55 protein-coding genes and 1 tRNA gene (2 of these 56 cut by a window edge) are annotated in these 54,563 nt (G+C 72.3%); 16 read left to right on the top strand and 40 right to left on the bottom strand.

The window, feature by feature from the left end; all coding sequences use genetic code 11:
• The 3 genes from ACJ5H2_RS06545 to ACJ5H2_RS06535 all read right to left on the bottom strand — a co-directional run.
• On the bottom strand, positions 1-650 hold the 5' portion of the coding sequence (locus tag ACJ5H2_RS06545) for a Bax inhibitor-1/YccA family protein (RefSeq protein WP_408898761.1). It extends 187 nt beyond the left edge of the window; only the first 650 of its 837 coding nucleotides appear in the window; it begins with the start codon at positions 648-650; its stop codon lies off the left edge, out of view.
• A gap of 130 nt (positions 651-780) precedes the next feature.
• Positions 781-2,271 carry a cellulase family glycosylhydrolase gene (locus tag ACJ5H2_RS06540; RefSeq protein WP_408898760.1) on the bottom strand — a complete coding sequence of 497 codons (1,491 nt, stop codon included), beginning with the start codon at positions 2,269-2,271 and terminating at the stop codon, positions 781-783.
• A gap of 50 nt (positions 2,272-2,321) precedes the next feature.
• The gene (locus ACJ5H2_RS06535) at positions 2,322-3,002 is read right to left on the bottom strand and encodes an SAM-dependent methyltransferase (protein WP_408898759.1); all 681 of its coding nucleotides are present in this window, start codon (positions 3,000-3,002) and stop codon (positions 2,322-2,324) included.
• Positions 3,003-3,123: 121 nt separating this feature from the next.
• On the opposite strand from ACJ5H2_RS06535, the gene ACJ5H2_RS06530 reads away from it, so the two are divergent.
• A complete protein-coding gene (locus tag ACJ5H2_RS06530; protein ID WP_408898758.1) occupies positions 3,124-3,756 on the top strand; it encodes a ClpP family protease in 633 nt (210 codons plus the stop codon).
• Positions 3,753-4,373 carry a ClpP family protease gene (locus ACJ5H2_RS06525; RefSeq protein WP_408898757.1) on the top strand — a complete coding sequence of 207 codons (621 nt, stop codon included), beginning with the start codon at positions 3,753-3,755 and terminating at the stop codon, positions 4,371-4,373. The genes ACJ5H2_RS06530 and ACJ5H2_RS06525 overlap by 4 nt, the downstream gene beginning before the upstream one ends.
• On the opposite strand, the gene ACJ5H2_RS06520 is transcribed toward ACJ5H2_RS06525, so the two are convergent.
• The 10 genes from ACJ5H2_RS06520 to ACJ5H2_RS06475 all read right to left on the bottom strand — a co-directional run bounded on the left by ACJ5H2_RS06520 (position 4,355) and on the right by ACJ5H2_RS06475 (position 10,898).
• Entirely contained in the window at positions 4,355-4,693 is a 339-nt protein-coding gene (locus ACJ5H2_RS06520) for a helix-turn-helix domain-containing protein (RefSeq protein ID WP_408898756.1), read from the bottom strand. The two genes, ACJ5H2_RS06525 and ACJ5H2_RS06520, sit on opposite strands and share 19 nt — an antisense overlap.
• Before the next feature lie 70 nt (positions 4,694-4,763).
• Positions 4,764-4,837 (bottom strand) — tRNA-Leu (locus tag ACJ5H2_RS06515).
• Between the two features lie 18 nt (positions 4,838-4,855).
• A complete protein-coding gene (locus tag ACJ5H2_RS06510) occupies positions 4,856-5,419 on the bottom strand; it encodes a peptide deformylase (protein ID WP_408898755.1) in 564 nt (187 codons plus the stop codon).
• Positions 5,416-5,940 (bottom strand): glycine cleavage system protein R, encoded by a 525-nt coding sequence (locus ACJ5H2_RS06505; RefSeq protein WP_408898754.1) that lies wholly within the window; start codon positions 5,938-5,940, stop codon positions 5,416-5,418. The genes ACJ5H2_RS06510 and ACJ5H2_RS06505 overlap by 4 nt, the downstream gene beginning before the upstream one ends.
• A 7-nt stretch (positions 5,941-5,947) precedes the next feature.
• Positions 5,948-6,685 carry a uracil-DNA glycosylase gene (locus ACJ5H2_RS06500; RefSeq protein ID WP_408898753.1) on the bottom strand — a complete coding sequence of 246 codons (738 nt, stop codon included), beginning with the start codon at positions 6,683-6,685 and terminating at the stop codon, positions 5,948-5,950.
• Entirely contained in the window at positions 6,682-7,611 is a 930-nt protein-coding gene (locus ACJ5H2_RS06495) for an exopolyphosphatase (protein WP_408898752.1), read from the bottom strand. The genes ACJ5H2_RS06500 and ACJ5H2_RS06495 overlap by 4 nt, the downstream gene beginning before the upstream one ends.
• A 16-nt stretch (positions 7,612-7,627) precedes the next feature.
• Entirely contained in the window at positions 7,628-8,158 is a 531-nt protein-coding gene (locus ACJ5H2_RS06490; protein WP_408898751.1) for a DUF501 domain-containing protein, read from the bottom strand.
• On the bottom strand, positions 8,155-8,763 hold the full coding sequence (locus ACJ5H2_RS06485; protein WP_408898750.1) for an FtsB family cell division protein: 609 nt from the start codon (positions 8,761-8,763) through the stop codon (positions 8,155-8,157). Before ACJ5H2_RS06485 ends, ACJ5H2_RS06490 begins: the two co-directional genes overlap by 4 nt.
• Before the next feature lie 23 nt (positions 8,764-8,786).
• Positions 8,787-10,064, bottom strand: coding sequence for a phosphopyruvate hydratase (gene eno, locus ACJ5H2_RS06480; RefSeq protein ID WP_408898749.1), 1,278 nt, complete (start codon positions 10,062-10,064; stop codon positions 8,787-8,789).
• Positions 10,065-10,196: 132 nt separating this feature from the next.
• Positions 10,197-10,898, bottom strand: coding sequence for a ferritin-like fold-containing protein (locus tag ACJ5H2_RS06475; protein ID WP_408898748.1), 702 nt, complete (start codon positions 10,896-10,898; stop codon positions 10,197-10,199).
• Positions 10,899-11,217: 319 nt separating this feature from the next.
• On the opposite strand from ACJ5H2_RS06475, the gene ACJ5H2_RS06470 reads away from it, so the two are divergent.
• The gene (locus tag ACJ5H2_RS06470; RefSeq protein WP_408898747.1) at positions 11,218-12,729 is read left to right on the top strand and encodes a DEAD/DEAH box helicase; all 1,512 of its coding nucleotides are present in this window, start codon (positions 11,218-11,220) and stop codon (positions 12,727-12,729) included.
• Between the two features lie 100 nt (positions 12,730-12,829).
• On the opposite strand, the gene ACJ5H2_RS06465 is transcribed toward ACJ5H2_RS06470, so the two are convergent.
• The 3 genes from ACJ5H2_RS06465 to ACJ5H2_RS06455 all read right to left on the bottom strand — a co-directional run bounded on the left by ACJ5H2_RS06465 (position 12,830) and on the right by ACJ5H2_RS06455 (position 15,405).
• Entirely contained in the window at positions 12,830-13,684 is an 855-nt protein-coding gene (locus tag ACJ5H2_RS06465) for a hypothetical protein (protein WP_408898746.1), read from the bottom strand.
• A gap of 136 nt (positions 13,685-13,820) precedes the next feature.
• Positions 13,821-14,606 (bottom strand): L,D-transpeptidase, encoded by a 786-nt coding sequence (locus ACJ5H2_RS06460; RefSeq protein ID WP_408898745.1) that lies wholly within the window; start codon positions 14,604-14,606, stop codon positions 13,821-13,823.
• 7 nt (positions 14,607-14,613) lie between these two features.
• Complete coding sequence (locus ACJ5H2_RS06455; RefSeq protein WP_408898744.1) at positions 14,614-15,405, bottom strand: ParA family protein; 792 nt, start codon at positions 15,403-15,405, stop codon at positions 14,614-14,616.
• 39 nt (positions 15,406-15,444) lie between these two features.
• On the opposite strand from ACJ5H2_RS06455, the gene ACJ5H2_RS06450 reads away from it, so the two are divergent.
• Positions 15,445-16,206, top strand: coding sequence for an SDR family NAD(P)-dependent oxidoreductase (locus ACJ5H2_RS06450; protein WP_408898743.1), 762 nt, complete (start codon positions 15,445-15,447; stop codon positions 16,204-16,206).
• A gap of 163 nt (positions 16,207-16,369) precedes the next feature.
• Here ACJ5H2_RS06450 and ACJ5H2_RS06445 read toward each other — a convergent pair whose 3' ends face one another.
• From ACJ5H2_RS06445 to ACJ5H2_RS06430, 4 genes are all read right to left on the bottom strand, one after another.
• Positions 16,370-16,978, bottom strand: a complete 609-nt coding sequence (locus ACJ5H2_RS06445; RefSeq protein WP_408898742.1) for a MarC family protein — start codon at positions 16,976-16,978, stop codon at positions 16,370-16,372.
• Positions 16,978-17,847 (bottom strand): PHP domain-containing protein, encoded by an 870-nt coding sequence (locus tag ACJ5H2_RS06440; protein WP_408898741.1) that lies wholly within the window; start codon positions 17,845-17,847, stop codon positions 16,978-16,980. Before ACJ5H2_RS06440 ends, ACJ5H2_RS06445 begins: the two co-directional genes overlap by 1 nt.
• A 24-nt stretch (positions 17,848-17,871) precedes the next feature.
• Positions 17,872-18,573, bottom strand: a complete 702-nt coding sequence (locus ACJ5H2_RS06435; protein ID WP_408898740.1) for a DUF6758 family protein — start codon at positions 18,571-18,573, stop codon at positions 17,872-17,874.
• 62 nt (positions 18,574-18,635) lie between these two features.
• Entirely contained in the window at positions 18,636-19,205 is a 570-nt protein-coding gene (locus tag ACJ5H2_RS06430; RefSeq protein WP_408898739.1) for a histidine phosphatase family protein, read from the bottom strand.
• 38 nt (positions 19,206-19,243) lie between these two features.
• Here ACJ5H2_RS06430 and ACJ5H2_RS06425 point away from each other — a divergent pair, with 38 nt between their 5' ends.
• Positions 19,244-20,443 (top strand): MFS transporter, encoded by a 1,200-nt coding sequence (locus ACJ5H2_RS06425; protein ID WP_408898738.1) that lies wholly within the window; start codon positions 19,244-19,246, stop codon positions 20,441-20,443.
• Here the strand turns inward: ACJ5H2_RS06425 and ACJ5H2_RS06420 are convergent.
• From ACJ5H2_RS06420 to ACJ5H2_RS06390, 7 genes are read right to left on the bottom strand one after another with little or no spacing between them, the layout of a single operon-like run.
• Entirely contained in the window at positions 20,406-20,975 is a 570-nt protein-coding gene (locus tag ACJ5H2_RS06420) for a hypothetical protein (RefSeq protein ID WP_408898737.1), read from the bottom strand. The two genes, ACJ5H2_RS06425 and ACJ5H2_RS06420, sit on opposite strands and share 38 nt — an antisense overlap.
• A gap of 4 nt (positions 20,976-20,979) precedes the next feature.
• A complete protein-coding gene (locus tag ACJ5H2_RS06415; RefSeq protein WP_408898736.1) occupies positions 20,980-22,620 on the bottom strand; it encodes a choice-of-anchor P family protein in 1,641 nt (546 codons plus the stop codon).
• On the bottom strand, positions 22,617-23,324 hold the full coding sequence (locus tag ACJ5H2_RS06410) for an ABC transporter ATP-binding protein (RefSeq protein WP_408898735.1): 708 nt from the start codon (positions 23,322-23,324) through the stop codon (positions 22,617-22,619). Before ACJ5H2_RS06410 ends, ACJ5H2_RS06415 begins: the two co-directional genes overlap by 4 nt.
• Entirely contained in the window at positions 23,321-24,115 is a 795-nt protein-coding gene (locus ACJ5H2_RS06405) for an ABC transporter ATP-binding protein (protein WP_408898734.1), read from the bottom strand. Before ACJ5H2_RS06405 ends, ACJ5H2_RS06410 begins: the two co-directional genes overlap by 4 nt.
• A gap of 1 nt (position 24,116) precedes the next feature.
• Entirely contained in the window at positions 24,117-26,102 is a 1,986-nt protein-coding gene (locus tag ACJ5H2_RS06400; protein WP_408898733.1) for an ABC transporter permease, read from the bottom strand.
• A 6-nt stretch (positions 26,103-26,108) separates the two neighbouring features.
• Positions 26,109-27,584 (bottom strand): ABC transporter substrate-binding protein, encoded by a 1,476-nt coding sequence (locus tag ACJ5H2_RS06395; protein ID WP_408898732.1) that lies wholly within the window; start codon positions 27,582-27,584, stop codon positions 26,109-26,111.
• Between the two features lie 5 nt (positions 27,585-27,589).
• Positions 27,590-29,041: an ABC transporter substrate-binding protein gene (locus ACJ5H2_RS06390; RefSeq protein WP_408898731.1), complete on the bottom strand. Its 1,452-nt coding sequence runs from the start codon at positions 29,039-29,041 to the stop codon at positions 27,590-27,592.
• A 184-nt stretch (positions 29,042-29,225) separates the two neighbouring features.
• Here ACJ5H2_RS06390 and ACJ5H2_RS06385 point away from each other — a divergent pair, with 184 nt between their 5' ends.
• The gene (locus tag ACJ5H2_RS06385; protein WP_408898730.1) at positions 29,226-29,753 is read left to right on the top strand and encodes a DUF6174 domain-containing protein; all 528 of its coding nucleotides are present in this window, start codon (positions 29,226-29,228) and stop codon (positions 29,751-29,753) included.
• Positions 29,754-29,756: 3 nt separating this feature from the next.
• Here the strand turns inward: ACJ5H2_RS06385 and ACJ5H2_RS06380 are convergent, their stop codons facing one another.
• Both ACJ5H2_RS06380 and ACJ5H2_RS06375 read right to left on the bottom strand, forming a co-directional pair.
• Entirely contained in the window at positions 29,757-30,809 is a 1,053-nt protein-coding gene (locus ACJ5H2_RS06380; protein WP_408898729.1) for a MaoC family dehydratase, read from the bottom strand.
• A complete protein-coding gene (locus ACJ5H2_RS06375; RefSeq protein ID WP_408898728.1) occupies positions 30,806-32,002 on the bottom strand; it encodes an acyl-CoA dehydrogenase family protein in 1,197 nt (398 codons plus the stop codon). The genes ACJ5H2_RS06380 and ACJ5H2_RS06375 overlap by 4 nt, the downstream gene beginning before the upstream one ends.
• 159 nt (positions 32,003-32,161) lie before the next feature.
• Here ACJ5H2_RS06375 and ACJ5H2_RS06370 point away from each other — a divergent pair, with 159 nt between their 5' ends.
• Positions 32,162-32,494, top strand: coding sequence for a hypothetical protein (locus ACJ5H2_RS06370; RefSeq protein WP_408898727.1), 333 nt, complete (start codon positions 32,162-32,164; stop codon positions 32,492-32,494).
• Between the two features lie 25 nt (positions 32,495-32,519).
• Here ACJ5H2_RS06370 and ACJ5H2_RS06365 read toward each other — a convergent pair whose 3' ends face one another.
• From ACJ5H2_RS06365 to ACJ5H2_RS06330, 8 genes are all read right to left on the bottom strand, one after another.
• On the bottom strand, positions 32,520-33,875 hold the full coding sequence (locus tag ACJ5H2_RS06365) for a hypothetical protein (protein WP_408898726.1): 1,356 nt from the start codon (positions 33,873-33,875) through the stop codon (positions 32,520-32,522).
• 223 nt (positions 33,876-34,098) lie between these two features.
• A complete protein-coding gene (locus tag ACJ5H2_RS06360) occupies positions 34,099-35,181 on the bottom strand; it encodes a hypothetical protein (RefSeq protein WP_408898725.1) in 1,083 nt (360 codons plus the stop codon).
• A gap of 7 nt (positions 35,182-35,188) precedes the next feature.
• A complete protein-coding gene (locus tag ACJ5H2_RS06355; protein ID WP_408898724.1) occupies positions 35,189-35,407 on the bottom strand; it encodes a DUF6752 domain-containing protein in 219 nt (72 codons plus the stop codon).
• A 17-nt stretch (positions 35,408-35,424) separates the two neighbouring features.
• Positions 35,425-36,957 (bottom strand): methyltransferase domain-containing protein, encoded by a 1,533-nt coding sequence (locus tag ACJ5H2_RS06350; protein WP_408899596.1) that lies wholly within the window; start codon positions 36,955-36,957, stop codon positions 35,425-35,427.
• Positions 36,958-36,975: 18 nt separating this feature from the next.
• Positions 36,976-37,950, bottom strand: coding sequence for a glycosyltransferase family 2 protein (locus ACJ5H2_RS06345; RefSeq protein ID WP_408898723.1), 975 nt, complete (start codon positions 37,948-37,950; stop codon positions 36,976-36,978).
• On the bottom strand, positions 37,947-38,993 hold the full coding sequence (locus ACJ5H2_RS06340) for a hypothetical protein (protein ID WP_408898722.1): 1,047 nt from the start codon (positions 38,991-38,993) through the stop codon (positions 37,947-37,949). Before ACJ5H2_RS06340 ends, ACJ5H2_RS06345 begins: the two co-directional genes overlap by 4 nt.
• Positions 38,994-39,077: 84 nt before the next feature.
• Positions 39,078-40,463 carry a phospholipase D-like domain-containing protein gene (locus ACJ5H2_RS06335; protein ID WP_408898721.1) on the bottom strand — a complete coding sequence of 462 codons (1,386 nt, stop codon included), beginning with the start codon at positions 40,461-40,463 and terminating at the stop codon, positions 39,078-39,080.
• Positions 40,464-40,656: 193 nt separating this feature from the next.
• Positions 40,657-41,793 (bottom strand): endonuclease/exonuclease/phosphatase family protein, encoded by a 1,137-nt coding sequence (locus ACJ5H2_RS06330; protein WP_408898720.1) that lies wholly within the window; start codon positions 41,791-41,793, stop codon positions 40,657-40,659.
• Between the two features lie 68 nt (positions 41,794-41,861).
• Here ACJ5H2_RS06330 and ACJ5H2_RS06325 point away from each other — a divergent pair, with 68 nt between their 5' ends.
• The 6 genes from ACJ5H2_RS06325 (at position 41,862) to ACJ5H2_RS06300 (ending at position 47,970) form a co-directional block, all read left to right on the top strand.
• A complete protein-coding gene (locus ACJ5H2_RS06325) occupies positions 41,862-42,905 on the top strand; it encodes a formylglycine-generating enzyme family protein (RefSeq protein WP_408898719.1) in 1,044 nt (347 codons plus the stop codon).
• Entirely contained in the window at positions 42,902-44,461 is a 1,560-nt protein-coding gene (locus ACJ5H2_RS06320; RefSeq protein ID WP_408898718.1) for a sulfatase, read from the top strand. Before ACJ5H2_RS06325 ends, ACJ5H2_RS06320 begins: the two co-directional genes overlap by 4 nt.
• A gap of 93 nt (positions 44,462-44,554) precedes the next feature.
• A complete protein-coding gene (locus ACJ5H2_RS06315) occupies positions 44,555-45,814 on the top strand; it encodes a magnesium transporter MgtE N-terminal domain-containing protein (protein WP_408898717.1) in 1,260 nt (419 codons plus the stop codon).
• Positions 45,811-46,359, top strand: a complete 549-nt coding sequence (locus tag ACJ5H2_RS06310; RefSeq protein WP_408898716.1) for a DUF1003 domain-containing protein — start codon at positions 45,811-45,813, stop codon at positions 46,357-46,359. The genes ACJ5H2_RS06315 and ACJ5H2_RS06310 overlap by 4 nt, the downstream gene beginning before the upstream one ends.
• Before the next feature lie 50 nt (positions 46,360-46,409).
• Complete coding sequence (locus ACJ5H2_RS06305; RefSeq protein ID WP_408899595.1) at positions 46,410-47,555, top strand: Mrp/NBP35 family ATP-binding protein; 1,146 nt, start codon at positions 46,410-46,412, stop codon at positions 47,553-47,555.
• A 61-nt stretch (positions 47,556-47,616) separates the two neighbouring features.
• Positions 47,617-47,970, top strand: a complete 354-nt coding sequence (locus ACJ5H2_RS06300; protein WP_408898715.1) for a sec-independent translocase — start codon at positions 47,617-47,619, stop codon at positions 47,968-47,970.
• Positions 47,971-48,097: 127 nt separating this feature from the next.
• Here ACJ5H2_RS06300 and ACJ5H2_RS06295 read toward each other — a convergent pair whose 3' ends face one another.
• The gene (locus ACJ5H2_RS06295) at positions 48,098-48,634 is read right to left on the bottom strand and encodes a hypothetical protein (protein WP_408898714.1); all 537 of its coding nucleotides are present in this window, start codon (positions 48,632-48,634) and stop codon (positions 48,098-48,100) included.
• A 161-nt stretch (positions 48,635-48,795) separates the two neighbouring features.
• Between ACJ5H2_RS06295 and ACJ5H2_RS06290 the strand changes: the two genes are divergently transcribed.
• The 3 genes from ACJ5H2_RS06290 to ACJ5H2_RS06280 are packed head-to-tail and all read left to right on the top strand — an operon-like array spanning position 48,796 to position 51,241.
• Complete coding sequence (locus ACJ5H2_RS06290) at positions 48,796-49,455, top strand: LysM peptidoglycan-binding domain-containing protein (protein WP_408898713.1); 660 nt, start codon at positions 48,796-48,798, stop codon at positions 49,453-49,455.
• Between the two features lie 22 nt (positions 49,456-49,477).
• A complete protein-coding gene (locus ACJ5H2_RS06285) occupies positions 49,478-49,996 on the top strand; it encodes an Rv3235 family protein (RefSeq protein ID WP_408898712.1) in 519 nt (172 codons plus the stop codon).
• Between the two features lie 45 nt (positions 49,997-50,041).
• The gene (locus ACJ5H2_RS06280; RefSeq protein WP_408898711.1) at positions 50,042-51,241 is read left to right on the top strand and encodes a hypothetical protein; all 1,200 of its coding nucleotides are present in this window, start codon (positions 50,042-50,044) and stop codon (positions 51,239-51,241) included.
• 165 nt (positions 51,242-51,406) lie between these two features.
• On the opposite strand, the gene secA is transcribed toward ACJ5H2_RS06280, so the two are convergent.
• On the bottom strand, positions 51,407-54,304 hold the full coding sequence (secA, locus tag ACJ5H2_RS06275) for a preprotein translocase subunit SecA (RefSeq protein WP_408898710.1): 2,898 nt from the start codon (positions 54,302-54,304) through the stop codon (positions 51,407-51,409).
• Positions 54,305-54,334: 30 nt separating this feature from the next.
• Positions 54,335-54,563: the 3' portion of a DUF4233 domain-containing protein gene (locus ACJ5H2_RS06270; RefSeq protein ID WP_408898709.1), read on the bottom strand. 170 nt of this gene lie beyond the right edge of the window; only the last 229 of its 399 coding nucleotides appear in the window; its start codon lies off the right edge, out of view — the gene reads right to left on this strand; the stop codon is at positions 54,335-54,337.

The raw sequence follows: 54,563 nt of genomic DNA, 5'->3' as shown, positions 1-54,563 counted from the left end.
AGCAGGCCCAGCGGGCCGAAGCCGAACAGGCCGAGGTCGGCGCTGAACAGGCCCAGGATGATCTCGAGGAAGCCGAGCGCGACCATGCCGAACATCGCCGCGACCACGAAGGTGCGGAACTTGTTCCCGACCTTGATGTCGAAGACCTTGTACGCCGCCAGGGTTCCGGCGAAGGCGGCCATCGTGCCGAGCACCGCCTGCAGGACGATGGTGTCGCCGATGAAGGCGTCGAAGGTCTTGCTGATCGCACCGAGCGCGACGCCCTCGGCAGCGGCGAACGCGAGCACGAGAGCGGGGCTGATCTCCCGCTTGAAGGAGTTCACCAGGGAGAGGACGAACGCCAGGATGCCGCCGATGGCGGAGGCGGCGTAGAGCGGAGCCAGATCCTCGGCGACGTCGGCACCCTCGATGGCCGGGGTGAGGAACCAGGTCGCGGCCGCGGCGACGAACACCACGGCGAGGGTGATGGCGGTGGACTGGACGACCGAGTCGATCGTCATCCGGCCCTGGCGCGTGGTGGGCGCCTCGGGCGCGGGATAGCCGGGCTGGGTGTAGCCGCCGTACTGCGGCTCACCGAAGCCCTGGTAGGCAGCGGCTCCGGACCGGTTGAACTCCTCGGAGCGCCGGAACACCGGGTTGTTGCTCTGCATGGTCTCCTCCGCAGGCTTGCGAGTCTGCCGAACGGCCACGGCGGCCGCCCTTCACCTACAGTCTAGGTGTCTCGATGCTGGTGCAACGTCCAGGCGTCGCCGAAGGTTCCCGGCCCGGACGGGTACGCGCTCACCGCGCGGCGACCCGAACCGTCACCTCCTGGCCCGGGACGTCGGGCCGCACCTCGATCCGGCCCGCGGTGCCCGGCGTCCAGTCCCCGCCGGTGACGGCGACGTCGTAGCCGTGGGGGTAGTGGAGGGGGCTGACGAAGATCTCGGTCGGGGCGTCGCTGGCACGGGACCGGTAGCGAAAGGAGAAGGCTCCGGTCGTCGCGTCGAAGTCCATCTCCAGCGGGGTCCCCGCCGTCGCCTGGGCGTAGGTGCGCACCAGGACCCGCAGCTTGTCCGCCTTCACCGAGGCGAAGTCCGTGTCGTCCTCGAACATCCCCTGGGCGTCGTCGGCCGTGGTCGGGTCCTGCCACTGCTTGTAGGCCCAGTGCGTCCAGCCCATGAGGCTCTCGTCGGCGACCGCGGCGTCGATCTCGACCGCGCGCAGGTTGTCGGTCGCGCCCCACTCGCTCATCATCGGTGCCGCCTGCATCCGTTCGGCCTGGGCGAGCGCCGTCGCCGTCCGCTCCCTGCTGAACCGCCAGCAGTTCTCGACGTCGCCGACGGGCAGACCCTGCGACTCCAAGAAGACGTCCTGGCAGTAGTTGTGCCAGGAGTAGCCGAGCTGGGACTCGCCGGCCATCGGCTGGAGGTAGGTGGGGACCGGGCGGCCCGCGGCGAGCTGCTGGGGCTCCCACCACACGACGTTGTCGGGGTCGACCTGGCGGATCGCCCGGGTCACCTTCTCGTAGGCCGGCTGCAGCTCCCGCTCGTAGGCGCCCGCGCACCCGCCGGTGAAGCAGGAGAGCCACTCCAGGCCCATCCACGGCTCGTTGATGAGGTCGTAGCCCATGAGGTGCGGCTGGTCCTTCCACCAGCCGGCGGCGATCCGCCAGGCGGCGGCCCAGTGGTCGATGCCGCCGTGCCGGTTGGCCCAGAACTGGTCGAACACCGCCGACGTCTCCGGCGTCCAGTAGCCCATCGGGAAGGGCAGGTTGACCGGCGGGAGCAGGCCCAGCACCGCCGGCCGGTGCACCGCCCAGTCGGGAACGCCCTCGCCGCCGTACGTCTCGTGCCACTGGTCCTGGTGCATGTCGAGCTGCATCCAGATGCCGCGCTCGGACAGCAGGTCCATCACCCGCTGCCAGCGGGTGCGGTAGGTCGGGTCGCCGACGCCCGGCGCGTCCGGCGTGATGCCGGCCCACAGCGTGCCGAGGCGGACCCCGTTGAACCCGTGCTGGGCCAGCCACTGCGCGTCCTCCTCGGTGAAGCCCTCGGCGGAGTCCGGCGGGACGTAGGGGTCGAGCTTCCACACGAGGTTGAACCCGTGCACGATCACGACCCGTCCGTGCTCGTCCACGAGCCACCGGCCCTCGCGGCGCAGCTGCGGCGGGTCGTCCTCCGCCGCCTGGGCGGGCGCGGGCGCACCGACGGTGACGGCAGCCAGGGTCAGGACGAGGGTGACCAGGAGGACGCCACGGCGCAGCAGACGAGAACACGTTCTAGGGAGCACGTGCGGCAACGTACCGGAGCGACGTGACCTACGTCACCCGCTCGGGTGGGTCAGCGGCGTCGCAGGCGGACCACCGTGTCGCGCACGAGCAGGGGCCCGTCCGGCATGGCCTGCTCCCGCACCGGGGTGTCGGCGACCTCGACCTCCCACCCCCCGTCCGCACGCTCGGCGTCCAGCGTCTCGAGGACCCGCCCGGGCTCGAACATCAGTCCTGGACCGTGGTCGTGGCGGGCACCGGTCGCGACGTCGTCGGGGTGGTGGGCGGTGACGAGCAGCCGCCCGCCGGGCGCGACCGCGTCGGCGATGCCCCGGTAGATGGCGGAGAAGTCCGCCTGCGGGACGTGGAGGAAGCTGACCGTCACCAGGTCGAAGCTCCGGCGACCGACCGGGCGCGGATCGGCGAGAGCGTCGTAGAAGCCCAGCCGGATCCGGTCGGCCACGCCCTCCTGCTCGGCGTGCGTGGCGACCTTGGCGAGCGCGACCTGGGACACGTCCACCGCGGTCACCCGCCAGCCCTGTGTGGCCAGCCACACGGCGTCGGCGCCCTCGCCGCAGGCGACGTCGAGAGCCGTGCCCGGCGTCAGGTCGGCGACCTGCTCGACCAGCCGCTGGTTGGGCCGGCCGCTCCAGACGCGGTCGGCGCCGCCGTACCTCTCGTCCCAGAAGCCGGCGGTGAGGGCCTCGCGCAGGTCGGTCAGCGTGTGCTCGTGCTGGTGCTCGTGACGGTGCATGGGACCACTGTCTCGCTTCAGGTGCACATGAAGTCAAGGCAGGCCGCTGCCCTCAGCAGCCGCTCGCTGCCGAGAGCGGATCCGCCTGGTCCGCGGCCGCCGAGCCCCGGACAGTGGCGCCATGAGCGACGACAACCGACCCCGCATGTTCGACGACCGGGTACGACGCGAGCTGCTGCAGCAGCGGGTGCTGGTCCTCGACGGTGCCCTCGACGACGACAACGGCATGCTGCTGACCTCCCAGCTCGTCGGGCTGGCCGCCGAGGACCCGCACGCCGACATCGCGCTGTGGATCCACTCCCCGGGTGGCTCGGTCCCGGCGATGCTGGCGATCCGCGACGTGATGCGGCTGGTGCCGTGCGACGTCGCGACCCTGGCGCTCGGCATCGCCTGCAGCGCCGGGCAGTTCCTGCTCTCCTCGGGCACCCGTGGCAAGCGGCGGGCGCTCCCCCACGCCCGGATCCTCATGCACCAGGGCTCGGCGGGCATCGGCGGGACCGCCGTCGACGTGGAGCTGCAGGCCCAGGACCTGCGCCACACCCGCGACACCGTGCTCGCCCTCATCGCCGAGGACACCGGTCAGCCGCTGGAGCGGGTCTTCGAGGACTCGCTGCACGACCGGTGGTACTCCGCCTCGCAGGCGCTCGAGTACGGCTTCGTCGACGAGATCGTGGCGTCGTACGACGTCCTGGCACCGCCGCGCCGGGTGCCGCTCGGTCTCGGCACCTTCGCGTCGGCGGGAGCATCGCGATGAGCTCCTACCTGGTCCCCAACGTCATCGCCCAGCACCCGCGCGGCGAGCGGATCATGGACGTGTACTCCCACCTGCTCACCGAGCGGGTGGTCTACCTCGGAACGGCGATCGACGCGGGGGTGGCGAACTCTCTGGTCGCGCAGCTGCTGCATCTCGAGGCCGACAACCCCGACCGGGACATCCAGCTGTACATCAACTGCGAGGGCGGCGACCCCAGCGCCATGCTGGCGGTGCACGACACGATGCAGTTCATCCGGCCTCAGGTCGCCACGACCTGTGTCGGCCAGGCCATCGCGGTCGGCGCGGTGCTGCTGGCGGCGGGCGCTTCGGGCAAGCGGGCCGCGCTGCCGCACGCGCGGGTGGTGCTGCACCAGCCGGCCGCGCAGGGACGCGGCGCCATCCCCGACCTGATCCTCCAGGCCGACGAGGTGGTGCGGGTGCGCGCCGACATCGAGCAGATCCTGTCGCGCCACACCGGTCAGGACACCGCCACCCTGCGCGCGGACACCGACCACGACCGGGTGTTCACCGCCGAGGCGGCACGGGAGTACGGCCTGATCGACCACGTGATCGCGGCCCGCGCCCCCGCGACGGTGGCTCAGGCGGCGAGGGCGTAGGCGGAGGCGGCCGGCTGGGCCTGCGGCGCCGGCACGGACAGCGGCCGGGGGCGTGCGGGCGCGCCAGCGGCGTAGAGCTCGCCGGCCACCGCCGCCGTCAGGTCCAGCAGGGTGGTGTCGAGCGCGCCGAGGACCGCGGCAATCATCTCGCTGCTCGGCTCCTTCACGCCGCGCTCGATCTCCGAGAGGTACTGCGGCGAGATGCCGGCTCGCCCGGCGGTCTCGGTCAGCGTCTCGTCGCGCTCACGGCGCAGGTCGCGCAGCCGTCGTCCCACCAGCTCCCGCCACAGCGGCTCCGCCGCAGTCTGCTCCTCGGCCATGCCTCATCGTAGGCAGCCGTCCGGTCGCCGACGGAGGCTCACGGGAGATGTTCTGCTCTCAGCAGAACGGTGCCCCCGCTGGGACTCGAACCCAGACTGCGCCGCTTTTAAGGCGGCTTCCTCTGCCGGTTGGGATACGGGGGCCAGGACTCCGAGGGCTGCTCAGAGGTAGGTCTGGCGAGGATAGACCGCGTGCGCGCCCGCCACCCGGTCGAGGAAGAGCAGACCGTCGGTGTGGTCGATCTCGTGCTGCAGGGCACGTGCCTCGAACGCGTCGGTGCTGAGCTCCACCAGCTCGCCCGTGCCGGGCAGCCAGCCGCGGACCGTGAGCCGGGAGGCGCGCTTCACGTCGCCGGTGAGGTCGGGAACGCTCATGCATCCCTCCCGGGCCCGCTCGTTGCGGCTGGCGGCGACGATCTCGGCGTTGCAGAGCACGAAGGTGCCGTGGCCGGTGCGGGCCTTGGGGTGCGCGGTGACGTCGACGCAGAACACGCGCGCTCCCACGCCGACCTGGTTGGCCGCCAGACCCACGCACCCCGGGCTGACCCGCATCGTCGCGACGAGGTCGGCGGCGAGCTGGACGACGTCGGGCGCAGCCGGATCCACGTCCGCGCCGCGCGCCGCGAGCACCCCCTGCGGCGCCCGTACGACGGAGCGCACCGCGCCCTCGACGCCGAGCTCCACCTCGGTCCAGGCAGCGACGCGCTCGCTCCCCGCGGCGCTCACAGGTCGTCGGCCTCGGCCGGGCGCAGCGTGGCGGTGACCCCGACCCGACCGGCGGCCGCGCGGATCTGCTCCGCGACCGTGGCCGGGTCCGCCGCGACGGGCAGCTCGAGCTCGGCGACGAGCAGGTAGAGGTCGCCCGCGAGCCGGGTGGTGAGGTCGGTGATGTTGCCGCCGGCCGCGGCGACCTCGCCGACGACGGCGGAGACGATGCCGGAGCGGTCGCCGCCGTGGACGGTCAGCACCCATGCGCTGCCGCCGGACGCGGACTCCGGCTCCGCAGTGACGGCGCGGACCGCGACGTCGAGGCTCCCGTCCGCGGTCAGGGGCGCCAGGGCCCGCTCGATCGTGGAGGCGTCGACGACGCCTCGGCACAGCAGCATCATCGCGAAGTGCCCGCGCAGCAGCGTCATCGTGGAGTCCTCGATGTTGAGCCCGAGCTCCGCGAGGCCGGCGGTCGCCGCCGCGATGATGCCGGGGCGGTCGCGGCCGAGGACGGTGACGGCGTGCAGGTCGGTGCTCACCCCGGCATCATCCCAGCCCGTCGGCCTCCGCGATCGTGCGGGCACGCGCCAGGACGGCGTCGGTCATCGGCTCGGTGAGGCGTCCGGTGAAGGTGTTGTGGGGGCTGGGGTGGAAGCAGCCGAGCAGCACGACGTCGTGGCCCGCGAGCCGTCGCGTGGTGCGGCCCAGGGTCGCCTCGGCGCCGTGCGCGAAGCGAGGGCGCGGCCGCGGCACCGTCCAGCCGGCCCGCCCCAGCGCGTCGAGGGACGCCTGCCACCCGATCGCGCCCAGCGCCACCACCACCCGCAGGCGTGGCGCGAGGATCGCCAGTTCCCGGTCGAGCCAGGGCGCGCACGCCGCGCGCTCCTCGGGCGTCGGCTTGTTGGCGGGCGGCGCGCAGCGGACCGGCGCCGCCATCCGCACGTCGGTCAGCTCGAGGCCGTCGCCGATCGCGACGCTCTCCGCCTGGCTGGCGAGCCCGACGCGGTGCAGGGAGGCGAAGAGCCAGTCCCCGGACCGGTCGCCGGTGAACATCCGGCCGGTCCGGTTGGACCCGTGGGCGGCGGGTGCCAGGCCGGTGACGAGGATCCGCGCGTCCGCCGGCCCGAAGCCGGGCACCGGGCGCGCCCAGTAGTCCTGGTCGGCGTACGCCGCGCGCTTCTCCCGCCCCGCCTGCTCGCGCCAGGCGACCAGCCGCGGGCACTTCCGGCACCGGCTGACCCGGGCGTCCAGCCGCACCATCGCCTCCGTCGGGCTCTCGCTCATCGCACCAGCGACCACGCGATCCCGTCGAGGATGTCGGTCTCGGCGACCGTGACGGTGCCGACCGACAGCCGCTCCAGGACGCCGGCGACGACGAGGCCGCCCGCGTCGATGACGTCGGCCCGACCGGGGTGCATCCAACCGAGCGCGCGCCGCTCCGCGACGCTCATCGCGAGCAGGCGGTCGACCTGGGCGCAGAGGTCCGCGACGGCGAGCACGCGACCGTGGATCAGCGTGCGGTCATAGGCGCCGAGGCCGAGGGCGCCGGCGGCGAGGGTGGTGTGGGTGCCCGCGACGACCACGACCGTGCGCGCCGCGGCCGGGTCGACCGGTGACGCGTCCAGCGCGGCGTCGACGTCGGCGGCCACCGCGGCGATCTCGTCGCGGGTGATGGGGTCATGGCGCACGTGCCGCTCGTGGAGGCGCACCGAGCCGATGTCCATGGAGTGCGCCGCGGTCGGACCGGTGCGCGGATGACCGAGGATGAGCTCGGTCGAGCCGCCTCCGACGTCGACGACCAGCGCGGGGTCCTCGACGTCCGCGACGCCCTCCAGCCCCCGCAGCGCGCCGGCGAACGCGAGCCGAGCCTCCTCCTCGCCCGAGAGCACCTCCGGGTCCGTCCCCAGCCGGGCCCGCACACCGGCCGTGAAGTCCGCGGCATTGGCCGCGTCCCGGGTCGCCGACGTGGCGCAGAAGCGGATCCGGTCGGCGGTGACGCCGGCGCCGGCGATGATCGCGGCGTACTCCTCGATCGCCGCCCAGGCCCGGGACAGCGCCTCCGGCGCGAGCCGTCCGGTCGCGTCGACCCCCTGGCCGAGGCGGATCATCCGGCTCTCGCGGCGGACGCTCCCTGGGTCCTCGGGATCGCCGACCAGGAGCTTGATCGTGTTGGTGCCGCAGTCGACGGCAGCCACCGCGCTCGTGCTCACCGGTGCCCCGCGCGCACTACTCGGGCCGCTCGGGCGGCTCGGGGGCGACGCACGGGCCCTTGTCCCACCAGTCGCCGAGGATCTCCAGGACCTCGTCCCCGAGCGGGTTCACGCCCGGGCCGGCGGCCAGCGCGTGGCCGGCCAGGACGTGCAGGCACTTGACCCGGTCGGGCATGCCGCCCGCCGAGATGCCGTCGATCTCGGGGACCTCGAAGCCGCCCTCCGCCCCGACGGAGGCGCGATCGGCCAGGTAGGCCTCGTGCGCACTGCGGTAGGCGGCCGCGAGCTCGGCATCGGTGCCGAGCCGGTCCTGCATCTGGCGCATCAGCCCGGATGCCTCGAGGGTGCCGATGCGCGAGCAGACCCGCGGGCAGGTGAGGTAGTACGTCGTGGGGAACGGCGTGCCGTTGGGCAGCCGCGGCTCGGTGGTGACGACGTCGGGGTTGCCGCAGGGGCAGCGGTGCCCGATCGCGTGGACCCCGCGCGGCGGCCGGCCGAGCTGAGCCGCGATGACCGCCTCGTCCGTGCTGGTCATGGGCTCGCTCACTGGGGCAGGTCCTCCTTGGGTGCCTTGATCTCGTCCTGGGGGTCGCGCACCTTGGTGGGCGGGTTGCCGGCGACCTTCATCGAGTCCCACACCCCGCCGTACCAGGTCTGCCGGTCCGGGTCGTCGACCTGTGCCGGGTCGCCCAGCTCGGCGGAGGCGTCGAGCGGGTTGCCGTGCTCGTCGACGACGACGAACGGGGTGTCGCCGGGGGCGACGTACCCGAGGCGGGCGCGCGCCTGCTGCGAGACGTAGGCCGGGTCGTCCCATCGCGCCTTCTCGTCGCGCAGGTCCTCGATCGTGGCCTCGCGCTCGGCGATCTGGGCCTCGAGCCGCTCGATGTTGCCGCGCTGTTGGAGATAGGCCCGCAGGGACGAGGCGTAGGAGACGGCCAGCACGGCGAGGACGAGCACCAGGATCGCGGCACGGCTCGTGAGCCGAGCCTTGTGCTGGTGCTCGGCGCGCGCACGCACGAGCGCCGCCTCGCGCTCGCGGGCGGCCCGCTTGCGCTCGGCCTTGAGCCGCTCCGCGTACCGCGGTCCCGACCGCCCCGAGCGGGGGCGGCCGGGCTTGCGCGACGGACGGCGGTCGCCCGGTGTCACGGCCATGGCGCGGCTCCTGGTGGGATGGGTCAGCCCTGGTAGCGCGGGAAGGCGCCGGCTCCGGCGTAGCGCGCGGCGTCGCCGAGCTCGTCCTCGATGCGCAGCAGCTGGTTGTACTTCGCGACCCGCTCGGACCGCGCCGGGGCGCCGGTCTTGATCTGGCCGCAGTTGGTCGCGACCGCGAGGTCGGCGATCGTGGTGTCCTCGGTCTCGCCCGAGCGGTGGCTCATCATGTTGCGGTAGCCGTTGCGGTGAGCCAGCTCGACGGCGTCGAGGGTCTCGGTGAGCGAGCCGATCTGGTTGACCTTGACCAGCATCGCGTTCGCCTGGCCGCCGGCGATGCCGCGCTGCAGGCGCTCGACGTTGGTGACGAAGAGGTCGTCGCCGACGAGCTGGGTCGTGTCGCCGAGCTGGTCGGTGATCGCCTTCCAGCCGTCCCAGTCGTCCTCGTTGAGCGGGTCCTCGATGCTGACGATGGGGTACGACGCGACGAGCTCGGCGTAGTAGGCGATCATCTCCTCCGCCGACTTCTTCGCGCCCTCGAAGGTGTAGGACCCGTCCTCGAAGAACTCCGAGGCGGCGACGTCGAGGGCGAGCACCACGTCCGTGCCGAGCTCGTAGCCGGCCTTGACGATCGCCTCGGCGATCAGGTCGAGCGCGGCCCGGTTGGACTCGAGGTCGGGCGCGAAGCCGCCCTCGTCGCCGACGCCGGTGGCCAGGCCCTTCGCCTTGAGGACCGACTTGAGCGCCTGGTAGACCTCCGCGCCGACCCGCAGCGCGTCGCGGAAGGTCGGGGCCCCGATCGGCGCGACCATGAACTCCTGGATGTCGACATTGGTGTCGGCGTGGGCGCCGCCGTTGAGGATGTTCATCATCGGCACGGGCAGCAGGTGGGCGTTGGGCCCGCCGACGTAGCGGTAGAGGGGGAGGTCGGCGGAGTCGGCCGCCGCCCGCGCCACGGCGAGCGAGACGCCGAGGATCGCGTTGGCGCCGACCTGGGCCTTGTTGGGGGTGCCGTCGGCGGCGAGCAGGGTCTGGTCGACCAGCCGCTGGTCGGCGGCGTCGAGGCCCTCGACGGCGGGGCCGAGCACCTGGATCACGGCGTCGACGGCCTTCTGGACGCCCTTGCCGGCGTACCGGTCACCGCCGTCGCGCAGCTCGACGGCCTCGAAGGCGCCCGTGGACGCGCCGCTGGGCACCGCCGCCCGGGCGAAGGACCCGTCGTCGAGAAGGACCTCGACCTCGACGGTGGGGTTGCCGCGGGAGTCGAGGATCTCGCGGGCTCCGACGGCTTCGATCGCTGCCACGTGTACTGCTCCTGGAGTCGGGGACGGGCTGTCGTCGCGGTCAGCCTAGACCGCGGGACGCCCGGGACCGGGCAGCACCCACCGGGCGTGGGATTCCGGTCCGACTCTCCGGGCACGGCGCCGCAGCGCGGGTCAGGCCTCCAGGCCGAGCTCGGCCATCCGCCCCAGGTGTCGCTCCGTGAGCCGGGTGAACATCCGGCCCAGCGCCGCGAGGTCGAGGCCGGGGCGGTCGACCCCACCCGCGAGGAGTGCCGTGAGCGCGTCCCGGTCGGCGGCGACCCGCTGCGCCTGGGTCAGCGCCTCCCCCATCAGTCGGCGGCCCCACAGGGCGAGCCGTCCGCCGAGGCGCGGGTCCTCGGCGATCGCCGCACGCACCCGGTCGACGACGAACGCCGCGTGGGTGCCCTCCTCCATCGTGGAGATGACCAGGTCGCGGGTCTCGGGGTCGAGATAGGCCGCGATCTCGCGGTAGAAGTCGTTGGCCAGGCCGTCGCCGACGTACGCCTTGACCAGGCCCTCGTACCAGTCCGCGGGCGCGGTGTGCTGGTGGAAGGCGTCGAGGGGCTCGCGGAACGGCGTCATCGCCGCGAACGGGTCCGCGCCGAACGCCCGGATCCGCTCGTGCAGGGCGTGCACCTTGGCGAGCTCGCCGCTGGCCATCGTCGCGAGGTCGACCTTGTCGGCCAGGCTCGGCGCCAGCTTCGCGTCCTCGGCGAGCCGCTCGAAGGCGGAGATCTCGCCGTACGCGATCGCTGCGAGGAGGTCGACCACGGCCTCCCGGTACGCCGGGTCGCCGTCGGCGGTCAGGGGGCTCGCGTCGGCGGATTCAGCCATGGCCCGAGCGTACAAGGGCGGCGCGCCGCCGCCGATGGCCCCCGCCGTGCGGCCGGCCGGTAGACTCGACGGCAGCGAGAGCCTGCCCGCACCCCTCGGGGTCCGCCACGGCCCGCTCGGGCACCCGCCCACGTATGTGCGCGGCTGAGTGTGAACAGCCGCATTTGATCTGGCGCCTGCCGACCGGCTGACGACACTCACGAAAGCGAACAGAGCACTGACTTCCAACGACACCACCCCTGCGTCCACCCCTGCCCCGGAGACCGCGGCCGCCGAGGCCGCCGAGACCGCGGCGCCGACCTTCCGCGACCTCGGCGTGATGCCGCAGATCTGCGACGCCCTCGAGCGCGCCGGCATCGTGCACCCCTTCGCGATCCAGGAGATGACCCTCTCCGTCGCGCTGATGGGCACCGACCTGATCGGCCAGGCGCGCACCGGCACCGGCAAGACCCTGGCCTTCGGCATCCCGGTCATCCAGCGCAGCGTGGCGCCCAGCGACCCCGACTACGCCGAGATCCCCCAGGGCAAGCCGCAGGCGCTGATCGTGGCCCCGACCCGCGAGCTCGCGCTCCAGGTCTCCAGCGACCTCCACCTGGCCTCGGAGGACCGCGGGCTGCGCGTCCTCACCGTCTACGGAGGCGTCGGCTACGAGGGTCAGATCGAGGCGCTCGAGAGCGGCGTCGACATCGTCGTCGGGACGCCGGGCCGCCTGATCGACCTCGCCAACCGGCGGGTCCTCGACCTCTCCCACGTGCACGCGCTGGTCCTCGACGAGGCCGACGAGATGCTCGACCTCGGCTTCCTCCCCGACGTGGAGAAGCTGCTGCGGCTCACCCCCGAGACCCGGCAGACGATGCTCTTCTCGGCGACGATGCCGGCCGCGATCGTCTCGCTCGCCCGGATCCACATGCGCCACCCGATGAACATCCGCGCCGAGTCGTCGTACGAGAACGCGACGGTGCCGGCGACGGCCCAGTTCATCTACCTGGCCCACGACCTCGACAAGCCCGAGATCATCGGCCGCATCCTGCAGGCGGAGGACGCGGGGAAGATCGTGATCTTCACCCGCACGAAGCGGCAGGCCCAGCGGGTCGCCGACGACCTCGTCGAGCGCGGCTTCAAGGCCAGCCCGCTGCACGGGGACATGGCGCAGGTGGCGCGCGAGAAGGCGCTCACCCGCTTCCGCGAGGACAAGATCCAGGCGCTCGTCGCGACCGACGTCGCCGCGCGCGGCATCGACGTCGCCGGCGTCAGCCACGTCATCAACTACACCTGCCCCGAGGACGACAAGACCTACGTCCACCGGATCGGCCGCACCGGCCGCGCCGGCGCCTCGGGCATCGCGATCACGCTGGTCGACGCGACCGACGTGCACCGCTGGAAGATGATCAACAAGGCGCTGGACCTGCCCTTCGACGAGCCGGTCGAGACGTACTCCACCTCCGAGCACCTCTACCACGACCAGGGCATCGCGCCCGGCACGAAGGGCCGGGTCGTGCCGCCGGCACCGCAGGCGCCCCGTGGTGAGCGGTCGGGCGAGCGGTCGGGCGAGCGGTCGGGCGAGCGGTCGGGCGAGCGCGGCCGCTCCGGCGACCGCCGGACGAGCGAGCGCAGCCGGACCCGGACGCGCACCCGCACCCGCGGAGGCCGTCCCGTCGAGGAGGGCGGCGAGAGGCCGGCCGCCGAGGGCCGCGCGGCCGGCGAGGGCGCGGCCGCCGAGGGCGGCGAGCGGCCGGCGAGTCGCAACCGGCGTCGTCGCCGGCGCAGCGGTGGCGGCGCCAGCGGCGGGACGGGCGGCACCGGGAGCGGGACGGAGACCCAGACCGCCTGAGGTCTCGGCCCCGGCCCGCAGGGCCCGAGGGCGACACAGCACGACACGACGCGAAGAGCCCGGGCGATGCCCGGGCTCCTCGCGTCTGTGGTGCGGAGAGTCAGCTCGCGAGCGGCTCCACCCACACGTTGCCGACGAGCACCGGGTGGTCGCTGATGCCGTTGTAGATCTTGGCGTAGTCGCTGAACTCGGTGCCGGTCCAGGTGGCGAGCATCCAGTCCGGGCCGGCCTTCGGCGGCACCGGGCAGGGATTGCGCTTCGTGCCGCCGAGGGAGACCAGGTCGGTGGCCCGCGCGACGCGCTTGCAGAACTCCACGCGCTCGTTCATGTCGCCCATGACGAGAACCGGGTTGCCCTTCGCGCCGAGCCGCTTGATGAGCTTGATCTCGCGCACGGTCGAGATGTCGCGCTCGGCCTCGAGCCCACCGGGGGCGTTGTGGATCGCGACGACGTAGATCACGCGCTTGGTCGCGCGGTGCTTGAGCTTGACCCACGGGATCGCCCGCTGGTGGCCCATGGACGGCCGGTAGATCGCGCCCTTGTCGCGCACGTCGTACTCGTCGCTCCGCCACGCGATCTGGATCGCCGAGCTGTAGTTGCCGAGGCTGCGGCGGGGGTGGAACGCGAAGCGCGACAGGCGCTTGCGCAGCACCTTGAGCTGCGAGCGGTGCACCTCCTGGAAGGCGACGACGTTGCGCTTGCGGTCCTGGACCTCGCTCGCGGCGCGGTGCGCGCGGCCCTCGCCGCCGGGCGCCATCGAGGCGGTGAGGATGTTGAACGACATCGCGCGGACCTCGTAGCCGCCGCCCACCTCGGCGGGCGCGGCCTCGGGGCCCGCGGTGCGCGCGGTGGCCGTGGCGGAGGCACTGTCGGAGGGCGCGAGCGAGGCGCCGAGGGCGAGCGCCATCAGCGCGGCGCAGATCGTGGCAAGGTGCTTTCCATACGGGGCGAGCATCCGGGCACCCTAGGCAGACGCCCCCGCCGCGGGGCAAATCCGGCACGGAGAGGCCTTGCTACCCGTGAGGCCGGTGAGGCCGGTGCGGCCGAAGGGACCGACGGGGCGAGCGACCCGCCCCGGGGGGAACGACGGCTCAGGCGGTGACGACGACCTTGGTGCCGATCGGCGCGAACTCCCACAGAGCGATCGCGTTGCTCCGCTCCTGGCGGATACAGCCGTGGGACAGCGGGGTCCCCAGCTGGGCGACGGTCTGGACCGGCCGGCCCTCGTCCACCGGGATGGTGTGGAAGCCGATCGCGGCGCCCTGGGTGCCCTGGGTGAACCGGACGAAGTACTCCATGGTGCCGGAGTCGTCGATGCCGATGGCGTTCCGGCTGCGCGAGTACACGGCGTACGTGCCGGGCTCGAGGTTGTCGTAGATGCTGCCGGAGACGAGATAGGTGCGCTCGACCGAGCCGTCGGCGTCGACCAGCCAGACCCGCTGCCGTCCCTCGCTGAACACGACCCGGCGCCCCGCGCCGGAGGCCGAGGGCAGCTCGGTGGAGTCGGAGACCGCCGCGATCCGCGTGCTGACGTCGGCGAGCTCGCCGTTGACCGGGCCGTCGAGCGCCGGCAGCTCGTCCGGCTTCGGCGTGTCCTGGGCCGCGGGGGGCGAGGCGGTCGGCGGCGACGGCGTGTGCGCGGCCGCACCCTCGCCGGTGCCCGCGGCGCTGGCCGCGGCCCGTCCGTCCGCCCCGCCCGGGAGCAGACCGAGGCCGCCGGCAACGCCGACCGCGGTGACGGTCAGCGCCGCGGCGAGCGCGGTGATCCGGCCGTAGCGCGGGCGCGGCGCGGCACGGCGTCGCCCGGCGGGCGGACGGGCGACCCGCCGCCCCCCGCGGTGGCGGCCGGAGTCCGAGCGCGCTGCGTGCTTCGACACCGTGCGATCAGCGCTCCGCGCGGGCCAGGAGGGTGCCGGCGACGTCGCGATAGGCCTGGGCTCCCTTGCTGGAGCGGCTGGTCGCGAGGATCGAGCGGCCGGCGGCCGGCGCCTCGGCGAACTTGATGGTCTTCGGGATCGGCGGCTCGACGACCTCGAGGTCGTAGGTCTCCGCGATCGTCTCCAGTACGGCGCGCGCGTGGTTGGTGCGGCCGTCGTACAGCGTGGGCAGCACACCCCACACCGCGAGCTCGCGGTTGGTGAAGCGGCGCACGTCGTGGACGGTGTCCAGGAGCTGGCCCACGCCACGGTGGGAGAGGGTCTCGCACTGCAGCGGGATCAGGACGCCGCTGGCCGCGGTGAGCGCGGCGACGGTGAGGACGCCCAGCGACGGCGGGCAGTCGAGCAGCACCCAGTCGTAGGTGCGGCCGCTCGCCTGGAGGTCCTCCATCACGCCGCGCAGCACGTGCTCCCGGCCGGTGCGGGTGAGCAGGTCGGCCTCCGCGCGCGCCAGCTCGATCGTCGCCGGCAGCAGGTCGACGCCGTCGTCGGTCTCGATGATCGCCTCGTCGACCGCCGTACCCTTGGTGAGCACGTGGTGGACGGACAGCTCCAGGTCCTCGGGGTCGATGCCGAGCGAGAACGTCAGGCAGGCCTGCGGGTCGAGGTCGACCAGTAGCACCGACTGGCCGCGCTCGGCCAGCGCCGCGCCGATGGACGCGACACTGGTCGTCTTCGCGACGCCGCCCTTCTGGTTGGCGACGGCGAGGATCGTGGGAGCCGCCTGCACGCTGTTCATCGGGGACCATCATGCCGGATGACCTCCTAGTCTTGCGGCATGCCCACCGCCCTCGTGACCGGCGCGACCGCCGGCATCGGTCTGGAGTTCGCCCGCCAGCTCGCCGCCCGCGGCGACGGACTGGTCCTCGTGGCCCGCGACGAGGCGCGGCTGGCGGCGGTCGCCGAGGAGCTGCGCACGTCGTACGGCGTGGGAGTGGAGGTGCTGCCCGCGGATCTCACGGCGCCCGATGCCCTGGCCCGGGTCGAGGCCCGGCTGGCCGACCGCTCGGCGCCGGTCGACCTGCTGGTCAACAACGCCGGGTTCGGGCTCAAGGAGCGCTTCCTCGACAACCCGATCGACGTCGAGCAGGCCCAGCAGGACGTGCTGGTGCGCGCCGTACTCCGGTTGACCCATGCTGCCCTCGGCGGCATGGTCGAGCGGGGTCGCGGCGGCGTGGTCAACGTGTCGAGCGTGGCCGCCTTCCTCCCCCGAGGCACCTACAGCGCGGCGAAGGCGTGGGTGAACTCGTTCAGCGCGTGGGCCCACCAGGAGTACGCCGCGCAGGGCGTGAGCGTGATGGCGCTGTGCCCCGGCTTCGTGCGCACGGAGTTCCACGAGCGTCTCGGCGTCGACCGCGACTCCTCCGCACCCCGGCTCCTCTGGCTCGAGCCCGACCGCCTGGTCCGCGACGCCCTCGCCGACTTCGACCGCGGCCGTGCCCTGTCGATCCCGTCGAAGCGCTACAAGGCGATCGTCGCCGCCACCCGCCTCGTCCCCCGCCCCGCCCTCCAGCGCCTCCAGTCCCTCGGCCGCAAGTGATGTTGAGTCGTCACTTCTGACCCGTCGAGTCGTCACATCCCACCGGCCGAGTCGTCACATCTGACCGGTCGAGCTCGACGCCACGCGGAGAGATCGGCAAGTCAACGGGTCAGAAGCGACGACTCGGCGGGTCAGAAGTGACGACTCAACATCACGGCGCGGGTCAGCCCTCGCCGGCGACGAAGGCGCGTACGGCGTCCGCTACGAGCTGGACGGCGATGGCGGAGAGCAGCAGGCCCGCGATGCGGGTGACGAGGAGGACGCCGCCGTCGCGGATGAGGCGCAGGATCGGCAGCGAGTAGCGCATGGCGGCCCACAGGGCGAGGTGGACGCCGACCACGCCCAGCGCGACGGCGATGCCGTCCTCCCAGGTGTCGATGTCCTGGACGAAGAGCATGGTGGCCACGATCGCGCCGGGGCCCGCCAGGAGCGGGGTGCCGAGCGGGACGAGCGCGATGTTGGCGTCCGCCGAGGCGGTCATCTCCTCGCTCTTCCCGGTGAGCAGCTCGAGCGCGACGAGCAGGAGCAGCAGGCCACCCGCGCACTGCAGCGCGGGCAGCGAGATGTGCAGGTAGTTGAGGATCTGCTGGCCGAAGAAGGCGAACAGCGTGATCACGAGGAAGGACACCGCGACGGCCTGCCACGCGGCGCGGCGCGCGGTGGCCGGGCTCCGGCCCGCGGTCAGCGACAGGAAGATCGGGACGGTGCCGACCGGGTCCATGATCACGAAGAGCGTCACGAAGACCTCGACGAGGAGGACGTACTCGATCATCAGCGCGCCTTTCCGGCCAGACCGGTCGTGGAGCCCAGGGCCGCGGCCCGCTCCAGGATGCGGTCCAGCTGCCGTGGGTCGGTGGTCTCGCAGCCCAGGTCGTGGCCGGTCTTGCCGGTGCCGTGGTGGTCGCTCGCCCCCGTGACGACCAGGTCGAGCCGGTCGGCGATCGCGCGCAGGCGGCCGCGGGAGGGTGCATCGTGGTCGAGATGGTCGACCTCGATGCCGGCCAGGCCGGCGTCGGCGAGCTCGGCGAAGGCCGCCTCGTCCAGCGTCGAGGCCGATCCGCGGCCCCACGGATGCGCGATGACCGCGACCCCGCGGGCCGCGGTGACCAGCCCGATCATCGCCACGAGGTCCGCGGCGTAGCGGTCGATGAACGCCGGCCCGCCGTCGTACAGATAGCGCGCGAAGGCCTCGTCGCGGTCCGCGACGACGCCGAGGCGCACCAGCAGGTCGGCGATGTGCGGTCGCCCCGTCACCCGGTTGTCGGGGCTCACCTCCGCGAGCGCCTCCGCGGTCGCCGGGATGCCGATCTCCCGCAGCCGGGCCAGCATCGCCGGCACCCGGCCCTCGCGGCCGGCGACGATCCGCCCCAGCTCGGCCTGGAGCGCCGGGTCGCCGGCCTCGGGCAGGTACGCCAGCAGGTGGACGCCCGCGCCGCGGAAGCGGGTGCTGATCTCGATCCCCCGGACCAGCCCGACCCCGGTCTCCTCCGCCGCGGCGACCGCCTCGTCCCACCCCGCGGTGGTGTCGTGGTCGGTGAGCGCGACGACCTCCAGACCCGCCGCGGCCGCCGACCGGACCAGGTCCGCCGGGGACGCCGTCCCGTCACTGACGGCGGAGTGGGTGTGCAGGTCGATCGTCACCCGCCGAGAGTAGTGGCGGACGCCTCACCACGAGGGCGCCGGGCCACCGAACGGAAGCGCGACCAGCTGCGGGCCCGTCGCGGAGATGTCGCGCAGGATCCAGTCGTCGCGCAGCAGCAGGATCGCCGAGGCGGGGCGCAGGACGAGCCACAGCCATCGACCGCCGGCCTCCCCGGCGAGCACCGAGCGGTCCCACTCCCCCGGCGTCGTGCTGACCGAGACCGGCCACAGACCGACCGGGTACTGGTCGACCCGCACCCGGACCGGGGCCGGTCCGTCGCCGACCTCGTGGCCGGGGTCGATGCGGTCGGGCTGGTCGGGCGTCGCGAGCCCGGCGACCCGGGCGCCGAACCCGGTGCCGGGCTCCTCGCTGACCACCATCACGTCCACGGGCCCGTCGAGCTGGCTGGTGCCGGCGACGCAGGCCATCGTTGCGCGCGTCGACGGGTCGTCGGGGTCGCCGGAGACGACGGCCGCGAAGTCGCTGACCGACCAGCCCGGCCCCAGCGGCCAGGGCAGGTACGTCGGGAAGGAGCCGACTCGCAGCAGGTGCGCCGCGAACGCGTCGTACGACGCCGCCACCGGCCGCCACAGCGGTACGACGACGCCGTGGTCCGGGCACGACCAGCGCCCGTCGCCGACCTCGGCCACCGGCGCCGGGCAGCGCGGGCACTCCACGCGCACCCCGTCGCTGCCGCCGCGGGGCCCGGGCTCATCGGTCGGCATGTCCGACACCGTCCTGCGCGCGGGCGCGTTCGTCAAGCCGTTCGTCGAGCATCGGGCACGCGTCAGCTGTTCCAGCGCAGCAGGACCGGCGTCTCCCGCTCGTAGCCGAGCTCGGAGAGGGTGGCGGTGTCGAGCCGGAAGAGCCGCCCCTCCCGCACCGGCAGGCCGAGCCAGCGCGCGGCGAGCGCTCGGAGTACGTGGCCGTGGGCGAAGACGAGGACCGGCCCCGCGGCGGCCCGGATCCGCTGGACGACGCGATCGCAGCGCGCGGCGACCGCGTCGGCGGGCTCCCCGCCCGGTGTCGGGTGCGTCCAGATCGTCCAGCCCGGCACCTCCTCGCGGATCTGCGCGGTGGTGCGGCCCTCGTAGTCGCCGTACCCCCACTCGACGAGGTCGTCGCAGACCTCGGCGTCGGGGAAGCCGGCGAGCTCCGCCGTCCGCCGCGCCCGGAGCAGCGGGCTCGTCAGCACCTCGGCGAAGGTCGTGCCGCCCAGCCGTACGGCGAGCTCCCGGGCGACGTCTTCGCCGTCGGGCAGCAACGGGAGGTCGGTGCGGGAGGTGTGCTGACCCGAGACGCTCCACTCGGTCGCGCCGTGCCGGGCCAGGAACGCGGAGTCGGCCATGGCGAACATCCTGCCAGCGTGGTGCCGCCGGTGGCAGGATCCCCGGCATGGCCCTGACCCGGTACCGGCTCGCCATCGCGCTCGGGTTCGCCACCCAGGGCTTCGTGTTCATCGGCCTGACCACCCGGCTCCCGGACCTCAAGGAGCGGTGGGACCTCTCGGAGCTGGGCATCTCCGCGGTCCTGCTGGCGATCGTGCTGCTGGCCGGAGCCGGGTCCGTGCTCGCCGAGCGGCTCGCGGCGCGCGTGGCGAGCGCGCGGGTGCTGCGGGCGGGACTGGTGCTGGCGGCGGCGGGCTCGGCGCTGATGCTCGCCGCACCCGCGTGGGCGGCGTACCTCGTCGGCGTCGGGCTGTACGGCGTGGGGCTGGGGGTCGTGGACGCGACCACCAACATGCAGGCGGTCGCTCTCGAGCGGCGCTACGGCCGCACCATCCTGCCGAGCTTCCACGGGGCCTGGACGCTCGGCGGCCTTCTCGGCGCGGCGACCACCCTGGCCACCGAGGATGCCGCCCTCGGCTGGACCGCGCTCACCGCGCTCGTGCCGCTCCTCGCCGCCGCGGCGGCCTTCCTGCCTCGCGAGCCGCGCGAGACGGACCCGGCCACGGCGACGGCCGCGGGGCCGGCGATCCCCTGGCGGCCGATCCTCATGGTCGGCCTCGGGATGGTCGTGTTCTACATGGTCGACACCGCGGCGCAGACCTGGGGAGCGGTCTACCTCGACGACGTCGTGGACGCGCCCTCACGCTTCGTCGCGCTGGCCGCCCTCCCCTACCTGCTGGCGAGCCTGGTCGTCCGAGTCGCGGGCGACGCCCTCGTGGAGCGGTACGGCGCCACGCCGGTCCTGCGCGTCGGCGCCGTCGTCGCGTGCGCCGGCCTGGTCGTGGTGACCGCCGCACCGACCTGGCTGGTGGCGGTGCTGGGCTTCACCCTCACCGGCGCGGGGATCTCGGTCGTCGCACCCCTGAGCTTCTCGGCAGCGGCGCGGATCGCCGGAGGCTCGGTCGAGCGGGTGGATGCGGTGATCGCCAGGTTCAACCAGTTCAACTACGTGGGCGGACTGCTCGGCGCCGTGCTCACCGGGGTCGTCGGCCAGGACGAGCTGCGCTACGGCTTCGTCGTGCCCATGGTCCTGGTGCTCGCCCTGCTCCCCCTGGCCCGGTGGTTCGGCGCCGGCACCCCGGCCGCCGCACGGGAGAGGGAGATCGACCTCAGCGCCGAGCCGTCGGCCGGCACACCCGGCACGTAGCCAGGTGGGCGTTGTCCTCGCCCACGGGGGCGAGGTCGTCGCGGTGGGCGATCAGCGCGCAGTCGCGACGGTGCATGGTCGTGCCGCCGCCGGCCACGACCGGGATCGCGCCGACGTCGTGGCCCTGCTCGTCGGTACGCGCCGCGGTGGCGGTGACCTCGGCGAGCACCAGCAGCGTGTCGGCAAGGCGCTTGGACGACTCGCGCCCGTCGGCTGCGATCCGCGCGAGCCAGGCACCGAAGTAGAGGAAACCGCCGACGAAGGTCAGCCCGAGGCCGAGCATGCCGCCGGACACGACGTACGACATCTGGTCCCACTGGTACGGCGTGTTGGCGGCGCCGTACCAGCCCAGCACGATCACGACGATCCCGAGCGGAAGCAGGATCGCGCCGGCCCAGAACAGGACGACCTGGAGCAGCGCGTAGTGGTTGTCCTTGAGCGGTGCGATGCCGGAGCGGCTCGAGCCGCCGGCGTCCCCGGCGCGCGGGAGACCCTGCGGGCGGGTGGCGCGGGGGTTGGCTGCTGTGGTCATGAGCTCATGCCTTTCGGAGGTCGGGCAGGCCGCTGTCGAGGCCGTGGGGACAGGATCCGCCGAGCCCGAGCGCCGCGGCCCCGATCCGGCGGAACCACGAGCCGGCGACCGCGGCGAGGGCGAAGGCGGCGACGAGCAGCATCCCCGGGATCGAGAACAGCTCGGGCAGGCCGGCGCCGGTCGGTGCCGCGTCGGCCAGCTCGCCGGTCGGCGCCGAACCGGCCGGGGTGACGGCGCCGATCGGCGCGGGGGCGGCGGCCGGTGGGACGCCGACCCCGCCCTCGGCGGGCGGCGGAGCCGCCTGCTCCGCGGCGGCAGGCGGCGCGGCCTCCGCGGTGGGCGGCGGCGCGGAGAGCTCGATCGGCGGCACCGTGTCGACCTTGGCCTCGGCGACGCCGAGCGTGATCACGACCCGTGGCGCGAGGTTGGAGAGGCCGGACACGACACCCTTGAGCGGGCCGGCCTGGGCCGGGACCAGCTCGGCGAGGATGTTGGTGGGCAGCGCCTTGAGCAGCGGGGAGAGGAGCAGCGTGTCGATGGTGATGCGCAGGCCCTCCGAGACGCTCGTCCCGGCGTCGCCCTCGACCGTGCGGACCTGCTGGGGCACCTCGATGGAGATGCCGAGTGCCTTGAGCGCGTCGAGGGGCAGCTTGTCGAGACCAGGAAGAGGCGTCGTCGTCCCTCCGGGAGTGACGGCGCCGTCGGGGCCGATCCCGAACTGCTGGCCGGCGATCGTCATGCCGCCCCACAGCGTCTTGCCGGTCGCCGTACCGGCGGTGCCGTCGGAGGTGGTGCGGGCGACCGTCTCGACGCCGCCGAGCGTGACCAGGCCGCCGAGGAGGCGGATCTCGCCCAGCGTCGACCGGGACACACCCACGACCTTGTCGCCGGTGGCGTCCATCTTGCTGGTGGACACGTAGCCGTCGATGTCGACGAGCGCGGCCAGCTCGGGCGGCAGGCCGGGCGCGGCGGCGCGTGCGGTCGGCGCGGCGGGAGCGCCGGGCAGTCCGCCGAGGCCGCCGGTGAGCAGCCCCGTGACCCCGTTGAGGAGGTCCATGAGCCCGTTCTTGGTGCCCGGCTCGGGCGCGGCGGCGCCGTCGGGTCCGACCACGGTGCCGTCCGGTGAGAAGCCGGTCTCGGCGGTCGCCGTCTTGTCGCCGGAGGTCGTCCGCATGATGGCGCCCGGGACCGACTCGTCCTTCTGGGTCGGCGTGTCCCCGGGGAACTGGGAGTTGACCTGCATCGGGTAGCCGTTGTCCGTCAGCGGGTTGGGCGGCAGACCCAGCTGCTCGGCGAAGGTCTTGAGCCCCTCGCCGACCGGGTCGCCGGGCCAGAACAGGCTCGCTCGGCCGCGGGACTCGCCGGAGTCCGCCTTCACCTTGCTGTAGCCGAGGTCGAACTCGACCTGCGCCTGGCCGGCGTCGACGGGGATCGGGATGCTGGGCTCGAACATCTGCACCCGGATCGGGGCCGACCACGCCTGCACCGTGAAGCCGCCGTAGCCGGCCGTGGCGGTGCCTGCGCCGTCGTCCGCGCGGGCGGGCGTGGTTCCCGGCCCCGCGGCCAGCAGGGCGAAGGACCCGACCATGCCGCCCGCGACGCCCCGCGCGAGAGCCCGTCGCATCCGGCTCGAGTGGTGGTTCATGCTGCGCCTCCCAGGATGACGTCGGCCATGGTCTCGAGGATCTCCCCCGGCTCGCCGGTGGCCACGATGCGCCCGCCGCTCATCACGGCGGCGTAGTCCGCGACCCGCAGTGCGGTACGGGCGAACTGCTCGATGCACAGGATGGAGACGCCCGACTCGGCGATCCGCGCCACGGTCTCGTAGAGCTCGTCGACGATCAGCGGCGCGAGGCCCATCGAGAGCTCGTCGAGCAGCAGCAGGGCCGGGTCGGACGCGAGCGCCCGCGACATGGCGAGCATCTGCTGCTCCCCGCCGGACATGGTGCCGGCCAGCTGGTGGCGGCGCTCGTGCAGCCGCGGGAAGTAGGCGTACGCCGTGTCGAGGATCGCGCCGGCGGGGACGCCGGCGTAGGACATGAGCACCAGGTTCTCCTCGACCGTCAGGTTCGGGAACACCGAGCGCCCTTCGGGGACCGTGCACAGCCCGACCCGGGCGAGGGCGTCGGAGGTGGCGCCCTGGACGTGGACGCCGGCGAGGTGGATGTCCCCCGACGTCGGCTCCTTCTGGCCGCTGACGACCTTGACCAGGGTCGACTTCCCGGCGCCGTTGGGCCCGAGCAGGGCCATCACCGCGCCGCGCGGCACCGCGAGGTCGACGCCCCGCAGGACCTCGATCCGTCCGTACGCCGCGTGCAGGTCGATCACCTCGAGGATCGGGACGCTCATGACGGCACCTCCTCGACGACCGGCAGCACGCTGGTGTCGTCGTTCTCGCTCGCTGCCTCGGTCTCGCTGTAGCCGAGATAGGCGCGTTGGACGGCGGGATCGGCGCGGACGTCCCCCGGCGTGCCGGACGCGATGATCGCGCCGAAGTCGAGGACGTGGATCTCGTGGCACACGCTCATCACCAGGTCCATGTCGTGCTCCACCATGAGGATCGAGCAACCCTCGGCCGCGAGCTCGACCAGCAGCTCGCCGAAGGCGTCGGTCTCGGTCTCGTCGAGGCCGGACGACGGCTCGTCGAGCAGGAGCAGCTGCGGATCGCTTGCGAGGCAGCGGGCCAGCTCCAGGAGCCGAGCGGTGCCGGTCGGGATCGAGTCGGCCCGCTCGTCGGCGTACTCCGCGATGCCGACCCGGTCCAGCAGCATGTCCACGCTCGCTGCCCCTCGCCTGCCACCGAACCATGCCAGTGGACCGCCGTGGATCTCCTGGGCGACGCGGACGTTGTCCCGCACCGACAGGGAGCCGAAGGCCTCCAGCCGCTGGAAGGTGCGGCCGATGCCGTTGCGGGCCCGCCGGTGCACCGGCCACCCGGTCACGTCACGGTCCCGGTAGCGCACCCGTCCCTTGGTGGGCCGCTGCAGGCCGGTGATCACATTGAAGCAGGTGGTCTTGCCGGCCCCGTTCGGGCCGATCAGGCCGGTGATCACCCCCCGGTCCGCCGTGAAGCTCGCCCGGTTCACCGCGGTCACCCCACCGAAGCGGACGACGACGTCGTCGACCTCGAGCAGCGCCATGTCACACACCCCTTCCCGCGACCGTCGCGTCGGTGCCGTCGCGGACGACCGACACCTCCGACAGAGGCAGGTCGACCGCCCCGTCGGTCCCGTCCGCCGTCCCGCCCCGCGGCAGGAGGCGCTGCAAGCGGTCCTCGAGACCGGGCGCGACGCGGGAGCGCAGCCATCGCCCGAGCCGGAAGAGGTGGTTGGCGATCCCGTTGGGGTCGCGGCCGAGCAGCACCGCGCCGAAGCCGATGACCGCGAACAGCAGCCCGGCCATGCTCGGTGAGGCCGCCTGGAGCTCGGGCAGCAGCATCAGTGCGATGCCGCCCAGCAGCGCGCCCGTCACCGACGTCGCCCCGAAGACCACGGCGAGCAGCAGGACGAGCAGCGACTGGAAGTACAGGAAGTCCGCGGCGCCGACGGTGCCACGCAGTCCGGCGAAGAGACCGCCGGCGAGACCGGCGATCCCGGCCGAGAGCGCGAACAGGCCGACCCGGAACCACCGCATGTCCAGGCCGAGCGTTCCGCAGGCCGAGGGGCTGTCGCGCATCGCGATGAGCAGCCGCCCCAGCGCACCGCGCCGCAGCACGAGGATCCCCAGCGAGAGCAGCACGAAGGCCAGCACCATGAACCAGACGTACGACGTGTCCGAGCCGATCCGCAGGCCGAGGATCGAGAGCCGGTCCGCGGCCAGGGTGCCGTTGAACTTGAAGGCGAACTCGGCGTTGAAGACCACCTTGTCCATCAGCACGGCGAAGGCCATCGTCGACAGGGCCAGGTAGAGGCCCGTCAGCCGGAGGACGGGCAGCGCCACCAGCGCGCCCACGCCGGCCGCGATCAGCGCCGAGAGCAGCAGCCCGAGCAGGTTGGGCTCGTCGAGCTTGGCGTAGGCGAGCGCGCCGACCCCGGCGAAGGTGAACTGCGCGAGCGAGACGTGGCCGCCGTACCCGGTCAGCAGGACGAGCGACAGCATCACCATCGCGTACGTCGCCGCCACGCCGATGAGCAGCACCTGGTTGGGCGCCACGACGTTGACGAGCAGCAGCGTCGCGACCAGGAGCCCGGCGCCCGAGCCGACGGACACCCGCATCGACGGCACCGCCGCGGTGACGATGCCCTTGACCTGGCCGATCCGCAGCTGCGCCTGCGGCATCAGCACGACGATCGCGAACAGGAAGAGGGCGGGGATCACCGGCCGGAAGGACGCCAGGAAGCCCTCGGTCGGCAGGTAGCCCACCGCCCACGACTCGAGGACGCCCAGGATCATCGCGCCCGCGAAGGTCATCGGCAGGCTCTTCAGCCGCCCGAGCATCGCGGCGGCGTAGGCGTTGATGACGAGGAGGGTGAGCGCGTAGTAGTCGAGCAGCACCACCGGCGTGAGCAGGATCCCGCCCAGTGCCGCGAGCGAGATGCCGATCGCCCAGGACAGCGCGGCGACCCGGTCGGGCTTGCCGCCGAACAGCTTGAGCAGCTCGGGGTTGTCGACCGACGCGCGCATCGCCGTGCCGATGCGGGTGCGGCTGAGCAGCAGGTACAGCCCCACCGCCACCGCGATGGCACAGACCAGGGTCACCAGCTGGTGGGCGGTGACGTAGGTGTCGCCGATCTTCCACCCGGTGCCGGACCAGAAGGGCAGCAGCACCCGCGGCTCCGGCGGCCAGATCTGCTGGGCCAGGCCGATCAGGCCGACGAGCAGGCCGACCGTGACGACCAGCGCCACCGACACCGGCCCCTCACCGAGGCCGCGGGTGACGAAGCGCTGGATGAACCAGCCGATCGCCGGCGCCACGACGCCGAGCACGAGGACCAGCGAGAGCACGGTCGGCATCCCCTGGCGCTGCGTGAAGTCCCAGAACACGAAGGCCAGCAGCATGCCGAAGGCTCCGTGGGCGATGTTGAAGACCCGCGTGGTGGTGTAGGTCAGCACCAGGCCGCTGGCCATGATGGCGTAGGCCGCCCCCGTGAACAGGCCCAGCAGGGTGAACGCGAACAGCGATCCCATGGACGATCAGCCCCCGATCCCGGAGTCGACGACGTTGCCGCACAGGTAGGTGCCGGAGGACACCTGCTGCCACTTGCCGCCGCTGAACTGGATCATCTTCAGGCACGGCGGGGTCGCGCCGGTGGCGAGGTTCATCGCGGTGTGGGCTCCGTTCCCGGTCCAGGCGGTGGTGGACCGGACGGCCTCGACGAGTGAGGCACGCGTCAGCTTGCCGCCGAGCGCGGTCGCCTTCTCGACGAAGAGCCGGGCCGCAGACCACGCGAAGAGGCCGTAGTAGTTGGGGATGGCACCCGGCTTCACCTGTTGCAGCCAGGACAGGTAGAGCTGGACCTCGGCGTTGGCGGTGTTCTCGAAGAGGTCGTTCGGAGAGAACACATAGGTCCCCTCCGCGACGGCACCGGCCTGAGCGACGTACCGCTTGTCGTAGATCGTCGGGTCCTGCATGTAGAAGTCCGGCTTGAAGCCCTGCTGCTGCATGGCCTGCTGCAGCTTGACCGTGTTCTGGTAGGGGCCGTAGTAGATGACCGCCCGGATGCCCTTGTCCTTCATCTGCTGCACGTACGGCGCGAAGTTGAACTCGGCGACGTCGATGCCCTGGACGTACTTGGCCGACCAGCCGGCCGCCTTCTCGTAGCCGGCGGCGAGGCTCTTGGCGTTGACCGGCGCCGCACCGGCGTTGATGTAGAGGAAGGCGGCGTTCTTGACGGCGTCGGGGTACTTGGCCGCCAGCCACTTCGCTGCCGGGTCCGAGATCAGGTTGGTGCGGATCGAGTAGGTACCGATGCAGGTCTTGCAGGCCTGGCGCTCGGGGTTCACGATCGTCGAGCGGAGGTCGGGCAGCCCGCACGCGTTGGCCGTCGCGGCGCCGCCGGAGTCGAAGGCCGACATCGAGCCCACCGCGGCGAAGGCCTCGGCGCACGCCTTGACGTAGGCCTGCTGGTCGGCGCCTGCGTCGGCGCGGCTGTCGAGGTTGGTCACGGCGAGCTTGCGTCCGCAGATCGTGTTCTGGGAGTTGAAGTACTCCACGTACGCACGGGTCGCCTGCTGGGCGGACTCGAAGATGCCGGGCACCGGGCCGGAGATGTCGGCGACGTTCGCCAGCGTGATCGTGCGGTCGGTGATGCCGGTCTGGTTCTTGAAGCCCTCGCACGACCCGGCCTTCGCGCCGCCGGTCGGCGAGCCCTTGCCCTTCTTGCCACCGCCGGCCCCGGTGCCTCCGTCCGGCACGGGCGCGCCGGACGCCGGGCCGCCTGCCGTGCCGGCCGCGGGTGCCTCGCCCGCGGCCGGCACGTCGCCCGCGGCGGGCATGGCGCCCGCCGGGAGACCGCTGTCGCCGGCGAGGCCGGCGTCCGCGCCCGTCGTACCGCCCTGTCCGCCGGCCGTCGCCACGGTCGCCGGGTCGAGCCGGGAGCCGCAGGCGGTGAGCGCCAGGAGGACCAGGGCGGCAGCGGCGGTACGCCGCCCGCGGGTGCGCACGGTCATCGGGGTCAGCCACCCACTCCCGAGTTGACCACGCTGCCGCACAGCCAGCTGCCGGGTGAGACCTGCTGCCAGCGCCCGCCCTTGTACTGGATGATCTTCTGGCACGGCGGGGTCTCCCCCGTGCCGACGCGCATCGCGGTGTGGGCGCCGTTCCCGGTCCAGTCGTTGACCTTGCGCAGCGCGGCGACCAGCGAGTCACGGGTGAGCTTCCCGCCCAGGGCGGTCGCCTGCTCGACGAACAGCCGCATCGCCGACCAGGCGAACAGGCCGTAGAAGTTGGGCACCGCGCCGGGCTTCACCTGGTTGAGCCACGAGAGGTAGAGCTGCATCTCCGGGTTGTTCTTGTTCTCGAACAGGTCGGTCGTGGAGTAGACGAAGGTCCCCTCGGCGAGGGCGCCGGCCTGCTGGACGTAGCGCTGGTCGTAGACCGTCGGGTCCTGCATGAACACCTCGGGCTTGAAGCCCTGCTGCTGCATGGCCTGCTGCAGCTTGACCGTGTTCTGGTAGGGCCCGGTGTAGACGACCATCTTGATGCCCTTGTCCTTCATCTGCTGGACATAGGGCGCGAAGTTGAACTCCGCGACGTCGATGCCCTGCAGGTAGTTGATGGACCAGCCCATCTTCCCCCACGCCGCGGCCTGGCTCTTGGCGTTGACGACGGCGGCGCCGGCGTTGATGTAGAGCACGCCCACGTTCTTCGTCGCCTCCGGGTACTGCGTGGCCAGCCACTTCGGACCGGAGTCCGCGATCAGGTTGGGGCGTACGGAGTACACGCCGAAGCACGTCGAACAGGCGGAGCGCTCGGGCGTCGTCGTGGTCGTGCGGATGTCGGGAAGTCCGCACCCCTGGGCGGCCGCGGCGCCGCCGGAGTCGAAGGCACCCATCGAGCCGACCGCCGCGAAGGCCTGGCCGCAGGCCTTGGTGTAGGCCTGCTGGTCGGCGCCGGCGTCGGCGCGGCTGTCGAGGTTGACCAGGGCGAGCTTGCGACCGCAGAGGGTGTTCTGCGAGTTGAAGTACTCCACGTAGGCGCGGGCCGCCTGCTGCGAGGCCTCGAAGATCCCCGGCACCGGCCCGGAGATGTCGGCGACGTTGGCCAGGGTGATCGTGCTGTCCGTGATGCCGGTCTGGTTCTTGAATCCCTCACACGACGCGGCCTTCGTGCCGCCGGTCGGGGAGCCCTTGCCCTTGCCGGCCGCCTTGCCGCCGCCGGCCGACCCCGCTGTCGCGTCCGGGGCGGCGACGCCGCCGTCACTGCCTGCGACCGCCGCGTCTCCCCCGGCCGGGACGTCGCCGGCAGCAGGGACCTCTCCTGCCGGCAGCCCGCTGTCGCCCCCCGTGCCGGCGACCGGGGCCGTGCCGTCCCCACCGTTGGCGCGGGCGACGGTTCCCGGATCGAGCTGGGACCCGCACGCCGACAGGGCGAGCACGACGAGGGCGACGCCGACAAGGCGTCGCACGCGAGTCTTTCGGGGCATGCGGACCTCTCATCGATTGCACAGCAGGTCACCGGTCCCTGGGGACCGCTGCTGGACCAACGACGGGCCTGTGACTCAGGTCACGCCAGAAATGGAACTTGTTCCAGTTTTACTTCCGTGGGGAACCGGCGCGCCCCTCTGCGCCGTCCGAGGCATCATGAGCACCATGCGCCTGTCTCGCCCCACCCTGGCCGCCCCCGTGATCGCCGTCGTCGCCGCCGCCCTGCTCGGCGGCGCGAGCGCGTGCACCAAGGAGTCGGAGCGCGCGGCCGACCGCACCGGCGCCTCGACGAGCCCGAGCGCGACGGTGACCACGACCGCTCCCGGCGCGAGCGGCACACCGACGGGCGCGTCCTACCCGGCGTTCACGCCGCAGGACTACCGCTACCAGCTCGAGGTGCTCTGCTACTGCCCCCAGGTCGGCACGGTGCAGGTGGTCGTGCGGGACGGCGAGGTCGCCGACGCGACCTCGCTCGACGGCCCGACCGCCGGCCAGCCCGCACCGGACTTCGCCCGCCTCACCATCGACGACATCATCACGATGGCCAACGACCCGGCGGTCGCGAAGGCGAAGGTCGAGTGGCCCGACGGGCAGGACCACCCGAGCTCGGTCATGCTGGACCGGATCGCCCAGGCGGTCGACGACGAGGTGACCTACACGATCACGAGCGTGCAGGTCACCCCCGCCGAATGACGATCAGCGCGGAATGAGCGCCCAGTAGTCCAGGTCCAGCAGGACGCCCGGCGCGTACTTGCCGTCCTCGCCGCGCAGGGTCATCGACGCGTCGCGCCCCTTCGTCGCGACCAGCCGCAGGCGCAGCGCGCCCACGCCGGGAGCGTCGGTCTCCGCCTTGTCCAGGACCTCGGACCACGCGTAGACGGTGTCGCCCGCGAACGCCGGCGCCGTGTGCGCGCCCGCGTTGATCGCGGCGATCAGCTGGGCGTTCGCGAGCCCGTTGAACGACAGCGCGCGAGCCATCGAGATCACGTGGCCGCCGTACACGAGGCGGTTGCCGTCGGGACGCGCCTCGACGTTGAAGTGCACCTTCGCGGTGTTCTGCCATAGTCGCGTCGCCTGCTGGTGCTCGGACTCGGTGAGCGTGACGCCGTCGACGTGGTCGATCCGCTCCCCCACCGCATAGTCGTCGAAGCGGTGCGGCTCACCCGCCGCCTCCACGTCGTACGACGAGAAGTCGAGGCCCGCGGGGACCACGAGGTCGGCGGCCGCCACCGCTGGGGCGAGCTCGGGGACGACCGGATCGGGGGCCGGGGCCTCGGGATCGCGCTTGTGCACCATCACCCAGCGGGCCCAGTCGAGGGCCACCTCGCCGCGCTGGTTGGTCGCGGTCGAGCGCACGTAGACCACGCCGCTCTTCCCGTTGGAGTTCTGCTTGAGCCCGATCACCTCGGAGGTGGTGCTGAGCGTGTCGCCCGGGACCACGGGCCGGTGGAAGCGGCACTCTGCGTAGCCGAGGTTCGCCACCGCGTTCAGCGAGACGTCCGGGACGGTCTTGCCGAAGGCGATGTGGAACGCGACCAGCTCCTCCACCGGATGCGGGTCGAGGCCGACGGAGGCGGCGAACGCCGCCGAGGACGGCACCGCGAAGCGGGTCGGGTAGAGCGAGCCGTAGACCGCCCGGTCGCCCTCGGTCACCGTGCGCGGCGTGGCGTGCCGGATGACCTGGCCGACCCGGAAGTCCTCGAAGAAGTTGCCCGGGTTCGTCTTGCCCGAGGGCGCGCCGGCGCTCACTTGAGCTTGTACTCCTTGAGGAGCGAGCGGCCGATGATCATCTTCTGGATGTCGGAGGTGCCCTCGCCGATCAGCATGAACTTGACCTCGCGCATGAGGCGCTCGATCTCGTACTCCTTGGAGTAGCCGTAGCCGCCGTGGATGCGGAAGGAGTCCTCGACGACCTCGTTGGCGTACTCCGAGGCGACCATCTTGGCCATGCCGGCCTCGACGTCCATCCGCTGGCCGGTGTCCTTGAGCCGCGCCGCGCGCACCATCATGTTGTGCGCGACCTCGACCTTGGTCGCCATCTCCGCGATCCGGAAGAGCACCGCCTGGTGGTCGGCGATGACCTTGCCGAAGGTCTTGCGCTGCTGGGCGTAGGCCACGCCGAGCTCGAAGCCCCGCCAGGCCAGGCCGCAGGCGCGCGCGGCGACGTTGACCCGGCCGACCTCGACGCCGTCCATCATCTGGAAGAAGCCCTTGCCGGGCTCGCCGCCGAGGATCTGGTCGGCGGAGATCTGGTGTCCCTCGAGGATGAGCTCGGTCGTCTCGACGCCCTTGTAGCCCATCTTGTCGATCTTGCCGGGCACGGTGACGCCCTGGGCGGTCTCCCCGAAGCCGGCCTCCTTCTCGACGAGGAAGGTGGTCATGTTCTTGTAGACCGACTCCGCACCCTCGTCGGTCTTGACGAGCAGCGCGACCAGGGTCGAGGTGGCGCCGTTGGTCAGCCACATCTTCTGGCCGGTGATGGAGTAGGACCCGTCGTCCTGCTTGGTCGCCTTGGTGGACACCGCCGAGACGTCGGAGCCCAGTCCGGGCTCGGACATCGAGAACGCGCCCCGGACCTCGCCGGTCGCCATCCGCGGCAGGTACTTCTGCTTCTGCTCGTCGGTGCCGTGCTGCATGAGCAGGTAGGCGACGATGAAGTGGGTGTTGATGACGCCCGAGACGCTCATCCAGCCGCGTGCGATCTCCTCGACCACCAGGGCGTAGGTCAGCAGGGACTCGCCCAGGCCGCCGAACTCCTCAGGGATCGTCAGGCCGAAGACGCCGAGCTCCTTGAGCCCGTCGATGATCTCCTGCGGGTAGGTGTCGGAGTGCTCGAGCTCCTGGGCCACCGGGATGATCTGCTCGTCCACGAAGACCCGCACGGCCTTCAGGATCTCGGACTGGTCCTCGGTGAGGCCTTCGGTCTGACAAAGCCGGGTCATCAGTTCCCTTTCAGTGGTCGTGCCGGACCGCACTGTACCCGCGAGTAGGCAGCGGAGGTCCCCTCGAACGAGGGCCGAGACCCGGACGTGAGACATGTCACCGCGGCGCCGGAGGGTGCTGGGGAACCGGGCTCGACGCGGGGCCCTAGCCTTGCGCCCATGAGCGAGTACGACGCCCGCGCCCCGTTCGGCCAGCCCGCGCCGACCAGTCCCGTGAGCCCCGCGAGCCCGTCGCGCGACGCCGACCTCGCGACCGCGCTGCGCGAGCTCAGCGGCTCGGTCGCCGCCTTCAGCGCGGCGGTTGAGGAGCTCGACCGGGTCGTCACGCGCGCGGACGGCCTGCTCGACCGGGCCGAGAAGCTGCTCGCGCCGCTCGCCGCGACCCAGCAGGTCGGCGACCAGATCAAGGTCGCCGGGCAGCTCGCGGGCCAGGTGGCGTCGGCGGCCGTGAAGCGGGGCGTCGCCGCCGCGAGGACCGTCACCGGGCCCTGAGGTCCGGGCCGGTCCCCGCGCCGGGTCAGATGGTGCGCCCGACCGCCGCGAAGAAGCGGATGAACATCTCGTCGTAGCCGAACTGGTCGGACCGGATCTGGGCGGTCGAGCCGGGGCGCTTCTGGTCCTTCGGGACCCATGACCGGTTGAAGTCGATGCGCACCGCCCGGGTGCCGCCGGAGGTGCTGGCCAGCACGAGCGCGCGCGGCATGCCGTAGGCGCTCCACTTGGTCTTCCGCTTGGCCCAGGACTTGTGCTTCTTCTTGGTGCCCAGCAGCTTCGCCAGCTTGCGGTCGAGGTCGGTCGCCTTGCGGTGCCCGGTGATGATCTGGACCTCGACGCCACGCGCGCGGGCGTTGACGATCGCCTTGTAGACCGACTTCCCTGCGAGCTTCTTGGTGGCCAGGTGCAGCGCCGAGCCCGGCGGCGCCTGGTCGATCGCGCTCTTGACCAGGCGCGCGGTCGCCTTCCGGTCGTCCTTGTTCGAGACCCAGCCCGGGGCGAAGGCGCCCGCTCGCGGACCCACGTTGCCGAGGTCGACGGTCAGCAGGTGGTGGTCGGAGTGCAGCCCGGTCGTGGTCAGGTTCGTGACCGGCAGCAGGGGGTCGCCCTGGTAGAGATAGGCGTGGTCGATGACCGCGCCGCTGTCGTGCGTCGCAGGCGCGACGCCGAAGAGGTCGAACACGTTGACCAGGCCGAGGGCCGCGATCTCGTTGCGCGGGTAGGCCGCCGTCCGGAAGTTCACGTTGACGTCGCCCGCCATGAGGACCGGTCCGTGGGCCGAGAGGCTCTGGGCCAGGGCGGCCATCCGCTGGTACGACGGGACGGTCAGGCCGCTGGTGTACTTCGACGGCGGCGCGAAGTGCACCGCGACGACCGAGACGGTCCGGCCCTCGGCGTTGCGCACGGTGACCCAGTTGGCGTAGCGCACGCCCCAGTGGACCTTCTGCTTCTTCGTCTTCCCCCAGACGTTGGTGATGTTGTACGTGCCGGAGGCGACCTTGGTCCAGCGCGTGGTGTCCCAGACCACCGCGGTGGCGCCGGTGTAGGTGCCGGGGGTGCGCTGGATCGCGTAGCCCGCGGGCGCCAGCAGCGCATCGGGTCGGCTGGAGACCTCGTTGTAGGTGATGAAGTCGGGCAGCTGCGCGAAGACCTGGCCCAGGTCCGACGCGGTGCGGTCCAAGGACATGCCGGACTTGATGTTGGCCTGCACGAGGCGGATGCCGCCGGCGCTGCCGGGGTCCGCCGCGGTGTTCTCGAGGTCGCCGCGGGCGCCGCCGTTGCTCGCGAGCGCCAGGACCAGGAGGGTCGCCAGCAGCGCCAGCGCGGTGACCGTCGCGGGGAGGGCACGGAGCCATCGAAGTGAGCTGTGCGTGCGCATGGGACCTCCGGATTCACGGCGTCGAGGCGCCGAGCGAACAATTTCCTCAGGAATCACATCAGTAACAACTTCACCATGGCAATACAGCGCGAATAACTACAGTCATGTAATTCGATGAATGACATCGTTGTGATTTATCCGGAAATGCAGGTAAAGCGCGTTTCCATGAATTCCGCCGAGCCTCGGGCGACCCTTCGGCCGGCCGCTCGGGGGCTTGAGGCGTTCAGCGGCGGCGCAGCGCGCCGAGCAGGCCGCGACGGCGCGGTGGGGCAGGCGCGGCCGCGCCGACGCGCAGGTCGCGGACGTCGGCGAGCATCGTGGCGACCAGCTCGCTGGCCACGGCGGCCACCTCGGCGTCGGTCACCGTGTCGGGAGTACGACGTGGCGCGAGCTCGGCCGGGATCTCGAGCCGGTCCAGGTCCCCCACGACGTCGACCGGGTGGGTGCGCAGGTAGGCCAGCGCCGCCGCGTTCCGCTCGCGGCACTCCTCGATCCGGTCCGGCTGCGGCCAGAACCGGTCACCGCGTCGCGGGACCAGCCGCTCGTCGGCGAGGAAGGTGCGGATGAACATGCCGCGGTCGCGGGCCGAGCCGAGCGCCTTGTGGGCGACCAGATGCTCGTTGACGCGCCGCAGCACCTCCGCCTCGACGACGCCCATCGACTCGTTGGGGAACGAGCTGCTCAGGTCGTAGGCGTCGGCGCTGAGGCCGAGGAGGCCCGCGAAGCGGTGCCAGATCTCGTCGCGCGGCGCGGAGGTGTCGAGCGGCAGGACGTGGATGCGCTCGTGCGGGACCGCCTCCGACCACCGCTGCAGGACCAGGTGCAGGTCGAGGGTGCGCCAGTTCCACACCTCGCGAGGGTCGTCGGACACCTCGCGCGAGTAGTCCGCCATCGGCGTGGTCCCGCGGTTCTTCAGGCTCTCCTGCCAGCTCGCCGTGAAGAGCCCGAGGAGGTCGCGCGCGGTGATGACGACGTGGACCTCCGCCGGCGCGAGCTGCTCGGCCATCCGGGTCGCCTGCTCGGCGCTCGCGGCGGCGAAGAACTCGTGGGTGACCAGCGCGTCGCCGTCGTACGCCGCGATCTCGGCACGCAGCCTCTCCCACGCGGTGCGGTGCTCCTCCGACGCCTTGGGCAGCCGGGGGTCCTCACGCACGATGCGGCTGCTCCACAGGTGGTCGAAGCGGCCCAGGCCCGGGAGCAGCATCCCGTCCGCGCGCAGCTGGTCGCGGGAGGACCACACGATCGTCTGCAGATAGGTGGTGGCGGTCTTGGGCAGCCCGATGTGGACGAAGACGCGTCGTGCCATCGCGGGCTCAGAGACTCTTGTCGAACGCCTCGATCGCCTCGGCGATCCGGGCCTCGTCCCGCTGGGCGACGGGGATGAGCAGCTCCTGGACGACGTCGACCAGCTCGGCCATCCGCACGTAGTGCCGCTGCAGCTCGACGACCTCGCGCTCGAGCGCCTCGATCCGCAGACGCTGGGCACGCACGGTCGCGAACAGGTTCCAGCGACTCTCGGTCCTTGGGCTCATCTCATCCCTCACTGCACTCACCACCGGGCGACCACGGCGGCCCGGCCGGCGTGACCCGGGGCACCGGGCTCGACGTCCGCCGACACGACCGAGCCACCGAACCGCTCGATCGACTCGAGGACCCCGTCGAGTGGAACAGGATACAAACCATCGCCGGCGCTCCCCTCCCCCGTCGCGAACTCCGCGTACAGCCGGCCGCCGCCGCGCAGCGTCATCGACGCGAACCGGACCAGGCCCTCGCGTCCGCGCTCGGTCGTGGCGTCGAGGAGGTGGCGGGCGAGGAGGGCCCGCGGACCGTCCAGGCGCGCGACCCGCGCGCCCTCGCCGAGCACCGAGCGCAGCTGGGTGAGGCTGATCATCCGGACGTCGAGGGGGGCGCCCTCGCGCGCCGCCCGGCGCTCGGCCTTGCGCAGCGTCTGCGGGACGTAGTCGTACGCCGTGGTCCGGAAGCCCTCGCGCGCCAGGTGCAGCGCGTCGCTGCCCCGGCCGGCACCGACGTCGAGGACGTGGGTGCCCGGCGCGATGTCCGCGGCGAGCCGCAGGGCGAGGGACGAGGGAGGGGCGTCCACGGGCGCCTTGCGGTGCGCGCGGTTCACCTGCCAGTCACGGCGGTAGGGCGAGAGCCCGCGGAACCAGTTGTCGAGGCGCTCCTTGACGTCCGCTGCCGTCTCGAACTTGAAGGCCGGGTCGGGAACCCGCCAGTGCGGGCCGTACATCGCCTCGAGGAGCCGCTCCGGCTCGGCGGGCGCCGGGAACTCGTGGCCCGCCAGGGTGACCGTCGACAGCGGGAGGATCCACTCCTCCCGGAAGTCCACGCCGACCTCGCCCATCAGGTACAGCCGCCCGTCGCCGGCGAAGAAGCCGCCGAACAGGTCCAGACCACGGACCGAGCCGTCGCTCTCCTCGACGTCGATCCGGAAGGCGCCGCCGCTGTAGCGGAAGGTCGCCATGCCGCGCTGGGCCAGGGCCCGCTGCAGACGGAAGGACTCGCGGACGACGTCGACCGGCGAGCCGTGTCGCGAGACGTAGCCGAGATCGGCGTCGGAGTCGTGGCCGAGGAAGTCCTGCTCGCGGACCGCGCCGAGCAGGGTGCCGTACGCCGGGAACGCGGCGATCCCCTCCTCCTCGAGGATGGCGATCACGCGGTGCATCGCCTCGAGCAGCGGCTCGAGCTGGTCGCCGCTGCGCACGGAGAACTCCGGGTGGAAGCGCCCCGACTTGTCGAGGGCGATGGGCAGCCCCTGCTTGTTCACGAACGCGATCCGCTCGGTGCCCGTGCCGAAGGAGGTCTCGGCGTCGAGCAGGACCGCTCCCGCGACGTGGTCGCGCACGGTGACCCGCGCCCGGCCGTCGAGGAAGCGGAGCATCCGCTCGGGCCAGGCGACGGTGCGCTCGCCGGGGAGCCCGGACGGCGACGCGGTCGTGTCGCGCACCGACCAGAAGGACCAGATCCGGCGCTCGTCGAAGAGCACGTCGAGCGCGCGGTCCTCCTCCACGCCGGAGAGCACCAGCCCGTCGGTGCCGGCGACGGTGACGCCCTGGTCGGTCATGCCCACGGGTCCACCCTGTCAGACCAGCGCACGGAGCTCGTCGGGGATCCGGACGTACGGCGGGCGGACGAGCGCGAGGTGCTGACCCGCCCCGGTTGCCCGCCACAGGTCGCCCTCGTTCTGGACGATGGACTGGATCCGCTTCGGGCCCGGCCGGAACCTCCCGAGCTCGCCGGCCGCCTCGGCCTCGGCGACCTGGGCCGAGGCGGTCCGCAGCGCCTCGACGATCTCGTCGGTCGGCCGGCTCCAGCTCGACTTCACCGCACGACCCTCGCCGACCGCCGCCTGGTGCCGATGCTCCGCGAGCAGCTCCAGCTGACCGAGGTCGGCGAACTTCAGGTGGAACATGAACAGCTCGGGGTCCGGAGCGAACGGGTGCCGGATGCCGTGGGAGGCGTGGGCCCAGTCCGCGTCCACCCACTTCAGGGCGGGCTTGCACATGAGGGGGGTGAACCGGGCGAAGGCACGCTGCCCGAGCAGCGTCGGCGCGTCGAAGTCGAGTGCAGGCTCGGCGTCCACCCGGTGGATCACGTTGTAGCCGAGGACGCCGCACACCGCGCTGCCCGCACGCGCCGCGGCGAAGTGCCGCAGCGAGGCGTGCCGCGCCGGGTCCGCCACGACGAACTCGTCGGCGTCGGCCAGCAGGACCGCGTCGTAGGCGAAGAGGAGGGACTTCGCCAGCCCGCTGAGGATGCCCATCCGGGACGGCTCGAAGGAGTACTTGTCCAGATAGGGCAGGCGCAGGACCGTGCAGGGCAGGTCGTCGGTCGAGCCGTCCACGCTGTGGTCGTCCACGACGAAGACGTCCTCGACGCCCAGCTCGCGCTGGTAGTGCGCGACCCAGCGGCGCAGCACCGGTCCGCTGTCACGGCTCATCGTGATGGCGGCCACCCGCGGCAGCCCGTCCCCCGAGCGCCGCGCCGCGGGGGCGCCGGGCTCGGTCGCCGGCGGACCGGGGACGGTCGCGTCGTCGCGGCGGCCACGCCACCTCATGAGGTCTCCTCCGCCACCAGGCCCGCCGCCCTGCCCCAGCGGCCCAGCGCGATCTCGATCGCGTCGATGGCGGCCCCCAGCACGTCCTCGGCGGGGACGTCGGCGGGCTGGAGACCCGGGACCGGCTGCGGGCGGAGCTCCTCGAGGTCGCCGACCACGCGGTGCTTGCCCTTGCGCAGCAGGCTCACCTGCTCCTCGCCGCGTGCGCGGACCCACGCGTCGTCGTACCCCAGGCGCTGGCCGCCGCCGGCGCGCAGCGACAGGCCGCGCTTGGCCAGCTGGTGCTTGACGAGGCGGTCGTAGTACGGCGGCAGCTCCCCGCGGCCGTCGGGGCGGAGCCGCCGGTTGAGCTGCAGCAGCACGAGCGCGCTGGGCAGGTCGATGCTGGGGTTGCTGCGCACGTCGAGGTCGATCCCGTCGGGGCTGATGGCGAGCACCTCGGCGAAGCGCCGCCACAGCAGGTCCCCCGGCGCGCCGGGGGGCGGCACGGTGACCAGCGTGAGGGCGCGCCGCTCGAGGGGCTTCGCCCAGCGTGCGGCGATCGCCGGGACGTCCTGGTGCCGCCAGAAGCGCGCCGCGGCGTCACTCGGGGCGCTGCGGGCGGCGAGCGCGGCGACGTACTCGGGCCAGGCCGTGGTGCCGCCGTTCTGCACCGACTCCAGCCACATGGCCGGGACATTGCGGGCCAGGTCGCGACAGGTGATGACGGCCTCGACGCGGCTCTCGGGGAAGGTCCGGCGGATCCGCTGGATCTGCTTCTCGTCGCGAGGCGCGAGGTACTCCATGGAGACGACGGCCGTGCCGGGCCAGGACCGGATCTCGTCGACCATCTGCTGCCACATGCCGCTCGGCGGCATCGGCGGCTGACCCGGCCCGCCGTGGCCGATCAGCTCCTTGACCGCGCGCACCTGGCGACGCCAGCGGCGCCCGGGGAAGAGCACCCCGCGCTCGGCCAGCAGCGCCTTGTTCTCGCCGAGCACGTTCTGGAGGAAGCTGGTCCCCGACTTCATCGTGCCGATGTGCAGCACCACCCGCTGCGCCATGGTCCTCCTGCCTCGGTCCTCATCGACCCGAAGCCCGGGCCGCCGCCTCTCGGCAGCGACCCGGGCCTCGGGTGGTGTCCTTCGTCAGTACAGCTCGGCCTCGAGCTCGTGGAAGGGGTAGTCCTTCGGGCTGAGGTACTCCGCGCCCGGCTTGACCCGGACCGTCGGGTCGGGGTCCGCCGAGTTGACGTAGTTGGCCAGGGTGCGCGGAGCGATCCGGTAGATCATCTCGATCCAGCTGATGTACTTGTCGGTCAGCGCCGCGTCGTCCTGGAAGATCACGTTCTGCTCGTCGGAGGACCAGCCGAGCTTCGTCCAGTTCTCGCTGCTGGAGAGGACCATGTTGCCGTCGGGGCGGCCGTCGACGTTGCCCTTGACGGTCATGCCCTTGAGGTGGACGTAGCGGTCCTTGAACTTGTTGGCCGTCGCGCCGGTGATGTAGACCATCTGCTTCGCCGGCACACCGCGCAGGATGCCGCGGATCTTGCCCGACATCATCATGAAGACGACCTGGATGTCGCAGCCCTCGTTGTGGAGCTGGCGGACCTTGTTGGCGATGACGGCGCCGCGCTCGTCGCCCCAGACGGCGTTGGCGATCCGGAGCTTCGTGCGGCCCGTGCCGGTGTTGGTCGCTCCCTGGCACTGGACCTTGTTGAGCACCTTGAGCGCGGGGTCGACCTCGCCGCGGTGCGGCGCGAAGATCGAGGTGATGTTGCCGACCGTGAACCGCAGCGCCGGGTAGCTCTTGTCCCGCCGGGCCTGGGCCCACATCTGCATCCAGCCGTCGTAGACCGCCTGGTTCTCGGTGATGGTGGTCCAGTCGTTGAACTGGTTGACGGCAGCGGAGCCGGTGAAGTTGCCGGAGCCCTGCATGACGATGAAGTTCGTGGCGCCCGACTTGCTCACGAGCATGAGCTTGGAGTGCATCGCGCCGCCCTTGCCGCGGCAGGTCGCGGCGCAGGTGCGGATCCAGCTGCGCAGCTCCTTGGGCCGGTCGGCGTTGCCCTTCTTCAGGGCGTTGCGCAGGACCGGGTACGAGCGACCGGGTCCCTGCGCCATCGCGAGCCCACGGGCCATGATGATCTGCACCGACGCGCCGCGCTTGTGGGCGGCGATGAACTTGCGCGCGAGATAGGGCGAGTCGAAGTTCCACGTCATCAGCCGGATCGTCTGGCCGGCCTCGACGTTCTTGAGCGTCTTGACGATCTTGCGGTGGATCGCGCCGCGCTTGCGCTTCTTGAACGGGTGGTTGAACGTGACGCCCGGCGTCACGACGTACGCGGGGTCGGGTCCCTTGCGGGCCGCCGGCGTCGACGTGCTCTCGGCCTCGGCCGCGACCGGCGCTGCGTCGGCGCGGGTCACGCCCGCCTGGCCGGCGACCAGCAGGCCCACCGCGAGAAGCAGCGCGGCCAGCGCCGCGACGGTCCGCGTCCGTCCTGCTGCCGACCGGGTCCCCCACACATCCACCACGTCCTGCTCCCTACCCGCTTCACCCGAGACATCGATCCGGGCTCCGAACGGGCGCGCTCCTCGCGGAGGCGCAGGCGGCTCTCGACCCTTTGACGCGGGGCACTATACCCGCCCCAGCACGGCCAAACCCGCTTCCGGGCGCGGTGTCGACGGCCGCGGCGTGGGCCTCGTCACGCGGCCGAGGCGGCCGGACTCACTCCGGCGTGCCCTCGGCCCCCTCGCCACTCGAACCCCCGGAGCCGCCCGGCTTCTGGGACGTGCGGGACTTCTTGGTCTTGGCCGCTGGCTCGCCGTTGCACTTCTCGGTCTTGATCCCGCCGAGCTCGAAGCCCGCGCGGACCGGCAGGTGGTCGGACCCGCCCTCGGGCATCACCACCGAGCTCAGCGCGGTGAGGTCCGGGCCGCCGTACAGCAGGTAGTCGATGCGCCCCCGCGGGCGGTTCGCCGGGTGCGTCGCGCCGCCGCCGGAGCCGGCGACCACGAAGCTGTCGCTGAGCCCCGAGGTCAGGATCCGGCCGGGGCCGGAGCTGGGCCAGGTGTTCATGTCGCCTCCCAGGATCTTGGGCCGGGGGTCGGCGGCGAGCATGCGCGAGATCGTGCTGGCCTGCGCGGTGCGGATGTTCGGCGAGGTGTTGTCGAGGTGGGTGCTGTAGACGCTGACCTCGACGCCCGCGATGTCGATCACGACGTGCAGCAGGCCCCGCGGCTGCGCCCGGCCGATATTGGGCAGCCGGGTGTTGGTCGAGGACAGGATCGGGAACTTCGACACCACGGCCGTGCCGTAGAGGCCGTCCCCGAAGGTCACGTTGTGACCGAACGCCGAGTGCCAGCCGCCGAGCCTCTCGGCGAACCACGCCGCCTGGTCGACGCTGCCGGTGCTGCGGCGGCGGTTGTCGACCTCCTGCAGCAGGAGGACCTCGGCCTTGGAGCGCTGCATGACGCCGAGCAGCCGCTCGAGGCTGCCGGCCCGCGCGGACTTGATGTTGTAGGAGAGCGCCGTGAACTGGGTCGTGCCGATCAGCGCCTCGCAGACCAGCTGGGCGGACTGGCGCTCGGCCTCCATCGCGAGCGGCGGGACCACGACGCCGGCGGTCTCGGTCGGCGTGGGCGGGAGGGCGTCGGGCGTGGCCGAGCTCGCACCGGCCGACGCCGTACGGCGTCCTTCGTGCGCCACCGGAGCGTCCGGGGCGTCCGGCGGCAGGATGAGCGAGACCCCGAGACCGACGAGCACGACGACCACGGCCACGACCGTGACCACCACGTCGAGGGAGGAGACGGCAGGGCCCTGCCGCTTGCCGGCGCGCGCGCCGGGACGCTCCTGCTCCTCCACGTCGGGAATCGTAATCGACGTCACCGCCGGGGCGGACCTCTTCGCGCGCTGGGGCAGACTGGTCGGCGATGCCCACCCAGCGCCCCTGTTGCGTCCCCGCCGCTCCCGGCCCGGTCGCCGTCCCCGCCCCGGCCCCCGCGCCGGCGACGTCGCCGGCCGCTCCCGCGCCCGCTCCCGGCATCGCCGCTGGCGGCCTCGACCTCGGTGAGCTGGCCCCCATCCCCTCCGGCCGGGCCCTGCTCGGGGACCACTTCGGCGACGGCTACGCCGGCGACGGCGAGGGCCCGGTGCACGAGGTCGAGCTGTCGGCCTTCCTCCTGGGCACGACCAGCGTGACCAACCGCGCGTTCGCGGTCTTCGTCGAGGCCACCGGGCACCGCACGACGGCCGAGCGCGAGGGGTTCTCCGCCGTCTTCCACACCGATGTCGCCGCCACCGTCGGCGACGTGCTCGGCCGCTCCCCCGCCACGCCCTGGTGGGTCGGCGTGCGCGGGGCGGACTGGCGGCACCCGGAGGGCCCGCGCTCGGACATCGCCGACCGCGCCGACCACCCCGTGGTCCACGTCTCCCACGACGACGCCCTCGCCTTCGCGCGCTGGGCCGGCCGACGGCTGCCGACGGAGGCCGAGTGGGAGTACGCCGCCCGGGGCGGTCTGACCGGCTGCCGGTACCCGTGGGGCGACGAGCTGATGGCCGAGGGGACGTGGCGCTGCAACATCTTCCAGGGCTCCTTCCCGGGGACGAACACCGCCGAGGACGGCTGGACCACGACCGCGCCGGCCGCGGCGTACGACGCCAACGGCTACGGCCTGCACCAGATGGTCGGCAACGTCTGGGAGTGGTGCTCCGACTGGTTCGACCCCGCGGCGTACGGCGCGCGGCCGCGCCGCGATCCGCGTGGCCCCGCCTCTGGTACGGTCCGCGTCATGCGCGGGGGCTCGTTCCTGTGCCACGACTCGTACTGCAACCGGTACCGGGTGGCCGCCCGATCGGCAGCGCCGCCGGACTCCACCGCGTCGAACCTCGGCTTCCGCTGCGCCGCCGACGTCGCCCGCCGTGCGACCGCGGACAGAACCAGCACGAGCACCACCCCGAAGGAGACCGACTCGTGACTCGCCCCGGACGCCTCCGGATCGCCACCGCCGCCGTCCTGAGCGCGAGCGTGCTGTCCGCCTGCTCCGGTGGGGGCGGAGGATCGGCGGAGCGCCCGCCCGCCGTGAAGTACCAGCCGCCGGGCGAGCAGGCGGACGTCGCGGCGCCGACGAAGGCCGACACGGTGCTCGGCCCCGAGGCGACCCCCGCGCCCGTGGCCTCGCCGGACAAGCCCAACCTGCTGATGATCACGATGGACGACGCGGCCCTCAAGGACATGGAGTACATGCCGCACCTCCAGGAGCTCGTCGCCGACCAGGGCGTCACCATCGCCAACGGGCTCGCGCCCACACCGATCTGCGTGCCCGCACGGGCCTCGCTGCTCACCGGGCAGTACGCCAACAACCACGGCGCGGTGACCGTGGCCGGCGAGGGCGGCAGCTACACCGCCTTCGACGACGAGGACACCCTGCCGGGCAGCCTGCAGAAGGCCGGCTACGACACGATGATGGTCGGCAAGTACCTCAACGGCTACACCCGCCAGGAGGTCGACCACGAGCCGCCGGGCTGGACCGTGTGGCGCCCCACGGTGGACTTCGCGACCTACGACTTCGAGCACCCGCAGCTGCTCGTGGACGGCGAGATCGAGGAGTACGACGAGTACTCCACCACCCTGCTCAGCGACCAGTCGAACGCGCTGATCGCGGACCACGCCGAGGGCGCCAACGCCGAGCGGCCCTGGTACCTGTGGGTCAACTACGTCGCGCCCCACCACGGCAGCCCCGTGGAGGACGACGATCCGGAGGGCATCTCGACGACCGTGCCGGACAAGCGCGACCGCAACAGCTTCGAGGACCTCGACCTCGACACCACCCCGGAGATGTTCGAGGAGGACCCCAGCGACAAGGCGCTCGTGCGCTCCGCGCGGCAGAAGAGCTCGAAGGAGCGCCGCGCGGCGCTGCGCGAGGTCCGCCAGCAGCGGGTCGAGTCGCTGCAGGCCGTCGACCGCGCGATCGCCCGCACCGTCCGGACCCTCGAGGACACCGGGCAGCTCGACGACACCTACGTCGTCGTGACCTCCGACAACGGCTACGCCGTCGGGGAGCACCACCTCAACGGCAAGCTGTGGCACTACCGCGACACCATCGGGATCCCGATGTACATCCGCGGTCCCGGCCTGCCCGCGGGCACCACCACCGAGGCCCCGGTCACCAACGCCGACTGGGCGCCCACCTTCGCCGCCCTCGCCGGCACCACCCTCGACCGCGACGCCGACGGCGTGGACGTCATGCCGTGGCTCGACAGCGACGCCACGCGACGCGTCGTACCCATCGCCGGATGGCCGGTCAAGGGAGGCCTCGACCCGCTCTACACCGGGGTCATCGTCGGTCCGTGGACCTATGTCCGCGGCCGGAAGGGGCGCGGGGAGATGTACTACACGAAGAACGACCCCTACCAGCTCTACAACCTCTACCGCGACCCCCGCTACAAGCAGGCGCGGCAGGAGCTGCGGGCCCTGTGGCTCGAGAGCCGGGACTGCGCGGGCGCGTCGTGCCCGCGGACGTTCATGCGCTAGCCCGGTCCGCACGGGCGCGGCTCGCGCGGGTGCGGCTCGCGCGGGCGCGGCTCGCGCCGGGATCGGCGCCGCGGCCCGGTAGCGTTGCGTCCCGTGAGCACCACCTCCTCCCGCGTGTTCGCGGCCAGGCTCGTCGGGCTCCCGATCTTCGACCCTCAGGGCGACCAGGTCGGGAAGGTCCGCGACCTCGTCGTGACCCTGCGCACGGAGGGCACCCAGCCGCGCGTGCTCGGGATGGTCGCCGAGGTGTTCGGCCGGCGCCGGATCTTCGTGCCGATGACCCGGGTGACCAACATCGACAGCGCTCACGTCTACACGACCGGGCTGCTCAACATGCGCCGCTTCGAGCAGCGCTCCACCGAGACCCTCGTGATCGGGCAGATGCTCGACCGCACCGTCACCATCAAGGACAGCGGCATCACCGGCACGGTCTACGACGTCGCGATGGAGCCCGCGCGCACCCGCGACTGGGTCCTGAGCCGGGTGGCCGTGCGCGAGCCGTCCAAGGGCTTCCGGCGCCGTGGGCAGACGCACGTGGTCGAATGGCGCGACGTCACGGGGCTCACCCGCGCCGACGACCGCCAGGGCGCCACCCACCTGGTCGCCGCGCTCAACGAGATGCGGCCCGCCGACGCGGCGAGCATCCTGCACGACCTCCCGCCGGAGCGTCGTACGGCGGTGGCGCTGGCGCTCGACGACGAGCGGCTCGCCGACGTCCTCGAGGAGCTGCCCGAGGACGACCAGGTCGAGATCCTCAAGGGACTCGACTCCGAGCGCGCGGCCGACGTCCTCGAGGAGATGTCGCCCGACGACGCCGCAGACCTGGTGCGCGACCTGCCGCCCGAGACCGCCGAGATCCTGCTCGAGCTGATGGAGCCCGAGGAGGCCGAGGACGTCCGGCGCCTGATGAGCTACGTCGAGAACACCGCCGGCGCGATGATGACGTCCGAGCCGGTCATCCTCGGCCCCGACGCGACGATCGCCGACGCGCTCGCGCACGTGCGCAACCCGGAACTGACGCCCGCCCTCGCCGCCCTGGTCTACGTGTGCCGTCCGCCGCTGGAGACCCCGACGGGCAAGCTGCTCGGCGTCGCGCACATCCAGCGCCTGCTCCGCGAGCCGCCCTCCACGCTGGTGGCGGGGGCGCTCGACGACTCGATGGAGTGGCTGCGCCCGGAGGCGAGCATCGACGAGGTGGCCGCCCACCTGGCGACGTACAACCTCGTCGCGGCGCCCGTGGTCGACGAGGACCGGCGCCTGATCGGCGCCGTCACCGTCGACGACCTGCTCGACCACATGCTCCCGGCCAACTGGCGCGAGCGGGCGCGGGAGCGCGGGAAGGGCGCGTCGTGAGCGAGGCGCGCCGGGAGCGGCTCGACACCCCGCGCGAGGAGCGACGCAAGCTGGTCCGCCGGCCGGCGTACAACTCCGACACCTTCGGGGTGTTCGCCGAGCAGTTCGCTCGGTTCATGGGGACGGCGACCTTCCTCATCTACATGACGCTGTTCGTCGTGGCGTGGATGGCCTGGAACACCCTGGCTCCCCCGGACCTGCGCTTCGACCGCTTCCCGTTCATCTTCCTCACGCTCATGCTGAGCCTGCAGGCGTCGTACGCCGCCCCGCTGATCCTCCTCGCGCAGAACCGGCAGGAGGCGCGGGACCGGGTGATCGCCGAGCAGGACCGGCAGGCCGACGCCCGCGCGCACGCCGACATGGAGTTCCTCGCCCGCGAGGTCGCCTCGCTGCGGATGGCGGTCGGCGAGGTCGCGACCCGCGACTTCCTGCGGTCCGAGCTGCGCTCGCTGCTCTCCGACCTCGACGAGCGGGCGACCCAGGTCGAGGAGCGTGCGCAGTCTCACGACGACGGCGCCGACGAGCCGTCACCCGGCGGTCCCTAGACTCAGGGGTTGTGAGCAGTTCGCAGCAGTCCCCGTCCGTCGAGCAGGTCATGGCCGCCCTCGGCAAGGTCAACGACCCCGAGATCAAGCGCCCGATCACCGAGCTCGGCATGGTGGACGCGGTGGACATCGCGCCGGGCGACGGCGGGTCCGTCGTCACCGTCAAGGCACTGCTCACCGTGGCGGGCTGCCCGCTCAAGGACACCATCACCCGTGACGTCACGGCCGCCGTCACCGCCCTCCCGGGCGTGACCGGGGTCGATGTCCAGCTCGGCGTGATGAGCGCCGAGCAGCGCTCCGGCCTGCACGAGACGCTCCGTGGCGGCCAGGCACAGCGGGAGATCCCGTTCGCCCAGCCCGGCTCCCTCACGAAGGTGTTCGCGATCGCCTCCGGCAAGGGCGGCGTCGGCAAGTCGTCGGTGACGGTCAACCTGGCGCTCGCGCTGGCGAAGGCCGGTCGCAAGGTCGGCCTCGTCGACGCCGACATCTACGGCCACTCGATCCCCGCCATGCTCGGCGTCGCCGACGCCCGGCCGACCCAGGTCGACGACCTGATCATGCCCGTCCCCACGCCGTCCGGCGTCTCGGTCATCTCGATCGGCATGCTCAAGCCGCGGCGCGACCAGGTCGTCGCCTGGCGCGGACCGATGCTCGACCGGGCGCTCGTGCAGATGCTCGCCGACGTGTACTGGGGCGACCTCGACGTCCTGCTGCTCGACCTGCCCCCGGGCACGGGTGACATCGCCATCTCGCTCGGGCAGCACCTGCCCGGCGCCGAGGTCGTCGTCGTGACCACCCCGCAGGAGGCTGCGGCCGAGGTCGCCGAGCGCGCCGGGACGATGGCGTCGATGATGCACCAGCGCGTCGTGGGCGTCATCGAGAACATGAGCTATCTCGCCTGCCCGCACTGCGCCGCCGAGGGCAAGGAGCACCGCCTGGAGGTCTTCGGCGCCGGCGGCGGCGACCGGGTCGCCGCGACCCTGTCCGAGCGGTTCGGGTACGACGTCCCCGTGCTCGGCCAGATCCCGCTCGACATCGCCCTGCGCGAGGGAGGCGACGCCGGCAAGCCGATCGTCGACGCCGACCCCACCGCTCCCGCCGCGGAGGCCCTCGCGGCGATCGCCGACCGGCTCGGCGGCCGCGGGCGCGGCCTGGCCGGCATGCAGCTCGGCCTCACTCCGACCAGTAAGTTCTGACCGGCACGCCGCACGGCGCGCGGGCCACGACAGGACACGACGGAGAAGGGGCGGCGGGCCAGTGTTCGGGATCGGATTCGGCGAGCTGGTGGTCATCGCCTTCCTCGCCGTGCTCGTCTTCGGTCCCGACAAGCTGCCCGAGCTCGCCCGGCAGGCCGGACGGCTCGCCCGCGAGCTGCGCAAGTTCGCCACCAACGCCCGCGACGAGCTGCGCGCCGAGCTGGGCCCCGCCTACGCCGACCTAGAGCTCACCGACCTCGACCCCCGCGCCATCGTCCGCAAGCACATCGCCGAGGCGATGGCCGAGCTCGACGATCTCGAGGACTCGATCCGCGACACCGGCCGCGACGAGCCCGCCCCGGTGCGGATGCTCGAGCCCGGCGAGCGGCCGCCGTACGACTTCGATGCGACCTGAGAAGCGGAACGACTCGTCAGTACTTGTGCGGTTTGGGACCAATCCACGCCGTTCTGGGGCCGTCGGATGCGGTCTGTGACCAATCGGCGGCCCTCCGGTCGGCTTCGGCGGCCAGCTCCGCTGATTCTCAGGCGCGTGACTGCGCCGCCGCCAGCGCGCTGAACGCGATCAGAAGGATCCGCCGCTCCTCACCGACGGCGAGCTCGCAGAAGTCCGCCCCGACCCTTCCCAGCAGGCCGTCGTAGCGGGTGCCGTCACGCAGGTGCAGCAGGCACGGCTCGCCGGCCTCGGCGATGCGGCGCAGAGCTGAGGGCAGGCCGAGCCGGGTCAGGGGTGACCAGGCGATCTGTGGCACCGAGCGCGGTGAAGCGTTCTCGACCGTGGCGACCGCGTCGAACGCGACGACCCAGTCGTGCTCGCCGGCGCCGAGCAGCAGCCAGCCGTCGGCGACCCGCTCGATCGTTCCGGACAGCATGCCGACGCCGAGCACGCCGAGGACGACGCGCTGGCCGACCGTCGCCATCAGCCGACCGGCCAGCAGCACCTGCCGGTACTCGGCACGGCTGCGGTCGGCGACCTCGGGGCCACGCTCGGCGGCGTACAGGGCGCTTGCCTGCTCCTCGAGGTCGTCGAAGAGCGCGAACAGCTCCTCCTCCCAGCCCATGGTCCCAGCCTCGCACGCCCCTCCCCCACAATCTCGGCCCGATCGTTGACAACTGCCGTCAACGGATTCATCCTGGTCCAAATGCACGCAAACGCAAAGGTTCTCTCGGGATGGAACTCGTCGTTTCACGCGGGGCGCGCACGCGCGCAGGCCTGCTTTGGATGACCGCGACGGCACTACTTGCTGTCGCCGGCACCGTCACCGCACCCCTCGCCCGCCCGTTGCTGACGGCTCCCGGACCGACCTTCGCGGACGCCCTGGTCCAGTGCTGCGCCGGCGCCGCACTGACGGCCGCCGCGGTGCTCTGGGTGACGGCGACCGACGTGACCTGGGGCGTCCTGCGCGCGCCCGCCCGGCCCCGTGCGACGGGCCCGTTGCGGCGCCTGCTCCTTGCCGCGTGCGGCGTCACCGTGCTCGCCACCACCACTCCCGGGTACGCCGCTCCCGCGGGCCCCGACGTGCCAGCCGTGCCCGCCGTGGCCACCGAGTCCCTCGCGGACACCGCCGTGCTGCACGGCCTGCCTCTCCCCGACCGCCCCGCCGACCGCCCCGCCGACCGCCCCGCCGACCGCCCCGCCGACCGCCCCGCCGACCGTTCCGCCCACCGTGCCCCTGACCCTCCCGGCCACCACTCGGGCACGGTCGTCGTCCGGCCGGGAGACACCTTGTGGTCGATCGCAGCCCGCGCCCTGGGCCCGGGGGCGTCGGACGCCAACCTGGCGGCGTACTGCCGCCGGATGCACGCCCGCAACGCCTCGGAGATCGGCCCCGACCCCGACCTCATCCACCCCGGGCAGTCGCTGCGGCTGCCGCCCGCATGATCCACGACCGGCAGGAGGAGCCATGGCCGCCGTACCTCCCGAGCTCGCCGGGGCCCGGGTGACCGTGCCCGTCAGTCCCACCCAGGGCACCCTCGCCCTGGCCCTGCTCCCCCGGCGCTCACCGCCCGCGGTCCGCCCCCGGCGCCCGCCGCGGTCGCGGCCCGGCGCCGTCGTGGTCCCGGTCGACCAACGCCTGCGCCACGCCATCGAGGAGTGGACCCACCGCTTCGTGCAGGCCGCCGTGGAGATCGTCGGCGGCGACCGACCGGTCTCCCAGCTGGTCCGGTGGACCACGCCTGATGTGTACGCCGACCTCCACCGGCGCGCCCTCCTCGTGGCCCGCGCCGGTGGTCACCAGCCCGGACTGGCGCGGGTGCAGTCGGTGCGACCCCGGGTGCTGAGCGTGCACGCCTGCTTCATCAGCGACGTGGTGGTCGAGTGCGGCGTGCATGTGCGCCACGGGAACCGCTCACGGGCGGTCGCGGCGCGCTTCGAGCGGCGCGACCAGCGCTGGATCTGCACCGCACTGGACTTCGCCTGACCTCTAGGCCTGGTCAGATGTGACCTGACTCACTACGTTGCGGCCATGATCCGTACCCTCGCGGCCGTCCTGGCCGTCGTCGGCGCCGCGCTGGCCGCGCCACTCACCGCCTCTCCCGCACGCGCCGACGGCCCGGGGGTCGGTACCCCCTGGATCGTCTCGGTCGGCGACTCCTACATCTCCGGGGAGGCCGGTCGCTGGGCCGGCTCCTCCAACAGCAGCAGCGCCCGCGCCGACGCGCTCGGGCCGACGGCGTACCACGACAACGCCACGGGGACCGGCGAGACGATTGCGCGCTGCCATCGCTCCCGCAGCGCGGAGATCCACATCGGCGGCGGCGTTCGCAGCCTCAACCTGGCCTGCTCGGGCGCCACGACCGGCACCTCCACCGGGGAGTACTTCAAGCCCGGCCTCGACTTCTACAGCGGTCCCGAGGGCGTCGGACAGGCGCGAGCGCTGCAGGCCTTCGCCACCGCCAACAACGTGCGGATGGTCGCCGTGTCCATCGGCGGCAACGACTTCGACTTCGCGGGCATCGTGCAGCAGTGCGTGCAGGACTTCTTGCTCTCGCCCTCGTGGTGGAAGGACTACTGCAAGGACGACAGCAGCGTCACCAGTAACTTCACCAGCAGCAACGTGACGGCCGTTCGCGGCCGGATCGCCACCGCCCTGGCGAACGTGCGCACCGCCATGCGCAATGCCGGGTACGGCGACAGTCAGTGGACCATGCTGGTGCAGACCTATCCCTCGCCCATCCCGAGCGGCGCCGGGTTCCGCTACGGCCAGAGCGGCTACACGCGGCAGAGCACCGGCGGCTGCGGCTTCTGGAACGCCGACGCCGACTGGGCCAACAACACGGCGCTGCCGACCATCAACAACACGGTGACCGGAGCCATCAGCCAGGCCGGCATCACCAATGCCCGGGTCCTCAACCTGTCGGGTGCGCTCAACGGCCGGCGGCTGTGCGAGACGGGGGTCGGGCTCTACGAGGAGGTCGGCATCGCGAGCTGGACCAGCACCGGCGCCGTCGACCGCACCGAGTGGGTCAACCAGATCCGGACCGTGAGCACGGCAGGCGACTCGCCGTACTACATCCAGGAGTCGCTGCACCCCAACTACTGGGGCCAGCTCGCCGTCCGCTCCTGCGTCCGCCAGGCCTACAACGGCGGTACGCCGCGCGGCGGCGCCTGCGTCCGCAGCGGCACCGGGCTCCTCAACGGCGAGCCCCGCATGGCCCTCCAGTGACCGTTGAGTCGTCACTTCTGACCCGTCGAGTCGTCACTAGATGCCCGTCGAGTCGTCACTAATTGACCGTTGAGCCGTCAGTCGGGGCATTCCGACTGACGGCTCAACGGGTCAGAACCGACGACTCGACGGGTCAGAAGTGACGACTCAACACCCCTGAGGGAGTCAGCCGCTGACGCGGGTGGTGTAGCCGGAGGCTCCGCCGGGGGCGCCGTGGCAGCGCTTGTACTTCTTGCCGGAGCCGCAGGGGCACAGGGCGTTGCGGCCGACGTCGGCGAACTCGTCACCGGCGTTGGAGACCGTGCCGGAGCCGCGGACCTCCTCGTGACCGGTCTCGTCCGGGGCGGTGTAGGTGAGGTTCTGCGGCTGCTTCGGGGCGTCGAGACCCTTGGCGGTCACCTTCGGCGCGTGGCCGGCGGCCTTGAGCTCGGAGGAGATCGACGACAGGTCGACCCCGCCACCGGCACCCACGCCGACGCCGGTGGGCGGCTCGGCGAACGCACCCTCGTGCATCGGGCCGGCGTGCCGTGAGCCGTCGGCGTGGTAGTGGACCTCCTCGTCCCCCTCCTCGACCTGGACCTCCAGGTTGAACAGGAAGCCGACGGTCTCCTCCTTGATGCCGTCCATCATGGCGGCGAACATGTCGAAGCCCTCGCGCTGGTACTCGACCAGGGGGTCGCGCTGCGAGTACGCCCGCAGGTAGATGCCCTCGCGCAGGTAGTCCATCTCGTAGAGGTGCTCGCGCCACTTGCGGTCGAGCACCGAGAGGAGCACGCGGCGCTCGAGCTCGCGGGCGACCTCCTCGCCGACCTCCTCCTCGCGACGGTCGTACGCCGCGTGGGCGTCCGCCTTCAGCCGCTCGATCAGGTCCGCCTTCTCCAGAGCGGCCTGGCTGCCGGCCTCCTCGACCAGGTCCTTCCAGGAGATCGACACCGGCCAGAACTGCTTGAGGTCGGTCCACAGCTGCTCGAGGTCCCACTCCTCGGAGAACTCGTCGAGCGAGCCGTTGACGAAGCCGGTCACGACGTCGTCGATGAACGTCCGGATCTGCTCCTCGAGGTCGACGCCCTCGAGCACCTCGCGCCGCTCGCCGTAGATCACCTTGCGCTGGCGGTCCATGACGTCGTCGTACTTGAGGACGTTCTTGCGAGACTCGAAGTTCTGCGCCTCGACCTGGCCCTGGGCGCTGGCGATGGCGTTGGTGACCCGCTTGTTCTCGATCGGGACGTCGTCGGGGATCTTCAGCATCAGCAGGACGCGGTCGACCCAGTCGGACTTGAACAGCCGCATGAGCTCGTCCTGCAGCGACAGGTAGAAGCGGCTCTCGCCGGGGTCGCCCTGGCGGCCGGAGCGACCGCGCAGCTGGTTGTCGATGCGACGCGACTCGTGGCGCTCGGTGCCGATGACGTAGAGGCCGCCCAGCGCCTTGACCTCGTCGTGCTCGGCCTCGACCTGCTTCTTGATCGTCTCGACCATCGCGGGCCACGCGGCGTCGTACTGCTCGGCGGTCTCGCCGGAGGGCTCGAGGCCCTGCTTGCGCAGCTCGGCGTCGGCGAGGAACTCGACCGAGCCGCCGAGCATGATGTCGGTGCCGCGGCCGGCCATGTTGGTCGCGACGGTGACCGCGCCCTTGTGACCGGCGAGGGCGACGATCTTCGCCTCCTCGGCGTGGACCTTGGCGTTGAGGACCGAGTGCGGGATGCCGCGCTTGGTGAGCTGCTGGTGGAGGTACTCCGACTTCTCGACGGACACCGTGCCGACGAGGACCGGCTGGCCCTTCTGGTGCCGCTCGACGATGTCCTCGACGACGGCGTTGTACTTCGCCTCCTCGGTGCGGTACACGAGGTCGGGCTGGTCGATGCGCAGCATCGGCTTGTTCGTCGGGATCGGGACGACGCCGAGCTTGTAGATCTTGTCGAACTCGGACGCCTCGGTCAGCGCCGTGCCGGTCATGCCGGAGAGCTTGTCGTAGAGGCGGAAGTAGTTCTGCAGGGTGACGGTGGCGAGGGTCTGGTACTCCTCGCGGACCTTCACGCCCTCCTTGGCCTCGATGGCCTGGTGGAGGCCGTCGTTGTAGCGGCGTCCCGCGAGCATGCGGCCGGTGTGCTCGTCGACGATGAGCACCTCGCCCTCCATGACGACGTACTCCTTGTCGTTGCGGAACAGCTCCTTGGCCTTGATGGAGTTGTGCAGGAAGGAGATGAGCGGAGTGTTGGCCGACTCGTAGAGGTTCTCGATGCCGAGGTGGTCCTCGACCTTGGTGATGCCCTCCTCGAGGACCGAGATCGTGCGCTTCTTCTCGTCGACCTCGTAGTCGACGTCCTTGGTGAGCTTCTGCGCGATCTTGGCGAACTCGCCGTACCACTTCACCTCGTCCTGGGTCGGACCGCTGATGATGAGCGGGGTGCGCGCCTCGTCGATGAGGATCGAGTCGACCTCGTCCACGATGGCGAAGTTGTGGCCCCGCTGCACGCACTCGTCCAGCGACGACGCCATGTTGTCGCGCAGGTAGTCGAAGCCCAGCTCGTTGTTGGTGCCGTAGGTGATGTCGCACGCGTAGGCCTTGCGGCGCTCGTCGGGCCGCATGCTCGGCAGGATCACGCCGACGGACAGGCCGAGGAAGTGGTGGACGCGGCCCATCATCTCGGACTGGAACTTCGCCAGGTAGTCGTTGACCGTGACGACGTGGACGCCCTTGCCCTCGAGGGCGTTGAGGTACGCCGGCAGCGTCGAGACGAGGGTCTTGCCCTCACCGGTCTTCATCTCGGCGATGTTGCCGAGGTGCAGCGCCGCGCCGCCCATGATCTGCACGTCGAAGTGGCGCTGGCCGAGCACGCGGCGCGCGGCCTCGCGGACCGTCGCGAACGCCTCGGGCATGATGTCGTCGAGGTCCTCGCCGTCGGCGAGGCGCTTGCGGAACTCGTCCGTCATGCCCCGCAGCTCGGCGTCGGACATCGCCTTGAAGTCGTCCTCGATGGCGTTGACGGCCTTCGCGATGCCCTCGAGCTGGCGGAGGATCTTGCCCTCTCCGATGCGGAGGAGCTTGTCGATGATCACTGGCACGCGGCCACTCTACCCAGCGGTCACCAGGGGTCAGAGTTCACGCTGCCGGTCGTACGCCGAGAACGCCTCGGCCCGCTCGCGCTCGATCTTGCGGCCCAGGCCGTAGGCGGTACCCCAGAGCAGGGCGAAGATCCCGGCGACCACGAACATGAGGGGCGCGAGGAGCCCCAGGGCCACGGCACCGACCTGCAGCGCGTGCCCCAGGACGTACGCCGACTCGCGGCGCAGCATGCCCGCGACCAGCACGCACGCCAGCGCC

Origin of the sequence: Nocardioides pymetrozini (assembly GCF_046058985.1) — a bacterium.
Lineage (GTDB): Bacteria > Actinomycetota > Actinomycetes > Propionibacteriales > Nocardioidaceae > Nocardioides.
Note: the sequence above shows the minus strand (reverse complement) of the source record. Positions and strands in the feature narration are given on the sequence as shown.

What these genes read in the sequence shown, in the direction of transcription:
- ACJ5H2_RS06535 (WP_408898759.1), bottom strand. Translation starts at nt 3,002, where the DNA reads ATGCACCGTCACGAGCACCAGCACGAGCACACGCTGACCGACCTGCGC.
- ACJ5H2_RS06530 (WP_408898758.1), top strand. Translation starts at nt 3,124, where the DNA reads ATGAGCGACGACAACCGACCCCGCATGTTCGACGACCGGGTACGACGC.
- ACJ5H2_RS06525 (WP_408898757.1), top strand. Translation starts at nt 3,753, where the DNA reads ATGAGCTCCTACCTGGTCCCCAACGTCATCGCCCAGCACCCGCGCGGC.
- ACJ5H2_RS06520 (WP_408898756.1), bottom strand. Translation starts at nt 4,693, where the DNA reads ATGGCCGAGGAGCAGACTGCGGCGGAGCCGCTGTGGCGGGAGCTGGTG.
- ACJ5H2_RS06500 (WP_408898753.1), bottom strand. Translation starts at nt 6,685, where the DNA reads ATGAGCGAGAGCCCGACGGAGGCGATGGTGCGGCTGGACGCCCGGGTC.
- ACJ5H2_RS06485 (WP_408898750.1), bottom strand. Translation starts at nt 8,763, where the DNA reads ATGGCCGTGACACCGGGCGACCGCCGTCCGTCGCGCAAGCCCGGCCGC.
- ACJ5H2_RS06475 (WP_408898748.1), bottom strand. Translation starts at nt 10,898, where the DNA reads ATGGCTGAATCCGCCGACGCGAGCCCCCTGACCGCCGACGGCGACCCG.
- ACJ5H2_RS06470 (WP_408898747.1), top strand. Translation starts at nt 11,218, where the DNA reads ATGCCGCAGATCTGCGACGCCCTCGAGCGCGCCGGCATCGTGCACCCC.
- ACJ5H2_RS06465 (WP_408898746.1), bottom strand. Translation starts at nt 13,684, where the DNA reads ATGCTCGCCCCGTATGGAAAGCACCTTGCCACGATCTGCGCCGCGCTG.
- ACJ5H2_RS06455 (WP_408898744.1), bottom strand. Translation starts at nt 15,405, where the DNA reads ATGAACAGCGTGCAGGCGGCTCCCACGATCCTCGCCGTCGCCAACCAG.
- ACJ5H2_RS06450 (WP_408898743.1), top strand. Translation starts at nt 15,445, where the DNA reads ATGCCCACCGCCCTCGTGACCGGCGCGACCGCCGGCATCGGTCTGGAG.
- ACJ5H2_RS06445 (WP_408898742.1), bottom strand. Translation starts at nt 16,978, where the DNA reads ATGATCGAGTACGTCCTCCTCGTCGAGGTCTTCGTGACGCTCTTCGTG.
- ACJ5H2_RS06435 (WP_408898740.1), bottom strand. Translation starts at nt 18,573, where the DNA reads ATGCCGACCGATGAGCCCGGGCCCCGCGGCGGCAGCGACGGGGTGCGC.
- ACJ5H2_RS06430 (WP_408898739.1), bottom strand. Translation starts at nt 19,205, where the DNA reads ATGTTCGCCATGGCCGACTCCGCGTTCCTGGCCCGGCACGGCGCGACC.
- ACJ5H2_RS06425 (WP_408898738.1), top strand. Translation starts at nt 19,244, where the DNA reads ATGGCCCTGACCCGGTACCGGCTCGCCATCGCGCTCGGGTTCGCCACC.
- ACJ5H2_RS06420 (WP_408898737.1), bottom strand. Translation starts at nt 20,975, where the DNA reads ATGACCACAGCAGCCAACCCCCGCGCCACCCGCCCGCAGGGTCTCCCG.
- ACJ5H2_RS06415 (WP_408898736.1), bottom strand. Translation starts at nt 22,620, where the DNA reads ATGAACCACCACTCGAGCCGGATGCGACGGGCTCTCGCGCGGGGCGTC.
- ACJ5H2_RS06410 (WP_408898735.1), bottom strand. Translation starts at nt 23,324, where the DNA reads ATGAGCGTCCCGATCCTCGAGGTGATCGACCTGCACGCGGCGTACGGA.
- ACJ5H2_RS06405 (WP_408898734.1), bottom strand. Translation starts at nt 24,115, where the DNA reads ATGGCGCTGCTCGAGGTCGACGACGTCGTCGTCCGCTTCGGTGGGGTG.
- ACJ5H2_RS06400 (WP_408898733.1), bottom strand. Translation starts at nt 26,102, where the DNA reads ATGGGATCGCTGTTCGCGTTCACCCTGCTGGGCCTGTTCACGGGGGCG.
- ACJ5H2_RS06395 (WP_408898732.1), bottom strand. Translation starts at nt 27,584, where the DNA reads ATGACCGTGCGCACCCGCGGGCGGCGTACCGCCGCTGCCGCCCTGGTC.
- ACJ5H2_RS06385 (WP_408898730.1), top strand. Translation starts at nt 29,226, where the DNA reads ATGCGCCTGTCTCGCCCCACCCTGGCCGCCCCCGTGATCGCCGTCGTC.
- ACJ5H2_RS06375 (WP_408898728.1), bottom strand. Translation starts at nt 32,002, where the DNA reads ATGACCCGGCTTTGTCAGACCGAAGGCCTCACCGAGGACCAGTCCGAG.
- ACJ5H2_RS06370 (WP_408898727.1), top strand. Translation starts at nt 32,162, where the DNA reads ATGAGCGAGTACGACGCCCGCGCCCCGTTCGGCCAGCCCGCGCCGACC.
- ACJ5H2_RS06365 (WP_408898726.1), bottom strand. Translation starts at nt 33,875, where the DNA reads ATGCGCACGCACAGCTCACTTCGATGGCTCCGTGCCCTCCCCGCGACG.
- ACJ5H2_RS06360 (WP_408898725.1), bottom strand. Translation starts at nt 35,181, where the DNA reads ATGGCACGACGCGTCTTCGTCCACATCGGGCTGCCCAAGACCGCCACC.
- ACJ5H2_RS06355 (WP_408898724.1), bottom strand. Translation starts at nt 35,407, where the DNA reads ATGAGCCCAAGGACCGAGAGTCGCTGGAACCTGTTCGCGACCGTGCGT.
- ACJ5H2_RS06350 (WP_408899596.1), bottom strand. Translation starts at nt 36,957, where the DNA reads ATGACCGACCAGGGCGTCACCGTCGCCGGCACCGACGGGCTGGTGCTC.
- ACJ5H2_RS06345 (WP_408898723.1), bottom strand. Translation starts at nt 37,950, where the DNA reads ATGAGGTGGCGTGGCCGCCGCGACGACGCGACCGTCCCCGGTCCGCCG.
- ACJ5H2_RS06340 (WP_408898722.1), bottom strand. Translation starts at nt 38,993, where the DNA reads ATGGCGCAGCGGGTGGTGCTGCACATCGGCACGATGAAGTCGGGGACC.
- ACJ5H2_RS06325 (WP_408898719.1), top strand. Translation starts at nt 41,862, where the DNA reads ATGCCCACCCAGCGCCCCTGTTGCGTCCCCGCCGCTCCCGGCCCGGTC.
- ACJ5H2_RS06305 (WP_408899595.1), top strand. Translation starts at nt 46,410, where the DNA reads ATGGCCGCCCTCGGCAAGGTCAACGACCCCGAGATCAAGCGCCCGATC.
- ACJ5H2_RS06295 (WP_408898714.1), bottom strand. Translation starts at nt 48,634, where the DNA reads ATGGGCTGGGAGGAGGAGCTGTTCGCGCTCTTCGACGACCTCGAGGAG.
- ACJ5H2_RS06290 (WP_408898713.1), top strand. Translation starts at nt 48,796, where the DNA reads ATGACCGCGACGGCACTACTTGCTGTCGCCGGCACCGTCACCGCACCC.
- ACJ5H2_RS06285 (WP_408898712.1), top strand. Translation starts at nt 49,478, where the DNA reads ATGGCCGCCGTACCTCCCGAGCTCGCCGGGGCCCGGGTGACCGTGCCC.
- ACJ5H2_RS06280 (WP_408898711.1), top strand. Translation starts at nt 50,042, where the DNA reads ATGATCCGTACCCTCGCGGCCGTCCTGGCCGTCGTCGGCGCCGCGCTG.